Raw genomic sequence first — 55,064 nt, 5'->3', positions numbered from 1 at the left:
GTGAACCGGGCCTCGATCCGCGCCTCCCGCAGACTGCGCCCCAGCTGCCGCCGGGGCACCGTCGACCCCATCATCCGGAACTCCACCGGTCCGACTCCTTCACCCGATCCGTAGGACACCGCGTCGCCGATCCGAAAGACCCGCCGGCCCCGCCCCGAAAGACGACTCCACCATCGGCGTGACCTGCGACGACGACACGATCCGCAGTCTTGCACGACCCTGTCTCCAGCTGCTTCGGTCGCCCCGTGGACGCACGGGAGGCAGCGCGATGAACCGGGAACGGCACCGGCCCCCGCACCTGGCCGGACTGGTGGTCGTGGGCGCGGCGGTGGGGGACGTGTCGCACTACGTCGTCGACGCTCAGATGCCCGCCGTCGCGTACGGGCGGCCGATCGCCCTGTGCGGCGCGACGTTCCACCCGGCCGCGCTGATCACGCCGCTGCCCCGGCTGTGCCGGGGGTGCGTGGCCGCCGCCCGGATCGAGCCGCCACCCCGGACCGGGTCCCGCATGCTGCGGGCGTTCGCGTTCCGCGGAACGCGACGGCGGGGCTGAGCGCGCCCTCCGGCAGGAGCGCCGGCCGGGTCAGTCGTGGGAGCGGCGCGGCACGAGCTGGTCGGCGAGCGAGTGCGCCGTGGCCGTGAGCGTGGCCGAGTCCAGCCCGGTCCGGCTCATGAACAGGAGCCCCTGCTGCGCGGCCAGCAGCGCGCGGGCCAGTGCGACCGGGTCGGTGCCCGCCGGCACGTCGCCCTCGCGCTGGGCCCGGGTGACACAGTCGCCGATCAGCACCGTCGTCGTCTCGTAGGTGCGGTGGGCGTGGTCGAGGACCTCCGGGTCGACGTTGCCCAGCTCGGAGGCACTGCGGGCGAGCAGGCAGCCACGACGCGCGCCGGGATCGTCCGGGTCGTCCAGCGGCGCCGCGAGGAGCGCGCGCAGTGCGTCCACGGCCCGCGGCGCGTCGGTCAGCGCCGCGCGGAGCACGGCGTGCATGTCCTCGGTGTAGCTGTGCAGCGCCCGCAGGAACAGCTGGTGCTTGCCGCCGAACGCCGCGTACAGGCTGCCCTTGCCCAGGCCGCTGACCCGCATCAGGTCGTCCAGGGACGTCGCGGTGTACCCGGCGTCCCAGAACTGCTCGCGGACGGCGCCCAGCACCTGCTTCTCGTCGAACGAACGCGGCCGTGGCATGGGCACACGGTACGAGTTCTTGACCATTCGGTCCAGCTCTGCCTATGGTGGACCGAACGGTCCAGAACAGACGAGGCGAGGAGCAGGACACATGGGCAAGCTGGACGGCAGGGTGGCGATCGTGACCGGCGGGTCCCGCGGGATCGGGGCGGCGTCGGCGCTGGCACTGGCCGAGGAGGGGGCCGACGTCGCGATCAGCTACGCACACTCGGCGGACCGGGCCGCGGCCGTGGTCGCCGGGTGCGAGGCGCGCGGGGTACGCGCGGCGGCCTTCCGGGCGGACCAGGCGGACCCGGTCCAGGCGGCCGGCCTGGTCCACGACGTGGCCCGGCACCTCGGCCGGCTCGACGTCCTCGTGCACAACGCGGGCGTCACCGTCGCCGGCCCGATCGACGGCGACCGTCCCGACGACGCGGACTTCGATCGCCAGATCGCCGTCAACTACACCAGCGTGGTGGCCGCGACCCGGGCCGCGCACCCGCTGCTGCCCGAGGGCGGCCGGATCATCGGCATCAGCTCGGGCGTCGGGACCCGGGTGGGATTCCCCGGGATGGCCGACTACGCCGGCACCAAGTCCGCGCTGGAGGGCTACCTCCGGGGCGTGGCCCGCGACCTGGCCCACCGGGGCATCACGGCCAACGTCGTCCAGTCCGGCTTCGTCGACACCGACATGAACCCGGCCGACAGCGCCGCCGCACCCGCCTTCCTCCCGACGACGGCGATGGGCCGCTACGGCCGGCCGGAGGAGATCGCGGCGGGCGTCGCCTTCCTCGCCAGCCCGCAGGCGTCCTACGTAACCGGTGCTGTGCTGCGGATCGACGGCGGGTACGGCGCGTAGCCCGGAAGCGCCCCGGTCCGGTGCGTGGGCCCCTAGGGTGCGATGCCATGCAGGACGCCGTACGTCCCGTCGTCGTAGCGGCCGGGAGGGTGATCGTCGCGCCGGATCGACCCGTTCTCGACAACGCAGCGGTCTACGTCGGCGAGGACGGCACCATCCGCGACGTCGGCCCCGAGCCACTGCTGTACCGCCGCTATCCCGACGTGCGGCGGACAGCGTTCCCGGACGCCACCATGCTGGCCGGACTCATCAACGCACACGTCCACCTGGCCTTCGACGCGACACCGGACCCGGTCGCGACGCTGCGTGGCGGCGACCCGGCGGCAGTTCGACACATCGTCGCGGCACATGCACGGGAACTGCTCGACTCCGGCATCACGACAGCGCGGGACCTCGGCGACCGGGACGGCATCGTGGGACGGGTCCGCGACGAGATCGCGGCGGGCGAGGCCGTCGGCCCACGCGTGCTCAGCGCCTTCGCACCCCTCACCTCGCCGCAGGGGCACTGCTGGTTCCTGGGCGGTGAGGTCCGGGACGCCACGCAGATCCGGGAACTGATCGACCGACAGGCCGACCGGGGCGCCGATCTGGTCAAGGTGATGGCCGGTGGCGGCCGGCTCACCCCCAGCGCCGCCCCCGTGTGGGAGAGCCAGTTCACCGCCGGGTAGGTGCGCGCCGCGGTCGCCGCCGCCCACGAGCGGGGCCTGCCCGTCGCCGCGCACGCCCACGGCACGGACACGATGGACCTGTGTGCCGGTGCCGGGGTGGACACCATCGAACACGGCGGCTGGCTGACCGGGCCCACCGCGGATCCACGCTGCTACGACGTCCGCGCCGAGATCGCCGACCGCATCGCGGAGCAGCAGATCGCCGTGTGCCCGACCCGGTCCCGCGACTGGCGGAACTGGCCGCCGGACGCCGGACTGGACGGCCTGCTGGAGCGACTCGCGTGGATGCGGCAGCGAGGTGTGCGCCTGATCGCCGGCACGGATGCCGGTGTCGGCGCCGGACGGTACGACGACCTGGTGGAGGCGCTGGCCCTTTACGTCGCAGCCGGATGGTCGACCGCCGCGGCCCTGTCGTCGGCGACGACACTCGCCGCGGAGGCACTGGGCCTCGGCGGACGAACCGGCCGCCTCGAACCCGGGTACTCGGCGGACATGGTCGTCGTCGCCGGTGACCCCCTGTGCGATCTTGACGCGCTCCGGGCAGTCCGGTGCGTGGTGGCCCGGGGACAGCTGCACTTTCCTGCCCGGTCGGGCCGTCCGGGCACGTCGTGAGGAACCAGATCGCGCCGAGAGCGGCCCCCGGTGGTCGACGGCGCCCCGCTCACGTACGTCTCGGCGCGAGTGGGGACGCTCAGCCCGCCTCGCGCCCGCCCACCGGCTCCCCCGGCGCCTCCGGACGCGCCCCGAGATCCGGGTCGAACGGCACGGCCGGACGGGTCTCGTCCCGCAGCCCCTCGAGCAGGGTCGTCACCTCGTCCATGATCTTCTTCGTCGCCGCGTCCAGGGTGGTCCGGGTCAGCGGCTTCCCGGCGAACTCCGACAGGTCGACCGGCGGGCCCATCGCGATGCCGATCCGCTTGCGCGGGAACAGCTTCGGCTTGCCCTCGGCGGGCAGGAAGTCCTGGGTGCCCCAGTTCGCGACCGGGATCACCGGTGCCCCGCTGCGGAGCGCGATCCGGGCGACGCCGTTCTTCGGCTTCATCGGCCAGCCCTCGGGGTCCGCGGTGTAGGTGCCCTCCGGGTACACGGCGACGATCTCCCCGCACTCCAGCGCGTCGATCGCACCGGAGAACGACTCCCCCACCCGCTTGGACGCCCGGTACACCGGGACGTGCCCGCCCTGGCCGAGGACCCACTTCACCACCGGCACGTCCCACAGCTCGGACTTCGCCATGAACCGCGGGATCCGGCCGTGCGTGGTGCCGAACGCGATGTCGAAGATCGGGTCGGAGAACGACACGTGGTTGCCGACGAGCAGCGCCCCGCCGGTGCGTGGCAGGTGCTCACCGCCCCGCCAGCCGAGCCTGGTCCCCCACAGCACGATCGGCCAGATCACCGCGATCGCGAGGCCGAACCAGAACCCCGACCCGCGACGACGGCGGCGCAGCGTCGCCGCGATCCGCCCGCCCACCGTCAGCTCCGGTGGCATACCCATCGTCCGCTCCCTCCGCGGTCCGTGCCGTCCACACCCATCTTCGCCCGTCGCGGGCGGGTGGATCGACCCGGTACCGGGGGACGCGCGCGGCCGCGCCCGGCGTGACCGCCGCCGGGCGGGCGGGGTCACGCCGGCGTACCGGTCAGAGCTGGTAGGCCCACAGCTCGTAGACGCCGGCACCGGTGTGCCGGCACTGGTGGCCGAGGCTGGGACCGCCACCGTGGGCGTCGGACCACGCCTTCTCGCAGGCCGCGGCCGTCGGATACCACTTGCCGGTGTACACGTAGCCCTCCGCCGACGCGGGTGCGGCGCTGAGCAGCACCATTCCGAACCCGAGAACGGCACCGATGACGAGCTTCCTCACGACGATCCCTTCGTTGACGACACGCCGGGACGCGGGCGGGCCAGGAGGCACCGCCCCGTCACCCGGAAGGGTCGGCGCCACGGCGGCCCTCGTCCGGCGGGCCGCGCGGACGACGCCCCGGACCGGGGGAAACCACTCCCGAGTCGTCCCGGCCGGTGGGACGCTGTGACGCCGCTCGCACCGGGACGGACCGATCACTCGTTCATCGAGCGAACTCCGTGCGACGCGAAATACGATCGGTGACGGACCGTGACCCGGTCCCCGTCGCAGGTGTGATGTCGGTCCCATCGGTACAGCCGGTGCGGGCCGCACGGACGAACCATGCGCCGAGAGCGTCCCGGGTGCGACCTGCACCCCGTCCCCTGCGAGGTGTCCCGTGCCCGACCAGAGCCCCTGGCTGGAGACCGTCGGCGTGGCCCGGCCCGAACCGGCCGGCGTCGTGCTCGTCGCCCACGGCGGGCAGGCGAACTCCCGGGCGTCCGCGTCCCGGCGTGGCCTGGCCTACGGCCGCATGCTGCCGTTCGCACGGGCCGTCGAACGGGCCGGGCGGCGCGCCCGGACCGAGGCCGGTGCCGGTCTCTCGGTCCAGATGCTGCGCTACCGGGTCAAGGGCTGGAACGGCGCGGACGCCGACGCCTTCCACGACGCGCGGTGGGCGATCGACGAGCTGACCCGCCGCCATCCCGGCCGCCCGGTCGCGCTGGTGGGGCACTCGATGGGCGGGCGTGCCGTGCTGCGGGCGGCCGGGGCGCCGGGCGTCGTCGCCGTCTGTGCGCTGGCCCCCTGGCTCGACGGGTCCGACCCGGTCGACCAGCTCGCCGGGCGGGCCGTCCTCATCGCGCACGGCGACCGGGAGCGGATGACCGATCCCGCCGCGTCCTACGCCTACGCCCGGCGGGCCCGCGAGATCACCGGCCGGGTCGCGCGGTTCGACGTGCTCGGTGACGGCCACGCCATGCTCCGCCGGGCCGGCGACTGGACCGCGCTGGTGCGCCGGTTCGTCCTCGGCGAGCTCGGGGTCGAACCCCTCGACCCGGTCATCACGAACGCCATGGCGGAACCCGCGCCGGCCGGGCTGCGGGTCGCGCTGAGCGGCCGGCGGGCCCACGGCGCACCATCGGAGGAGAGCGCATGACAGGCCGACCGACCGTCGCGGTGGTGGGGAGCGGGGTGTCCGGGCTGACGGCCGCGTACCTGCTGTCGAAGACCCACGACGTCACCCTCTACGAGGCCGACGACCGCCCCGGCGGCCATGCCCACACCCACGAGCTGGCGACGTCCGACGGCGGGACGAGCCGGGTCGACACCGGCTTCATCGTGCACAACGACCGCACCTACCCGAACCTGCTCCGGCTGTTCGGCGAGCTGGGTGTGTCCACCCAGGACTCCGACATGTCGATGTCGGTCCGGTGCGACGGCTGCGGGCTGGAGTACGCGGGGGCACGCAAGATCGGCGGGCTGTTCCCGCGGGCGTCGAACCTGGCCCGGCCGCGCTACCTCGCCATGCTGGCCGAGGTCGTCCGGTTCCACCGGCACGCGCGCCGGGTGCTCGACTCCCCCGAGGCCGGCGACGTCACCCTCGGCGCGTTCCTCGCGATCGGTGGCTACTCCCGGTACTTCGTCGAGCACTTCATGATCCCGGTCGTCTCCTGCGTCTGGTCCGCCGGCGCCGCCATCTCCACCAGCTACCCGGCCCGCTACCTGTTCACCTTCCTCGACCACCACGGGATGCTGTCCATCGGCGGCTCGCCGCAGTGGCGCACCGTGACCGGCGGCTCCCGGTCCTACGTGGACCGGATCGTCAAGCAGCTGCCCGTGGTGCGGACCGGGACCCCGGTCCGGTCGGTGCTGCGGACCCCGGCCGGTGCCGAGGTGCGCGACGAGGCCGACGACGTCACCGCGTACGACCGGATCGTCGTCGCCACCCACCCGGACCAGGCGTTGCGGCTGCTGGCCGACCCGACCGACGACGAGCGCTCGGTGCTGGGCGCGTTCTCCTACGCGCGCAACGAGACCTGGCTGCACCACGACGCCTCGCTGCTGCCGCGCGCGACCGGGGCCCGCGCGTCCTGGAACTACCTCAAGCCCGCCTGCGCCGACAGCGCCGAGGCGCCGGTGCTGGTCAGCTACGACATGAACCGCCTGATGCGGCTCACCGACCCGGACGACTGGGTGGTCACCCTGAACGGCGCCGGCCGGGTCGACCCGGACGCGGTCGTCGCCCGGATGACCTACGAGCACCCGATCTACACCCCGGAGTCGGTCGCCGCACAGCGCCGGCTGCCGGAGCTGAACTCCCCGGTCACCGCTTACGCGGGTGCCTACCACGGCTGGGGCTTCCACGAGGACGGCTGCGCGTCCGGGGTCCGGGCGGCCCGCGCGCTGGGCGTGTCGTGGTAGCGGCGGCGATCTACGAGGCCGAGGTCCGGCACGCCCGCCGGCGCGACCTGGACACCGCCTTCGCGCACCCCATCCACCTGTGGCTGGTCGACCTCGACGACCTGCCCCGGCTGCCGTGGCCACTGCGGCCGTTCGCCCGGTTCTGCGCCCGCGACCACCTGGGCGACCCGGACCGCAGCATCCGGGACAACGTCGAGGAGTTCCTCGCCGCCCACCACGTCGACCTCGCGGGCGGGCGGGTGCTGATGCTCGCCCACGCCCGCGAGCTCGGCCACGTGTTCAACCCGATCTCGGTGTTCTGGTGCCACCGGCCCGACGGCTCGCTGGCCTGCGTGATCGCGGAGGTGCACAACACCTACGGCGAGCGGCACTGCTACCTGCTGTACCCGGACGAGAGCGGCCGGGCGCTGGTGGACAAGGACTTCTACGTCTCGCCGTTCCTCACCGTCGAGGGGCACTACTCGATGCGCCTGCCGGAGCCGGACGAGCGCCTCGGCATCGCCGTCACCCTGCACCAGGACGGGCGGCCCGCCTTCGTCGCCACGCTCGCCGGGCGGCGGCTCCCGGCCACCCCCGGCCGGGTACTCGCCATGCTGCTGCGCCGCCCGCTGGTCACCCTGCGGACCTCCGCGCTCATCCGGTGGCACGGCATCGGGCTGTGGCTGCGCCGGATGCCGATCGTGGCCCGGCCCACCCGGCCGCCGCAGAACCAGACGACACAGCTGACCGAACACTCCATGACGGACCGTCGCGAGGAAGGGGTCACCCGATGACCATGCAGCACGACGCACCGGCGGCGGGCCGGGCCCGACCGGCCCGCACCCGCGGCCACGCCGTACCCCGGCCGAACGAGGGCGTGTGGCCCGGCCTCGCGACCCCGCCGGTCGCACCGGTCAAGGCCCGGGTGGCGCAGGCGCTGTTCCGCAACGCCGTCCGGAACCTCCCGGTACGGGTGGTGTTCCCCGGCGGGGACCGGATCGGCGCCGGCGGGCCGGACTCGCCGGTCATGCGGATCGAGCGCCCGGACGCGTTCTTCGCCCGGCTCGGTGCCGACTCCAAGATCGGTTTCGGCGAGTCCTACATGGTCGGTGACTGGACGACGACGGACCTGCCCGGCCTGCTCACCCCGTTCGCGGCGAAGCTGTCGACGCTGATCCCGCCGGCCCTGCAGCGGATGGCGCGGCGCTACGTCGAGGCCCGTCAGCCCCGTGAGGAGGTCAACTCGCTGGAGGGGTCGCGGGAGAACATCCACCGGCACTACGACCTGTCCAACGACCTGTTCTCGCTGTTCCTCGACGACACCATGTCCTACTCCGCAGGCTGGTTCGCCGACGGCTCGGACGACCTGGTCCGGGCCCAGGAACGCAAGATCGACGGCATCCTGGACATGGCCGGCGTCACCGACGGCACGCACGTCCTGGAGATCGGCACCGGCTGGGGCGGGCTCGCGACGCGGGCCGCGCAGCGCGGCGCCCGGGTCACCACGCTGACCATCTCCCAGGAGCAGAAGGAGCTGGCCGAGGCCCGGCTGGAACGGGCCGGGGTCGCCGACCGGGTGCAGGTCCTGCTGCGCGACTACCGCGAGGCCCAGGGCTCCTACGACGCCGTGGTGAGCGTCGAGATGGTCGAGGCCGTCGGGGTCGCCTACTGGCCCACGTACTTCGCCGCGCTGGACCGGCTGCTGAAGCCCGGCGGCCGGGTCGGCCTGCAGGCCATCACCATGCCGCACGACCGGATGGTCGTCGCCAAGGACGACTACACCTGGATCCACAAGTACGTCTTCCCCGGCGGGATCATCCCCTCGGTCACCTCGATCGAGCAGAACCTCGCCGCGGACACCACCCTGCACGTCGCCGAGCGCCGCAGCCTCGGGTCCGACTACGCGCGCACCCTCGGTCACTGGCGGGAGCGCTTCCTCGACCGCTGGGACGACGTCGCGGCGCTCGGGTTCGACGAGACCTTCCGCCGGATGTGGGAGTTCTACCTCGGCTACTGCGAGGCCGGGTTCCGGGTCGGGTACCTCGACGTCCACCAGTTCTCGCTGCAGCGCAAGCCGTCCTTCGGATAGGGAGCGACATGTCCACCACCCCCGCCCGGCGGCTCGAGGCCCTGCTCACCGACGTCCTGGACGCGCCGTTGCCGGTCCGGCTGCGCGCCTGGGACGGCAGCGAGGCCGGACATCCCGGCACCCCCGACGACCCGAACCCGCCGACGGTGATCGTGCACCGCCGCCGCGCCCTGCGCCGGCTGCTGTGGTCGCCCGGCGAGCTCGGTCTGGCCCGGGCGTTCGTCTCCGGTGACCTGTCGGTCGACGGCGACGTCGCCGACGGCCTGTCCCGGTTCTGGAAGCTCACCAGGCCCGGTTCCGGCGCGGTCCGGCTGGACTGGCGGGCGAAGCTCGGCGCACTCGGCACCGCGGCCCGGCTCGGCGCGCTCGGACCGCCGCCGCGGCCCCCGGTGTCGGAGGCCCGGCTCGGCGGGCGGCTGCACACCCGTGGCCGCGACCGCGCCGCGATCAGCCACCACTACGACCTGTCGAACGAGTTCTACACCTTCCTGCTGGACCCGCAGATGGCGTACTCCTGCGGGTACTGGACCCGCGAGGAGGGCCCGGACTACGGGCAGGTCGACGCCCAGCGCGACAAGCTGGACCTGATCTGCCGCAAGCTCGGGCTCGGTCCGGGGATGCGGCTGCTCGACGTCGGCTGCGGCTGGGCGTCGCTGCTGGTGCACGCCGCCGAGCACTACGGGGTGCACGCGACCGGGGTCACCCTGTCCGCCCAGCAACGCGACTACGGCGTCGAGCGGGTCCGCCAGGCCGGGCTCGCCGAGCGCGTGGAGATCCGGCTGCAGGACTACCGGGAGATCGACGACCAGCCGTTCGACGCCGTCTCCTCGATCGAGATGGGCGAGCACGTCGGCCAGGACAACTACCCCGTCTACGCCGCCCAGCTGCACCGGCTGCTGCGCCCGCACGGACGGCTGCTGCTGCAGCAGATGTCCCGCGGCGCCTCCGGGGCGAACACGGCGCCGGGCGGCGGGGCGTTCATGGAGTCCTACGTCGCCCCGGACATGTACATGCGCCCGCTCGGGGACACGCTCGGGTTCCTGGAGCGCGCCGGGCACGAGATCGTCGACGTCCACTCGCTGCGCGAGCACTACGTGTGGACGGTCCGGCCCTGGCTGGAGACCCTGCAGCGGCACCGGGAGACGGCGATCCGGATGATCGGCGAGGAGCAGTGGCGGATCTGGCTGCTGTACCTGGCCGGGGCCGCGCTCGCGTTCGAGGAGAACCGGATGGGGGTGCACCAGATCCTGTCGGTGCGTCCCGGTGCGGACGGCACGTCCGGCCTGCCCCGCAGCCGGACCGGCATCCTCGGCGTCGACCCGGCCCTGCGCAGTGACGCCCCGGAACCGGCCGCGCTGCGATGACCGGTTACCCCTGGACGGCGTGGGCGGTGAACCTCGGCGTCACCGCGGTCGCCGTCGCGGTCGTGCTGCTCGTCGCGTACGCCGTCGGGCGGTGGCGCGACCGGCACGACGGCCTCGACATCGTCTGGGGGCTCGGGTTCGTCCTGGTCGCGCTGCTCTCGGCGGGGGTTGCGACGGTGCTCGACCCGGCGGGCGATGGCTGGCGCCGGATCCTGGTCGTCGTCCTCGTAGCGGTCTGGGGCGGGCGGCTGGCGTGGCACATCGGCCGTCGCAACCACGGGCGGCCGCAGGACCGCCGCTACACCGAGCTGGCGGCACGGGGCCGGATCGGGACGCGGGCCTACCTCGTCCAGGGCGTCGTGCTCTGGCTGGTGTCGCTGCCGGTGCAGCTCGCGATGTACGGCACCGGCGGGACGATCGGGCTGGTCACGGCCGTGCTCGGCACGCTGGTGTGGCTGGTCGGGTTCGGCTTCGAGGCGGTCGGGGACGCCCAGCTCGCCCGGTTCACCGCCGACCCCGCGAACCGGGGGCACGTGCTCGACACGGGCCTGTGGCGCTACACCCGGCACCCGAACTACTTCGGTGACGCCTGCGTGTGGTGGGGGCTGGGCATCCTGGCGCTGCACCACCCGGCCGGGCTGATCGGCCTGGTCGGGGTGGCAGCCATGACCGTCAACCTGGTGCGGGGCACCGGGGCGGCGATGCTGGAGCGCGACATCGCGGACCGGCGGCCCGCCTACGCCGACTACGTGCGCCGCACCAGCGGGTTCCTGCCCCTTCCCCCGCGGGAACCGAACCGTTCCGGGGTCTGACTCCGAACAACCCCACCGACAACCCCGCTTCACGAGGAGACCCCATGGCCGTCGGCGATCTCGCGACCGACTTCGAGCTGCCCGACGAGACCGGCACCCCGCGCCGGCTCACCGATCTCCTGGCCGCCGGCCCGGTCGTGCTGTTCTTCTATCCCATGGCGATGAGCGGCGGCTGCACCCAGGAGGCCTGCCACTTCCGGGACCTGTCCGCGGAGTTCGCCGAGCTGGGCGCGCAGCCGGTCGGGATCTCCGCCGACCCGGCGGAGAAGCAGAGCATGTTCTCCGCGGCGAACAGCCTGGGCTACCCGCTGCTGTCGGACACCGACCACGCGGTCGCTCGGGCGTTCGGGGCCCGGCGCGCGTGGTTGCCGGGCAACCTGCACATCCGGCGCAAGACCTTCGTCATCGGGACCGACCGGAGGATCATCGCCGAGATCGGCTCGGAGAGCGCGATGACCAAGCACGCCGACGACGCCCTGGCCGCACTGCGCTCCCGCGCGGCGGCCTGACCCCTCCTGCCCGCCACCCCGCCCCGCCGCGGGGCACCCCTCCCCCTGTCGTACTCATGGAGCTTCGGCCTCGTGCGACCGGGCCGAAGCTCCATGAGTGCGGCTCGGGGAGGGGTCAGGGATCGGGGGTGACACCGGTCGCGGCACCCGTGCGGTGCCAGAGATCCGCGGCGAGCGGGCGGTCGCGGGCGGCCGCCGAGCGTCGCGCCGGTCCGGCCGGGCCACGCATCTCCCGGAACCCGGTCGGGCCGACGTAGTCACCGCCGTCGACCGGTCCGGTCGCGGCGAGGAGCTGGGGCTCGATCCCGACGGCGACGGGCTGGGAGACCAGGCGATCGGGCAGCACGAGCAGGCGGGCCCCCCACGTGCGCCTGCGGGCGAGAGCGTTGGTGAGCAGCTCCGACCTGGTCAGCCCCGGGTGCGCGGCCACGGAGATCACCGGGTCGCCGGCGCGGCGCAGCCGGCGGTCGAGCTCGGCGGCGAAGAGCAGGTTCGCGAGCTTCGACGCGCCGTAGGCCCGGGTCGTCGAGTAGCGCCTGCGGGCCCAGTGCAGGTCGGCGAGATCGAGCCCGCCGGTGCGGTGGCCCAGGCTCGACGTCGTCACGACCCGCGCGGGACGCCGGTGCTCGCCCGCCGCCCGCAGCGCCGGCATCAGCAGCCAGGTCAGCGCGGCGGGGCCGAGGTGGTTGGTGCCGATCTGCAGCTCGAACCCGTCGCGGGTGCGCTCGCGTGGCCCGAGGGACACCGCGGCGTTGTTCACCAGCACGTCCACCCGGTCGCCGCTGCGCTCGCGGATCGTCGCCGCGGCGGCGCGCACGCTCGCCAGGTCGGCGAGGTCGAGCACGACCGTCTCGGCGGAGCCCGGACCCCGGATCCCGGCCCGGACGCGCTCGAGGGCCGCGGCGCCCCGCCCGGCGTCCCGCGCCGTCATCAGGACCCGGGCCCCGGCGCCGGCCAGCGCGCCGGAGAGCGCGAGGCCCAGCCCGGAGGTGGTGCCGGTCACCACCACGGTGCGGCCGGAGAGATCGGGTCGCGGTGACGGTGTGCTTCTCGTTCTGCGCGGGGACACGACGGCCTCAGCCTTGCTCGTGGGCGAGCGCGGCCCGGAAGACACCGAAGTTGCCGGTCATCCACCGCGGGACCAGCCGCACCGCGGACATCCGCCAGCCGTCGGGCGTGCGCTCGAAACGGTTGTCGTAGTACCCGTGCACGGTCTGGTCGCTGCCGCCCGTGGCGGTGGGCAGGTGATGCGTGGCCTGGACGTGGGCCAGGCATCCGGCGTGGTCCTCGTCGTCGAACGTGATCGTGACGTTGGTGATCATGTGCTGGGTGGCGGCGAAGGACTCCATGCGCGGCGCGGTGCCCGCGACCCACTCGTCGGCGTCGAGGAGCGCGGCGGGCCGGCCGAAGCCCTCGCTGAAGTCGACCAGCACCCGGTCGGCGAAGCAGCTCCGGAAGAGCTCCCAGTCCCGCGAGTCCGTACCCAGCGCGTACCGCAGCTGGACGTCGTGGATCTCGGCCCGGTCCAGCAGGCGGCGCAGGGTCATTTCAGATGACGGTGTCATGCGAACCACTCTCTACCGCTCGCATGACACTGTCAACTAACGTGCAGCCGTGGTGACGCGGGCCGAGACGGCAGCCAGGACCCGGCGCACGCTCGTGCGATCGGCCTCCGAACTCCTCGACGAGGGCGGGCCGGAGGCGGTGACCCTGCGCGCGGTGGGAGCGCGGGCCGGGGTCTCGCGCGGTGCGCCCTACGGGCACTTCACCAACAAGGAGCACCTGCTGGCCCGGCTCGCCGTCGACACCTGGCACGCGCTCGCCGACGATGTGGAGGCACTCGGCGCCGACCCGGGGCTCGACACCGGCGCACGCCTGGAACGGGCCGTCGTCGCGCTCATCGACCTGGCCCGCGCGCGGCCGCACCACTACGCGCTGATGTTCAGCGCCCCGGTCGTGACCGAGGAGGCCGCCGACGGAGTACGCCGCCTGGAGGACGCCTACCTGACCCTCGTCGCCGAGCTGGTCGGCGAACCCGACGCCACCCGCTACGCCGCCCTGCTGATGTGCAGCGCGCACGGCATCGCGGGGATGGAGCTCAGCGGCCACCTGGCGAAGGGCTCGTGGCAGGTCGGCGCGGAACAGCTGGTGCGGATGCTCGTCGAGGACATCCGCCGCGGTCGTGACGTCGGGCGTGGCGGATGAGGCCGGACCCGGCCGCACGTCCGACCGGCGCCCGGGGGCCGCACGGGATCGGTCAGCTGCCGGCGGCCAGGTCGTAGGCGACCTGGGGGTCGAACGTGCCCGGCGCGGCGGCACAGCCGTCGGACTCCCCGGGCCCCTTCACCCACAGCCAGGCCGCGATCTGCGCGTCCCCGGTCGCCCTGCTCGGCTCCGGCCCGGACGCGCGGCCCGCCGGATCGCACCACTCACCGCCCCCGGCCGGGCCGTTGCCGTTGCGGCTGGTGTCGATCACCGCCGTCAGCCCCGGCGACCCGATCGCGCCCAGCACCGCCTTGGCGTACGCGGTCTCGTCACCCAGCCATCCGAAGTTCGACACGTTCGTCGCGATCCCGTCGGCGTGCTCGGCGACCCCGGCCGCCGTGAGCCGGTCGGCCATCTCCTCCGGGGAGGTCCAGGCCGAGTTCCCCGCGTCCAGGTAGACCTTCGTCGCGGCCGACCCGTCCTTGATCGTCCCGGCGGCGTAGGCCAACGAGGCCTCGGTGGCGTCCTGCTGCTCCGCGCTCCGGCAGTCCGTCTGGGCCAGCGCGTCCGGCTCGAGCACCACCGCGGCCCGGCGGCCGGCCACGCCGAGAGCGACCTGGTCGATCCACGCGCGGTAGGCCTCGTGCGACGGCGCGCCGCCGGAGCTGGCACCCCCGCAGTCACGGCCGGGCAGGTCGTAGACCACGACGATCGGGGTGGTCCCGGTCGCCGCGGCGGCACCGACGTAGGCATCGACCTCGGCCCGCACCCCGGCGGTGTCGGTCGTGGTGAACCACCGGCCCTGCGGCACCGCCGCGATCCGCTCGCCGATCAGCGCGGCACGACCGTCGCCCTGGTGCCCGGCGACCCAGGCGTCGGCCTGGTCGTCGGGAGCGGCGTAGAAGCCGGCGGGCCCGGCCTCCGCGGCCGCGGGCACGACCGGCGCCACGGCCGCGAGGGCCGACGACACGACCACGGCCACCATCACCTGCCACGGCCGGATCCGTGGACCGGTCCGGGGTGCGGCGGACATACCCATACGACGCTCCTCGATCACGGGACAGCACCCTCGGGAGCGTTCCGCCATGCAACTGGAGCTTGTACCGTGCCCGACCCTCGGCCGCCGGGGAACGGTCCGGTACGGAACGGGCAGCCGGTGTGCACGATCGTCCGGTGCCCGGCCGCCGTGCACGTGGGACGGATCCGGACGGCTCAGGGCAGGGTGAGGATCTCCGCGCCGTCGTCGGTCACGACGATCGTGTGCTCGAACTGGGCCACCCAGGACCGGTCCCGGGTCACGACGGTCCAGTCGTCGTCCCAGGTCTCGTGCTCGATCCCGCCGAGGGTGATCATCGGCTCGATCGTGAAGGTCATCCCCGGCTCGAGGACGGTGTGCACGTCCGGCTGGTCGTAGTGCAGCACGACCAGGCCGGAGTGGAACTCGTGCGCGATGCCGTGCCCGGTGAAGTCGCGGACCACGCCGTAGCCGAAGCGCTTGGCGTAGGACTCGATGACCCGGCCGACGACGTTCAGCTCCCGGCCGGGCCGGACCGCCTTGATCGACCGCATCGTCGCCTCGCGGGTGCGCTCGACGAGCAGCCGCGGCTCCTCGGCCACGTCACCGGCGAGGAACGTGGCGTTCGTGTCGCCGTGCACCCCGCCGACGAACGCGGTGACGTCGACGTTCACGACGTCGCCGTCGTCGATCACCGTGGTGTCCGGGATGCCGTGGCAGATGACCTCGTTGAGGCTGGTGCAGCAGGACTTCGGGAACCCCCGGTAGCCCAGCGTCGAGGGGTACGCGTCGTGGTCGAGCAGGAACTCGTGGACGACCCGGTCGATCTCGTCGGTCGTGATGCCCGGCCGGACGGTCTCCCCGGCCAGCCGCAGCGCCTGCGCGGCGACCCGCCCGGCGTGCCGCATGAGCTCGATCGTCTCCGGGGTCTGCACGTCACCGGCACGGCTGCGCGACGGGGCCGGCTTGCCGACGTACTCCGGGCGCGGGATGTGCGCGGGCACCTCGCGGATCGGGGTCGGGGTGCCGGGGACGAGCAACGTGCGCGACGACATGCCCGTCATGGTATGCCTCGTCCGGCGGCGGCCGCCGGGACCCGCGTCAGCCGCGGGTGGCCTCCGAGCGCCGCCGCGCCACACCGGCGGAGATCCCGCGCCAGCCCAGCAGCAGGACGGTCAGCGCGATCACCGCGACGATCGCGAACGACAGCGGCAACCGGCCCAGGAACCCCCACCGGAGCAGGAACCCGATCCCCGCCGTGCCCACGAGCACGACCAGACCGGCCCGCAGGGACACCGGGGCGGCCCGCACCCACGGCGTCACCCAGGCCGCACCGATACCGACCAGGAACGGCAGAGCCGTCCCGAGCAGGCCGGTGACACTCGCCGCCTCGGCGTGGTTGATCCGCCCGACGGCGGCGAAGACGACCACCGCGACGACGTCGATCACGAGCGCCATGACGGGGACGCGGCTCGGCTGCACGCACGCCACGATAGGCCGCCCCCGGGATCAGCGGGGCAGCCGCTCCAGGAACCGCGCCGTCAGCCCGACGGCCGGGCCGGACGACCCGCCGTCCACGATGAGGGTCGCGAACGCCAGGTCGCCGCGGTACCCGGTGAACCAGCCGTGTGCCCGGTTGGTGCCGTCCGGACCGGCGTACTCCGCGGTCCCGGTCTTGCCGAACACCTCGCCCTGCCCGTTCGCCGCGGTCGCGGTGCCGGAGACGACGACCTCGCGCATCATCGGGCGCAGCTGGTCGAGCACCGCCCGGTCCGGGGTGCCGGGCGCGACGACCGGCTCGGTCCGCTGGCCGCGGATCAGGCTCGGGGTGACCGGGGCGCCGTGCGCGATCGTCGCCGACACCATCGCCATCCCGAACGGCGAGGCCAGCACGTCGCCCTGGCCCATGCCGTCGGACGCCCGCTGCAGGTCGTCGGTCGCGGCGTCCACCGAGCCGGTGATCGTGGTCATCCCCGGCACGTTCCAGTCGGCGCCGAAACCGAGGGCCAGCCCGGCCGTCGGCAGGCCGTCCGGGGGCAGGCCGAGGGCGAGCCGGGTGAAGGTCGTGTTGCACGAGCGGGCGAACGCCTGCTGCAGCGGGACCGTCCCCAGCGCGAAGGTGTCCTCGTTGGGGATGGTGCGCCCGTCGATGACCGTGGTGCCCGGGCACTCCACCGGCGACTGCGGGGTGAGGTTCTCCGCCGGCATCGCCGCGTACGCCGTGATCATCTTGAAGGTCGAGCCGGGCGGGTACCGGCCGGTCAGCGCCACGGCACCGTCCCGGTCGGCCGCGCCGTTCTGCGCGACGGCGAGCACCGCCCCCGTGGACGGCCGGACGGCCACGATCATCGTCTGCCGGGCCTCGCCGTCGACGGCGGCCTGGGCGGCCTGCTGGACCGAGCGGTCGAGTTCCAGGGTGACCGGCTGCGCCGTCCCGGGCGGGGCCCCGGCCAGCGACGACGCCGTCGTCCCGTCCGCCCCGACCGCGTCCACCGACCAGCCCGGCGCGCCACCGGCGGCGGTGTCGATGGTGTCCTTCGCCCCCTGCAGCAGCTGCCCGGCGAACCCGGAGTCCGGCGGGAGCAGCCGGGTCGACGGCACCGAGCGCACACCGGGCACGTCCCCGATCGCCGCGCGGACCCGGTCGTGGTCGGGCCCGCGCAGGACGGCGACGGTGTAGGCCTGCCCGTCCGGGGTGCCGTTCGCGCCGGCGGTGATCGACTGCCGGGTGATGGCCGGGTCGACGGCACCGAGCGCGCCGGCCAGCGGTCCGGCGGCGGCGCTCGCCTGCCGCTTGTCCAGCGTCACGGTGACGACCGGGGTCGGCGCGAGCAGTGTCGCCCCGGTCGAGTCCAGGACGGGTGCGGGGGTCGCGGCGACGGTGCGGTTCACCGGCCGCTGCCCGTCGGACAGACCGGGCGCGAACGCGGCCGGGGACCAGTCGACCGCCCAGCCGGTGTCGTTCCCGGCCGAGTCCGGCGCCGCCACGAACGGGAGCTCCAGCGGGTAGGTCCAGCGGCGGCCCTGGCCGAGGTCCCAGTCCACCTCGACGGTGGACGTCGCCCGCTCCCCCTCGGTCCGGGTGCCGGTGACCCGGGCGGTCATCGCGACGGCGGCCAGGTCCCCGCGGGCCCGCTCCAGGTATGTCCCGGCGCCCGCCGGATCGGTGGTGTACCCGGCGGCGCGCGGCGCGTCACCGGCCGCCCACGCCGTGACGTACTGCTCGGCGGTCCTCGCCGCGCCGCCCCACGGGCGCAGCACCGCCACGACGACACCGGCCGCCAGTACGACGAGCACGGCCGCCAGGACCAGGGTCCGTTTCCGCAGGGAGCGCACGAGCGCGAGTATGCCCACCCGGGGATCACACGGGCATGAAGGGCTCCCGGCGCGCTCCCCGGCCCCCGCCGCGCCCGGTGACCGGACCGGCGCGCGCCCGGGACGCGCTCAGTCCGAGCCCGGCGACAGCGTGGCCCGCACCGTGCGCAGCATCGCCACCAGCTCGGCGGAGCGCTCCGGGTCCAGGCCGGTCGACGCCGGGGCGTTGAACCGCGCCACCAGCGGCCACGCCCGGTCCAGGGCGGCGTGCCCGTCGTCGGTCAGCTCCAGCCCCGCCCGCCGCCCGCGCCCGCCCGGCCCGTCCCGGCGCACCAGCCCGCGGCCGACCAGATCGGCGACCAGCTCCCCCACGCTCTGCGGCCGCAGCAGCACCACCCGGGCCAGCTCGGCCTGCGAGGGCGACCGCATCCCGTCCCGCTCCCGGTCGCGCAGCTCGGCGAGCACCCCGAACTGGGTCGCGGTCAGCCCGGCCTCGGCGAACACCTCGTGGAACCCGCGGGCGACGACGTGCGCGGTCCGGATCAGCTCCCACAGCGGGACGGCGTCTTGCACCGGCGCACGGTATCAGGCACCGTATTCTGAAATCAGGAACCTGATACTGGAGGCGGCATGCGGGTCGTGGTGGTCGGTGGCGGTATCGGCGGGCTCGCGCTCGCCCAGGGGCTGACCCGGGCCGGGATCGAGGTGGTGGTGCACGAGCGGGACGCCCGGCCCGAGCACACCGGCGGCTACCGGCTGCACCTCGACGACGACGCCCACCGATCGCTGCGGCGCCTGCTGGCGCCCCCGGTGCTGCAGGCGGTGCTCGCCTCGGCCGCCGGTGGCGCGGCGTTCCGCCGGTTCTCCTTCTGCGACCACCGGATGCGGGTGCTGGCGGCGGAGACCATGCCGCCCGGCGCGCGCCTGATGATCGGGCGGATCCCGCTGCGGACGCTGCTCGCCCACGACCTCGACGTCCGGTGGGGCTCGGCCTACCGGGACCACGCCACGTCCGACGACGGCCGGATCCGGGTGCGGTGCACCGGCGGGACCACGACGGCGGACGTCCTCGTCGGCGCGGACGGCACCGGCTCGGCCGTCGCCCGGGCGCTCGCCGGGCGACCGCTCGCCGCCCCGACCGGCGTCGACGGGATCGCGGGCATCGTGCGGCTGGACGAGCGGGCCCGCGACCTGCTCCCGCCGGTGCTGCACGACGGCCCGGCGCTGGCGTTCGGCCCGGGCGGGCTCGGGGTGTTCCTCTCCGTGCACGACCCGGCGACGAACCCGGTCGACCCGGGTGCCTGCACCTCCCCGGCCGCCGTCCCCGAGCCCGCGTCGCTGGTGCTCGGGCCGCTGCTGCCCGCCGACCGCTGGCCCCGGGACCCGCGCGGGCTCGACGGCGCAGGGCTCGCCGCGCTGCTCACGGAAACTCTCCGGGACTGGCACCCGGACCTGCGGGCGCTGGCACACCGGCTGGACCCGGCGACGGTCGCGCACTTCCGGTTCACCGCGGCGGACCCGGACGCCGATCCGGCGCCGTGGCCGTCCGGCACGGTCACCGCGATCGGCGACGCGGTGCACGCGATGCCCCCGACCGGCGGGCTCGGGGCGGCGACGGCGATCCGGGACGCCGACGTGCTGGCCCGCGAGCTGACCGCGGCCGCCACCGGGACGACGACGATCCCGCTCGCGCTGCACGCCTACGAGCGGGAGATGGCGACCTACGGACCGGTCGCCGTCCGGGAGTCGCTGGGCCCGCTGCGGGTCCAGCGCCGGATGTCGGGGCGGGCCGGTGCCGTCGCCCTGCGCGCGGCGGGAGCGTGGGCCACGGCGCGGGCCCACGCCACGGCTAGAAGAGCACCGTCGCGAACCGGGCGACCTGGCTGAACCCGACCCGCTGGTAGGCGGCCCGGGCCGGGGTGTTGAAGGCGTTGACGTACAGGCTCGCGCACCGGCCCATCGACGCCAGCGCGACCGCGACGGCCGCGGTCCCGGCCGTGCCGAGCCCGTAGCCGCGCCAGTCCGGGTGCACCCAGACGCCCTGGATCTGCCCGACCGTGCGCGACAGCGCCCCCACCTCGGCCTTGAACACGACCTGGCCCTCGTGGAAGCGGGCGAACGCCCGGTTCGAGGTGATCAGCTCGGCGACCCGGGCCCGGTAGCCGGCCCCGCCGTCGCCGTCGCGCGGGTCGACACCGACCTCCTCGGTGAACATCGCGACGGCCGCCGGCAGGTAGCGGTCCAGCTCGTCGATCCGGACCGGGCGCACCTGCGGGTCCGGCGCCACGGCCGGACGGCCCTGCAGCGCCATCAACGGCTGGTCCGGCCGGATCTCGCGGGCCGGGCCCCAGCCGGAGGTCAGCTCCTCCCAGAGCGGCAGCACCAGCTCGGCCCGGCCGACCAGCGACGAGCAGACCCGCCCGTTGCGCCGAGCCCGGTCGGCGAAGGCGCGCAGTGCGGACCGTTCCCCGCGCAGCGGGACCAGGTTCGCCCCGGAGAAGCACAGGCCCTCGTGCGGCCCGCCGTAGGACCACAGCTCGCCACCGAGACGCCAGGGATCCAGGCCCACCGCCTCGACCCGGGCCGCGACCATGCAGGCGGCGACCGGGTCGGCGTCGAGCGCGTCGTGCACCCCGGAGCGGTGACGATCATCGAGAAGCCGTGCTCCGGCGACCCTCAGCACGGATTCATCATGCCACGCGCGGCATGGATTAGCCGACGGTCACCTGCGGGTCGCCCGCGCCGCCCTCGGGAACCTCCATGCCCTCGGCGATCCGCATGGCCTCCTCGATCAGCGTCTCGACGATCTTGTGCTCGGGCACGGTCTTGATGACCTCGCCCTTCACGAAGATCTGGCCCTTGCCGTTGCCCGACGCCACCCCGAGATCGGCCTCACGGGCCTCACCCGGCCCGTTCACCACGCAGCCCATGACGGCCACCCGCAGCGGGACCTCCATGCCGGTCAGCCCGGCCGTCACCTCGTCGGCGAGGGTGTAGACGTCGACCTGGGCCCGCCCGCAGGACGGGCAGGAGACGATCTCCAGCTTGCGCGGCCGCAGGTTCAGCGACTCCAGGATCTGCTGGCCGACCTTGATCTCCTCGACCGGCGGCGCGGACAGCGAGACCCGGATCGTGTCGCCGATCCCCTGCCGCAGCAGCGCACCGAACGCGACCGCGGACTTGATCGTGCCCTGGAACGCCGGGCCGGCCTCGGTGACGCCGAGGTGCAGCGGGTAGTCGCACTGCTCGGCGAGCAACTCGTAGGCGCGCACCATGACGACCGGGTCGTTGTGCTTCACCGAGATCTTGATGTCGTGGAAGTCGTGCTCGGCGAACAGGCCCGCCTCCCACATCGCCGACTCGGCGAGCGCCTCCGGGGTGGCCTTGCCGTACTTCTCCATCAGGCGCTTGTCCAGCGACCCGGCGTTGACCCCGATCCGGATCGGCGTGCCGTGGTCCTTCGCGGCACGCGCGATCTCCTTGACCTGGTCGTCGAACTTGCGGATGTTGCCCGGGTTGACCCGGACCGCGGCACACCCGGCCTCGATCGCGGCGAAGACGTACTTGGGCTGGAAGTGGATGTCGGCGATCACCGGGATCTGCGACTTGCGTGCGATCGCCGGCAGCGCCTCGGCGTCGTCCGCCGACGGGCAGGCGACCCGGACGATGTCGCAGCCCGACGCCGTCAGCTCGGCGATCTGCTGCAGCGTCGCGTTGACGTCGGAGGTCAGGGTGGTCGTCATCGACTGCACGGAGATGGGGTGGTCGGAGCCGACACCGACCGGCCCGACCTGCAGCTGCCGGGTCTTCCGGCGCGGGGCCAGTGTCGGCGCGGGCGTGGCGGGCATACCCAGGGAGACGCTCACGACCCCCACTATCCCACCGGCATCCATCGGCTGCTGCTCCCGGTGAGCCGACGCACGCCGACCGCGAGTGACGGTCGTTACCCTCCGACGGTGGAGCACTCGCTGACCGGACCCGAGGCCGAGGTGCTCTCGTGCCTGTGGATGTGCCCGGAGACCGAGCAGGAACTCGCCGGGATGTTCGACGCCGACACCGAGGCGGAGCTGGTGTCCCGTGCGGGATCGGTCGAGACGGGCCTCCGGGCGGCGCTCGAACGTCTGAGCGGGCTGGGGCTGGTCCACCGGCCGCCGGGCCACCCGGACTGGGCGTTGACCGAACTCGGCGTCCGGCACGTGCCCCCGTCCTGAGCAGGGTCAGGTCCGGCCCTGGTTCTCCTGCGCGTCCTGCAACGTCGACGAGTGCGGCAGCCAGGTCGCCAGCTCCACCGGCCAGCCGTCCTCGGCGAGCACCCGGACGACGGCGGGGTCGTCGTCGAGCACCATCGCGATCTCGCGCTCGTCGGCGAGCAGGCGCAGGACCTCGCGCTTGACGTAGCGGGCGGGCCGGTGATCGTCGTCGGAGCGCATGAACAGCGGCCCGGTCGGCAGGTCGTGCTCGGCGAGCCAGCGCTCGGTGAGCCGCCGGTTCCGCTCCGGGCGACCGGTCAGGTAGACGACGTCGAACTCCTTCTGCGCCGCGCGCAGCCGCTCGGCGCCCTCGTCGAGGAGGGGATCGGCGTCGGCGGTGGCGAAGAACCGCTCCCAGCGGTGGACGTCGAGGTAGTGCAGCCGGTGCGAGACGTCGGCGAGGACCCCGTCGATGTCGAAGACCGCGAGCGGGCGGGTCGCCGGCACGGCGCTCACCCGAGCAACCGGACCGGATTGACGATGTCGGCGATGGCCACGATCAGCGAGAAGCCGATGAAGAAGAGCACGAAGACGTAGGCGACCGGTAGGAGCTTGGCCGCGTCGACCGGCCCGGGATCGGGCCGGCCCAGCAGCCGGGCGGTGTTCCGCTTGATCGCCTCCCAGATCGCGGGCACGATCTGACCACCGTCCAGCGGCGGGATCGGGAGCAGGTTGAGCAGGAACAACGACAGGTTCACCGCGGCGAGCATGGTGAGGAACAGGCCGATGTCCTGTTGCCACGGCACGTTCTCCTGAGCCAGGATCTCGCCACCGATCCGGGAGACCCCGACGACCCCGATCGGACTGTCGGGCGCACGCTCCTCGCCGAGGAACGCCGCGCCGAACAGCGCCGGGATGCGCGCCGGGATCTGGGTGACCGCGTCGAAGGTCAGGACGATGCGGTTACCGATGGCGGTCACGGTCTCACCCGCGCTGAGCTGCTGGTACGTCGTGTCGAGCTGCACCCCGAGGTATCCGGCGATGACGGTGGCGTCCGGGTCCTGCGAATTGCGGTCGACCAGCGTGTTCGGGATGACGTTCACGTCGAGCGGGATCTGCTGGCCGTCCCGCTCGACCACGACCGGCGTCGGACCCGTCGACGCCCGGATCGCGTCCTGCAGCGCCCCGCCGTCGTTCGGTTCGAACGGCACTCCGTTCACCGAGACGATCCGGTCGTCGGGCTGCACCCCCGCGGCCAGCGCCGGGGCCAGGGGGGCACCCGCCGGGCACTGCTCGGGCACGCCGTTCTGCACCGCCGTCGCCGGGAGCACGCACTCCTCGAGCGACGCGATCTGCGTGGTCGGTGCGAGCACCCCGACGCCCATCAGCGTCACGAAGAACAGCACCACGGCCAGGATCAGGTTCATGAACGGCCCGGCGAACATGACGACGATCCGCTTCCACGGCGACCGCGTCCAGAACTGCCGGTCCGCGTCCTCCGGCCGCACGTCCATCTGCGACTGCGCCCTGGCGTCGTCCATCAGCCCCTGGAACGGGCCGGTCCGGCGGCTGCGCCCCAGCGTGCCGCCCTTGGCCGGCGGCAGCATCCCGATCATGCGGACGTAGCCGCCCAGCGGGATCGCCTTGATCCCGTACTCGGTCTCGCCGCGCTTGACCGACCACACGGTCCGGCCGAAGCCGACCATGAACTCGGGGACCTTGATCCCGAACCAGCGCGCCGTCGTGAAGTGGCCCAGCTCGTGCCAGGCGATCGACAGCAGCAGCCCGAAGAAGAAGATGACGATCCCGACGATCGTCCAGAGCACGGTCACGACGCCGCCTTCTCCCTCGCGTGGGCACGGGCCCAGTCCTCCGCCGCCAGCACGTCCGCCACGGTAGCCGGGTCGCCGGTCCAGCCCTCGGCCGCCTCCAGCACCTCGGCGAGCAGGTCGGTGATGTCCGGATAGCCGATCCGGCCGCCGACGAACGCCTCCACCAGCTCCTCGTTGGCCGCGTTGAACACGGCGGGCACGCACCCACCGGCGAGACCGGCCGCGCGGGCGAGGCGGACGCCGGGGAACGCGTCGTCGTCGAGGGGTTCGAAGGTCCAGCTCTGCGCGGTGTCCCAGCGGCACGCCGGCGCGGCGCCGGCGATCCGGTCCGGCCAGCCCAGCGCGAGCGCGATCGGCAGTCGCATGTCCGGCGGGGACGCCTGGGCGATCGTCGAGCCGTCGGTGAAGGTGACCATCGAGTGGACGATCGACTGCGGGTGCACGGCGACGTCGATCCGGTCGTACGGCGTCCCGAACAGCAGGTGCGCCTCGATCAGCTCCAGGCCCTTGTTGACAAGGGTCGAGGAGTTGATCGTCACGACCGGGCCCATCGCCCAGGTGGGGTGCGCCAGCGCCTGCTCGACGGTCACCCCGCCCAGATCGGCCCGGCTCCGGCCGCGGAACGGCCCTCCGGACGCGGTGAGCACGAGCCGGTCCACCTCGGCCTCCCGGCCGCCGCGCAGGCACTGCGCGAGTGCGGAGTGCTCGGAGTCGACCGGCACGATCTGCCCGGGTGCCGCCGCCCCGAGGACCAGCGGACCCCCGGCGACCAGCGACTCCTTGTTCGCGAGCGCGAGCCGCGAGCCCGCCGCCAGCGCGGCGAGGGTGGGACCGAGGCCGCGCGAACCGGTCACCCCGTTGAGCACGATGTCCGCGGCGCACGCGGTGACCAGCGCGGCCGCCGCGTCCGGGCCGTCGAGCACCTCGGCGCCCGGCAGCTCGGCCCGCACCCGGGCGGCCGCCTCCGGCGCCGCCACCGCGATCCGGGTGACCCCGTGTGCCCTGGCCTGCGCGACGAGCAGGCCCACGTCCGACCCGCCCGCGGCCAGCCCGACGACGTCGAACCCCCCGGCGCTCCCGACCACATCGAGGGCCTGCGTACCGATCGACCCGGTGCTGCCCACCACGACGAGTGACTTCATCGCCGCCCATCATCCTCGCGTGGCCGTGCTGTGCGACGATGGGCCCGGTCGCCCGTCGGCCACGGACAAGCACGGTAAGGCCCAGTGGAGGAAGCACGTGGCGAGCAACGCACGCGAGGTCGCGGTCCGGTCCGGCGTCGACCCGGACGCCGAGCCCTCGGTCGACTGGGGCTGGCACCAGAACTTCTCCAAGGGCCTGCCGATCGCCGCGGCCGTCACCGGCGTCGTGCTGCTGCTGTTCATGATCGGGCACCCGCTCAGCTGGACCGAGTTCTTCTACATGGCCTTCCCGGCGGCCGTCTGCCTGGTCGGGGCCGTGGCCTACCCGATCTACAAGCGCCGCAGCTGGCGCCGCTGAGCCGGGCGGTCCCACCGTGGCCGGGAGCGCGGGCGAGCCGGTCGAGCTGACGATCGGCGACCGCGTGGTCCGGCTGTCCAGCCCGGACCGGGTGTACTTCCCGGAGCGCGGGGAGACCAAGCGGGACCTGGCCGCGTACTACACCGCGGTCGGCGACGGCGTCGTGCGGGCACTGCGCGACCGGCCGTGCATGCTGCACCGCTTCCCCACCGGCGTGACCGGCGAGAAGGTGCACCAGAAGCGCCTGCCGCGCGGGGCGCCGGACTGGGTCCGCACGGTGCGCGTGCACTTCCCGCGCTGGGGCCGCACCGCCGACGAGCTGTGCGTCGGGCACGTCGCCGACGTCGTCTGGGCGGTGCAGATGTCCACCGTCGAGTTCCACCCCTGGAACTCCCGCGCCGCCGACGTCGAGTCCCCCGACGAGTGGCGGATCGATCTCGATCCGATGCCCGACGCGTCGTGGCCGGACGTCCGCCGGGTCGCCGGGGTCGTGCACGAGGTGCTCGACGAGCTCGGTGCGACCGGCTTCCCGAAGACCTCCGGCGGGTCCGGGCTGCACGTCTACGTGCGGATCCCCCCGGAGCACGGGTTCGCCGACGTGCGCCGTGCCGCGCACGCCTTCGCCCGCGAGGTCGGCCGCCGCTGCGACCGGGTCGACCTGAACTGGTGGCGCAAGGACCGGGACCCGGCGAAGATCTTCGTCGACTACAACCAGAACGCCCGCGACCACACCATCGCCTGCGCCTACTCGGTCCGCGGCACGCCGGACGCGCGGGTCTCGGCCCCGGTGCGCTGGGACGAGATCGACGACTGCACGCCCGCCGACTTCACCATCGCGACCGTCCCGGCGCGGTTCGCCGAGCTGGGCGACCTGCACGCCGGGATCGACGAGGCGGTGTTCGACCCCCGGCCGCTGCTGGAGTGGGCCGACCGGGACGCCCGGGACGGCGCTCCCCCGCCGGACCTGCCCGACCTCGACCGCGCCTGAGCCGTCCGGTCACCCGCGACGGCCCCCGGACGACCGGGGACGGTCTCAGGCCGGATCGGCGCAGCGCGCCCGGAGCCGCGCGAACTCCGCGGCCATCGCCTCCCGGGACCAGTGCGCGTTCAGCCCCGAGGGATTCGGCAGCACCCACACCCCGGTCGTGCCGAGCCGCTCCGGCTGCTCCCCGACCACGGCGTCCCGGCGCGCGAACGCCGTCCGGTAGGCGCCGATCCCCACCACCGCCAGCCAGTACGGCCGCAGCCGGGCCACCAGGGCCCGCAACCGCTCGCCGCCACGGACGATCTCGTCGTCGGTCAGCTCGTCGGCGCGCGCCGTCGCGCGGGGCGCCATGTTCGTGATGCCGAGGCCCTGCGCGCGCAGCTCGCCCTGCTCGTCCGGGCGCAGCAGCCGGCCGACGAGACCGGAGTCGTGCAGCACCGGCCAGAACCGGTTGCCGGGGCGCGCGAAGTGGTGCCCGGTCGCCGCCGAGACCAGGCCCGGGTTGATCCCGCAGAACAGCACCCGCAGCGGCGGGTCGCCGTCGGCGGGCAGGACGTCGGGGATCGTGCGGTCCCGGGCGGCATCGAGCTCCGCCGGACCGGGCAGGCGGGCCATGCCCCGAGTCAAGCAGGCCGGCCCCGGCCGATGAGTTCCCGGTCCGGCGCCGGTCCACCGACCGGGCGAGCTGCCGCGCCGCGCGGGCCCGCCGGGAGGAGACTGACCGCCGTGGACCTGCCCGTGATGCCCCCGGTGAAACCGATGCTGGCCAAGCCGGCACCCGCGATCCCCGACGACCGGCTCTACGAACCCAAGTGGGACGGCTTCCGGGCGATCGTGTTCCGCGACGGCGACGAGGTCGAGATCGGCTCCCGCAACGAGCGGCCGATGACCCGCTACTTCCCCGAGGTCGTCGAGGCGGTCCGCGCCCACCTTCCGGAGCGGTCGGTCGTCGACGGCGAGATCGTCGTCGCGGACCGGGCGCAGAACCGGCTCGACTTCGAGGCGCTGCAGCAGCGGATCCATCCCGCCGCCAGCCGGGTGACGCTGCTGTCGACCGAGACCCCGGCCTCGTTCGTGGCGTTCGACCTGCTCGCCCTCGACGACGACGACCTGACCGCGCGCCCGTTCGCGCAGCGCCGGGAGCTGCTGGAGTCCGCGCTCGCCGACGCGGGCGACCCGGTGCACGTCACCCCGATCACCGGCGACCCGGCGGTGGCCCGCCGGTGGTTCGAGCGGTTCGAGGGCGCCGGCCTGGACGGCCTCATCGCGAAGGACCCGGCCGGGACCTACCAGCCGGACAAGCGCGTCCTGACCAAGATCAAGCACGAGCGCACCGCGGACTGCGTGCTCGCCGGCTACCGGGTGCACAAGTCCGGGCCGGATGCCGTCGGCTCGCTGCTGCTCGGCCTGCACGACGAGCGCGGGGTGCTGGTCTCGGTCGGCGTGGTCGGGGCGTTCCCGATGGCGCGCCGTCGCGAGCTCATGACGGAGCTGGCCCCGCTGGTCACCGACTTCGACGACCACCCGTGGGCCTGGGCGAAGCAGCTCGAGGGCGAGCGCACCCCGCGCAAGTCCGAGACCAGCCGCTGGAACGCCGGCAAGGACCTGTCGTTCGTCCCGCTGCGCCCGGAGCGGGTCGTGGAGGTGCGCTACGACTACATGGAGGGCGCCCGGTTCCGGCACACCACCCAGTTCGTGCGCTGGCGCCCGGACCGCACCCCCGAGTCGTGCACCTACGCCCAGCTGGAACGCCCGGTGAGCTTCGACCTGGGCGAGGTGCTCGCGGGCCGCGGCTGACGATCACGATCTGTGGAGCGGGACGGACGTCCGCAGTCGGTTCCGTTCCACTCCCCGCGATCACCGGCAGCCGCAGGAGTCCCGGTGCACGAACGTCGTCGGCAGCCGTACCGAGCGCGGCGCCGCGTCGGGCTCGGCCATCCGCCGCAGCAGCAGCCGGACCGCTTCCCGGCCGATCTCGGCGAACGGCTGGGCGACCACGGTCAGGCGCGGGCTGAACGCGTCGGCCCACGGGAAGTCGTCGAACGCCGCCAGCGCGACACCGCCGGGGACGTCGAGGCCGACGTCGTGCGCCGCCTGCACCGCACCGATGGTCATCGCGTTGTTACCGGTGATCAGGGCGTCGGGACGGTCGGCGCCGCCCAGCAGGGTCCGCACGGCGTGCCGGGCCGGTTCCGCCTCGGACCGGCCGTCGACGACCAGCGACCAGTCCAGGCCGGCCCGCCGCAGCCCGGTCCGGTAGCCCTCCAGACGCTCGACGGTGGTCGCCAGGCCGGGCTGGCCCGCGACGAACCCGATCCGGGTGTGTCCGGCCTCGGCGAGGTGGGTGACGAGCCCGGCCACCGGCTCGACGTTCTCCGCGCCGACCTCGTCGTAGCCGCTGCCGACCATCCGGTCGACGAGCACCGTCGGCACGCCCTGCCCGGTCAGCGCGTCGAGGGTGGCTGCGGAGTCGGCGGACGCGGCGAGCAGCAGCCCGTCGACCCGGCTCCGCAGCCGGGTGACCGCGGTCGCCTCGGTGCCGGGATCGTCGTGCGGGTCGGTGAGGACCAGGGTGTAGTCGGCCGCGGCCGCCTCGTCCTCCACGCCTCGCAGCAGCTCGCCCAGGTACGGGTTGGAGATCGCGGACAGGGCGAGCCCGACCGTGCGGGTGCGGGCCGTGGCCAGCGACCGGGCTGCGGCGTTCGGCGCGTAGTCGACCTCGGCCATCGCGGCGAGCACCTGGCGGCGGGTGTGCTCGCGCACCTTGCGGGTCCCGTTCAGGACGTGGGAGACGGTCGCGGTGGACACCCCGGCGAGCCGGGCGACCTCGGCCATGGTCGCGATCGCGCACCTCCTTGTCACGGAACGAGCACAGCTTACACGCAAGCGGTTGCGCAAGCGGTTGCGTGGCTAATATCGTACGACCGACCGCCGGACGAGGGTGCGCTGGATCACACTCCGGGCCGGCATGATTCTCAACGACGAGGGGCGCTCGTGAACAGACGGCTGCACCGATCGGGACCCGGCGGGTCGACCGCCGCGCCGCGGCCGCCGGCGCGTACCGCGACGGAACGATCGGGGCGCCCGGGTGCACGCCGGCGACGTCCGATCGTCCTCACCGCGGTACTCGCCGTCGTCGCACTCGTGCTCTCCGGCTGTGCCGGGGCCGGAACGCTCGGCCTCCCCGCCGGGGCACGGATCGTGACCATCGCCATCGTGTCCAACCCGCAGATGGAGGACGCGATCGAGCTGAGCCCGCGCTTCGAGGCGGAGAACCCGGGCATCAAGCTCCGGTTCGTCTCCCTCTCGGAGAACGAGGCCCGCGCGAAGATCACCGCCTCGGTCGCCACCGGTGGTGACGAGTTCGACGCGGTGATGATCTCCAACTACGAGACCCCGCAGTGGGCGAAGAACGGCTGGCTGGTCGATCTCGACCCGCTGATGGCCGGGACCCCGGGCTACGACCAGGACGACTTCACCCCCAGCATCCGCAACGCGCTGTCGGGGCCGGACGGGAACATGTACTCCGTGCCGTTCTACGGCGAGTCGGCGTTCCTGATGTACCGCAAGGACCTGTTCGCCCAGGCCGGGCTGACCATGCCGGCGAACCCGACCTGGGACCAGGTCCGCGGCTTCGCCGAGCGGCTCACCGACCGGTCGTCGGGTCAGGGCGGGATCTGCCTGCGCGGCAAGCCCGGCTGGGGCGAGGTCATGGCCCCGGTGGACGCGATGGTCAACTCCTTCGGCGGCCGCTGGTTCGACGAGAACTGGAACGCCCAGCTGACCTCCCCGGAGTTCAAGCGGGCGGTCAACTTCTACGTCGACACGGTCCGCGCGAACGGCCAGGCCGGTGCCGCCGGCTCGGGCTTCTCCGAGTGCGGCAACCAGTTCAGCCAGGGCAACACCGCGATGTGGTTCGACGCCACCGTCGCCGCCGGCCTGCTGGAGAACCCGGACGAGTCCAACGTCGTCGGGAACGTCGGCTACGCGCCGGCCCCGACCGGCGTCGACGGGCTGTCCTCGGGCTGGCTCTACTCGTGGGCGCTCGCGATCCCGAAGACGACCGCCGAGAAGGGGCCGGAGCAGGTCGACGCGACCTGGAAGTTCCTGTCCTGGATGACCTCCAAGCCCTACCAGAAGATGGTGGGCGAGGACCTCGGCTGGACATCGGTGCCGCCCGGTGCCCGGCAGTCGACCTACGACATCCCGGAGTACGCCGCGGCGTCGCAGGCCTACGGCCCGCAGACGCAGGCCGCGATCAACGCGGCCAACCAGGACCGTCCCACCCGGGACCCGGTCCCCTACACCGGCCTGCAGTTCGTCGGGATCCCGGAGTTCCAGGACCTCGGGACGCGGGTCAGCCAGCAGATCTCGGCGGCGATCGCCGGGCAGCAGACCGTCGACGAGGCGCTGGAAGAGGCCCAGCAGTACGCCCAGACCGTCGGTGAGAGCTACCAGCAGCGAGGAGCGGGCCAGTGACGGTGACCGAGACCCCACCACAGGCGCCGCCGGACCGGCCCGGCGCCGGCGCCGCGGCCGCCCGGCGGGACGGCTGGATCCGCCGCGCCCCGCTGCTCCCGGCGCTGATCTTCACGATCATCGTCACCCAGCTGCCGTTCCTGGTGACCATCTGGTACTCGCTGCAGTCCTGGAACCTGGTCAACCCCGGTAGCCAGCGGTTCGTGTGGTTCACCAACTACGCGACCGTGTTCACCGACTCGCAGTTCCGCGGCGTCGCCCTCAACTCGATCCTGCTGACGCTGGGCGCCGTCGCCATCGCCATGGTCATCGGCCTGGCCATCGCGCTGCTGCTCAACCGGGCGTTCGTCGGCCGGGGGATCGTCCGCACCCTGATCATCACGCCGTTCCTGATCACGCCGGTCGCCGGTGCGCTGCTCTGGAAGTCGGTGCTGTTCGACCCGACCTACGGTCTGGTCAACTTCGTGCTCGGCCCGTTCGGCGCCGGTCAGACCGACTGGGTGTCCACCTTCCCGCGGGCCGCGGTGATCATCGCGCTGGTCTGGCAGTGGACGCCGTTCATGATGCTGCTGATCCTGGCCGGGCTCGGCTCCCAGCCGCAGGAGGTCCTCGAGGCCGCCCGGATGGACGGCGCGACCGGGTTCGCGGTGTTCCGCGAGGTCACGCTGCCGCACCTGCAGCGGTTCATCGAGCTGGGCGTCGTCCTCGGCGCGATCTACCTGGTCAACACGTTCGACACGATCTACATGATGACCCAGGGCGGGCCCGGGACGGCGTCGGCGAACCTGCCGTTCTACATCTACCAGCGCGCGTTCCTGGGCTTCGACATCGGTGAGTCCGCCGCGATGGGCGTGGTCACCGTGGTGGCGACGATCATCATCGCGACGCTGGCCCTGCGGCTGATCTTCCGCAGCTTCTCCGCGGCCGAGGAGGCCTGATGAGCACCGACACCACGGCCACCAGTACGGCCGCCACCGCGGCACCGGTCACGCCGGCCCGGCCGAAGGGCCGCGCGACCGGGACACTGCTCACGGTGCTGGCCTGGATCGTCGGCATCGGGTTCTTCTTCCCGGTGCTGTGGATGGTCATGACGGCCTTCAAGACCGAGGCCCAGGCCGTCACCATCCCGCCGACGGTGTTCTTCGCGCCGACGTTCGACAACTTCGCCGAGGTCTTCTCCGGCGGCGTCGGGCCCTACCTGCTCAACTCGCTGTTCGCGACGGTCGCGTCCACCGTGCTGGTACTGGTGCTGGGCACCCCGGCGGCGTTCGCGCTGTCGCTGCGGCCGGTGAAGAAGACCCAGGACGTGCTGTTCTTCTTCATCTCCACCAAGATGCTGCCGGTCGTCGCCGCGATCGTCCCGATCTACGTGGTCGTGAACTACATGGGCGCGCTGGACAACATCTGGACCCTGATCGTGCTCTACACGGCGATGAACCTGCCGATCGCGGTCTGGATGATGCGCTCGTTCTTCCAGGAGGTCCCGAAGGAGCTCCTGGAGGCCGCGAGCATGGACGGTGCCTCGCTGTGGCGGTCGCTGCGCGAGGTCGTCCTGCCGGTCATCTCGCCCGGCATCGCCGCCACGTCGCTGATCTGCATGATCTTCGCCTGGAACGAGTTCTTCTTCGCGGTGAACCTCACCGCGTCCCGGGCCGCGACCGTCCCGGTCTACCTGGTCGGGTTCATCACCTCCGAGGGCCTGTACTTCGCCAGCCTGTGCGCCGCGGCCACCGTCGCCGCGCTGCCCGTGGTCGTGATCGGCTGGATCGCCCAGAACAAGCTCGTGCAGGGCCTGTCCTTCGGTGCCGTCAAGTGACCCGGACGACCGGCCAGCACATCGACAAGCTCAACCAGCAGAAGGAGGCCCGCCGTGGCTGACGTGGTGTTCGACCAGGCGAGCCGGATCTACACCCCGGGCGCCAAGCCGGCCGTGGACCGGCTGGACCTGACCGTGGAGGACGGCGAGTTCGTCGTGCTCGTCGGGCCGTCCGGGTCCGGGAAGTCCACCGCGCTGCGGATGCTCGCCGGGCTCGAGGAGATCGACGGCGGCGCCATCCGGATCGACGGCGAGAACATGGTCGGGGTCCCGTCCCGCGACCGCGACATCGCCATGGTGTTCCAGAACTACGCGCTCTACCCGAACAAGACGGTCGGCGAGAACATGGCGTTCCCGCTGAAGATGGCCGGGGTGGACAAGGCCGAGCGCGACGTCAAGGTCAAGGAGGCGGCCGAGATCCTCGGGCTGACCGACTACCTCGACCGCAAGCCGCGCGCCCTGTCCGGCGGTCAGCGCCAGCGGGTCGCGATGGGCCGCGCGATCGTCCGCGAGCCCCGGGTGTTCCTCATGGACGAGCCGCTGTCCAACCTGGACGCGAAGATGCGCGTGCAGACCCGTACCGAGATCGCCGCCCTGCAGCGCCGGCTCGGTGTCACCACCGTCTACGTCACCCACGACCAGGTCGAGGCCATGACGATGGGTGACCGGGTCGCGCTGCTCGCCGACGGCAAGCTCCAGCAGTTCGCCACCCCCGCCGACCTCTACGACCGGCCGCAGAACGCGTTCGTCGCCGGGTTCATCGGCTCACCGGCGATGAACCTGTTCACCGTCGCGGTCACCGAGCGCGGGGTCACCCTGGCCGGGCACGAGATCGCCCTGCCCCAGGACGTCCGGGCCGCGATCGGCGCCCACCAGCTCACCCGGGTGACCCTGGGCATCCGGCCCGAGCAGTGGAGCGTCGCCGCCGACGGCCACGAGGGCATCCCGGCCCGGGTCGACGTCGTCGAGGAGCTGGGCTCGGACGCCTACCTCTACGGCACGCTGGCCGAGACCTCCGGGGACCTGTCGGCGACCGCGTCGCTGGTCGGGTCCGGCGAGGACCGGGTCGTCGTCCGCACCGGCGGGCGGTCCGGGGCCCGGCGTGGCGACCGGGTCGCGCTCACCCCCTCGGTGGACAACCTGCACCTGTTCCACCCCCAGTCGGGCGACCGGCTCTGACACCGGCTGCCCGGCGGGAATGCCCTCCCGCCGGGCAGGGGGCCACCGCCGCCCCTGCCCCGGGCCCGGCCGGGCGGCGGTGGCCGGAGGAGCGGGTCAGCCGGAGTGCGAGGCGGCGAGCTGGCCGCAGGCGGCGTCGATCTCCTGGCCGCGGGTGTCGCGCACCGTGCAGGCCACCCCGGCGGCGCGGACCCGGCGCACGAACTCCTCCTCGACCGGCTTCGGCGACGCGTCCCACTCGCTGCCCGGGGTCGGGTTCAGCGGGATGAGGTTGACGTGCACCCGGGACGTGCCGATCCGCTGCCGGAGCACCTTCCCGAGCAGGTCGGCCCGCCACGGCTGGTCGTTGACGTCACGGATCAGCGCGTACTCGATGGACAGCCGGCGGCCCGTCGTCGTGGCGTAGCGGCGCCCGGCGTCGAGGACCTCGGAGACCTTCCACCGGTTGTTCACCGGGACCAGGGTGTCGCGCAGCTCGTCGTCCGGGCAGTGCAGGGAGATCGCCAGGGTCACCGGGATCCCCTCCTCGCGCAGCCGGTCGATCGCCGGGACCAGGCCCACGGTGGACACGGTGACCCCGCGCGCGGAGATGCCGAGGCCGTCGGGTGCCGGGTCGGTGATCCGGCGGACGGCGGCCACCACCCGCTTGTAGTTCGCCAGCGGCTCGCCCATCCCCATGAAGACGACGTTCGACAGCCGGGTCGGCTCGTCGAGCAGGCCGTCCCGGGCCGCCGCGGCGGCCATCCGCACCTGGTCGACGATCTCGCCGGTGGACAGGTTCCGCTGCAGGCCGCCCTGGCCGGTGGCGCAGAACGGGCACGCCATGCCGCACCCGGCCTGGCTGGAGACGCAGACCGTCGCCCGGTCCGGGTAGCGCATCAGCACGGACTCGGCGAGCACGCCGTCGTGGCCGCGCCACAGCGTCTTGCGGGTGGCTCCGCCGTCACAGGACTTCTCGGTGAGCGGGGTGACCAGCGCCGGCAGCAGCGCGCCCAGCTTGGCCCGTGCGTCGGCGTTCAGGTCGGTCATCGCCTCGGGGTCGGCGGTCAGCCGGCCGAAGTAGTGTCGGGCGAGCTGGTCGACCCGGAACCGGGGCAGCCCCAGTTCGGCCGCGACGGCGGCACGGTCGGCCGGGGCGACGTCGGCGAGATGGCGGGGCGGCGTGCCGCGGCGGGGGGCGTCGAAGACGAGCGGAAGGCTGGACATGGCACCCAACAGTGTGCCAGCCGCGCTCAGCGCACTCCGGGCAGGCGCAGGTTGTACCGCCGCGACAGGGTCGCGCCGAGATCGTGGAGGATGCCGAGCCGGCGCATCGCGGAGATCCACAGGACCAGCCCGGCGCCGATCCCGATCACCGGTTGCGACGAGCCGGTGCCCTGCCCCTCGTAGGACAGCGCCAGGTACGCCCCGAACGCGGCGAGCAGCAGCACCAGGCCGCCGGTGGCGACCAGGGTGCGCTCCTCCAGCACCGTGGAGGCCAGGATCAGCAGGACGCCGACCAGGGCCGCGGACAGCGCCGTCGCCAGCTCGCCCCAGCTCACCAGGGCGAGCAGCGTCGGCAGCAGCACGATCCCGGCGACCCCGACCAGGATCAGCCGCTGCATCCGCCGCTTGCGCTCGGGATGCAGGGTCACCGCCGTCGCCGCGTTGCGGCGCCGGACGATCCACAGGTAGGCGGTGAGGAACACCCCGAGCGCGACGAGGACGGTCGCCAGGCCGCCGCCGAGGCCACCCGCACCCACGGTCCAGGCCAGGAGTCCGAGCACGATCTCGAGGCTCGGCGCGGGTACACCGAGCGAGGGTTGGCGCATCGTGTACGGCATGCACCCACGGTAGCGACACCGCTCGCCCGTTCGCCGCCACTCCCCCGGGCCCGGTGAGCGGTGTCCTGCGGAGCTCAGGTGGCGGATCGGGTGCGGTCCGTGCACGACCGGGGAGTCCGACGGCCGCGAATCGGACATCGTGGGACGCTGGGGGCGGCCGACGCCGGGATCCGTCCCGATCCGGCCCGACGGGTGCGGCCCCCGAACGCCCACCCGGGACACCACCACCCAGCGGGCCCGCGTGGCCCGCCCTCCCCGAGGAGCGCGATGACCCTCCCCGAACGGACAGTTCCCACCTCAGACGCCGAGAACGCCGAGCCCACCGCCCCGCGCGGCGGCCCGGCCTTCGGCCGCCGCGCCGCGTTCGCCGGCGCCGGAGCCGTCGCCGTCGGTGCGGTCGCGGCCTGCGGCGGTGGCGGCACCACCGACGACGCCGGCGGTCAGCAGGAGGCCGGGGACGCCCCGCAGGGCGCACCCGGCACCGCGCTCGGCCCGGCGTCGGAGGTCCCGGTCGGTGGCGGGAAGATCTACGCCGACCAGCAGGTCGTGGTGACCCAGGCCGCCGCCGGCCAGTACACCGGGCTGTCGGCCGTCTGCCCGCACCAGGGCTGTGCGGTCGCCTCGATCGCCGAGGGCCAGATCGTCTGCCCCTGCCACAACAGCCGGTTCGGTCTCGACGGCGCCGTGCTGCAGGGACCGGCCCAGGAGCCGCTGCAGCAGCGTCCGGTGACCGTCGCCGACGGGTCGATCACCCTCTCCTGACCGCATCCGCCCGCCGCGGGGCTCAGGGCAGGACGAGCCCCGCGGCCCGGGTTCGGGTGTGCAGCCGGTAGCCGACCGGGACGGTCAGGCCCGCGACGTCGTCGATGGCCCGGCGGGCGGTCCGCGCCGAGAACTCGATGCGCAGCACCTCTTCGAGGTCGGCCCGCTCGGCGAACCGCCAGGTGGAGCGCACCCGGCGCAGGGTGAACCCGTGGGCGGCGAAGAACCGGTCCACCGCGGGCGGGTCGTAGCGCGGCAGGTCGGCGCGCAGCCAGGTCCCGTAGGGCCGGGCGGTGAAGTCCAGGTCGACGACGGCGAGCACCCCGCCCGGCCGCAGCACCCGCTCGGCCTCGGCCAGCCCCGGCTCGCATCCCGGGCCGAAGAAGTACGCCGTCCGGGCGTGCACCAGGTCGGCCGAGCCGTCCGGCAGCGGCAACCGCTCCGCACCGGCCGCGACCACCGAGATGCGGTCGTCACCGGCGCACCGCCGCCGGGCCCGTTCGACCAGCGGCGGATGCGGCTCGACGCCGACGACACTGCGCGCCCGCTCGGCGAAGTGCGGCAGGTGGAAGCCGTCGCCGCAGCCGATGTCGACGACGTCGGCGCCGTCCCAGTCCCCGGTCTGCTCGCGCAGCGCGGCCCAGAGGGCGCCGTCGGCGTCCTGCGCCCGGTTCTCGGTCTCGTAGACCTCGGGCCAGTTCCAGATGTTCGGGCTCGGGATGGCCGGGCCGGGGCGGCGCTGCCCGCCGAACCCGGCGAAGCTGCGCATCACCCGGCCGGGACGACGATCCCGAGCACCGCCCACGCGACGAACGCGGTCGGCAGCAGCGAGTCCATCCGGTCGAGCAGCCCGCCGTGGCCGGGCAGCAGCGTGCCCATGTCCTTGATGCCGATGTCCCGCTTGACCAGGGACTCGACGAGATCTCCGAGGGTGGCCGTGGCGACCAGCAGGGCGCCGACCAGGGTGCCCCAGTACCAGGCCTCGCCGAAGAACAGCGCCACGCAGAGCGACCCGGCGATCATCCCGGCGATCTGGGAGCCCGCGAAGCCCTCCCAGGACTTCTTCGGGCTGATCGTCGGCGCCATCGGGTGCCGGCCGGCCACGACCCCGGCCGCGTAGCCGCCGACGTCGGAGGCGATCACGCACAGCAGGAAGGTGAGGACCCGGCCCACGCCCTGGGGGGCGACGGTCAGCTGCACCGCGAACGCGACCAGCAGGGGCACGTAGAGCGCCACGAAGAGCGAGGCGCTGATGTCACGCACGAAGTGCGCCGCGCCCTCGCGCATCCGCCACAGCAGGCAGCCCAGCACGGTCGCGCCGAGGGCCACCGCCACACCGTGCAGGCCGAACGGCCAGGACGCCCAGACGATCGCCTGCCCGCCGACGAGCAGCACCGGCACCGAGACCCGGATGTCGGCGCCGCGGCGCAGCGCCCCGGCCAGCTCCCAGGTCGCGATGCCCGTGCAGATCGCGAGCAGCGCGACGAAGCCCTGCGGCACGATCAGCAGGCTGAGCAGGATGACCGCGCCCATCCCGACCCCGACGCCGATCGCGGCGAGGAGGTTGCGGCCCAGCCGCGAGCGCTTGTAGCCCTTCATACCCCGGACGAGCCGGGGGCCCTCCGGGGTCACCGAACCGCCGGCCGGCCCGTCGCCGGGCAGGTCGGAGGTCACGGGGACGGCTGCGTCGGAGGAGAAGGACACCGGGTCAGACCTCGAGGAGCTCGGCTTCCTTGTTCTTGACCAGCTCGTCGATCTGTGCGACGTAGCGGTCCGTGACGCCCTGCAGCTCCTTCTCGGCGCGGGCGACCTCGTCCTCGCCGGCCTCGCCGTCACGCTGGATGCGGTGCAGCTCGTCCATCGCCTTGCGGCGCAGCGCGCGCATCACGACCCGGGCGTCCTCGCCCTTGCTCCGGGCGACCTTGACCATGTCCCGGCGGCGCTCCTCGGACAGCTGCGGGATGATCACGCGGATGATCTGGCCGTCGTTGGAGGGGTTGACGCCGAGGTCGGAGTCGGCGATCGCCTTCTCCATCGCCTTGAGCTGGCTGGCGTCGTACGGCTTGATGACGGCCATCCGCGCCTCCGGGACGGAGACCGACGCGAGCTGGTTCAGCGGGGTGAAGGCGCCGTAGTAGTCCACGACGACCCGGGAGAACATGTTCGGAGTGGCCCGGCCGGTGCGCACACCGGTGAGGTCGTCGCGGGCGACGCCCACGGCCTTCTCCATCTTCTCCTCGACGTCGAAGAGGGTTTCCTCGATCACGGTTGTTCCCCCGGCCTGTCGTACTCGCGGTGTGATGACCGATCCTCTCACCCCGTGCCCGGGCGACGCCGTGCGCACCGCCCGGACACCGGGTGCGAGGGTCAGTTCTGGCCGACCTCGAAGCGGACGAAGTCCTTGATCGTCAGACCCGCCTCGTCGGCGACGGCCTTGACGGACTTCTTCGGGTCGACCACGGAGGCCTGCTCGAGGAGCACGACGTCCTTGTAGTAGCCGTTGACCCGGCCCTCGACGATCCGCGGCAGGACCTGCTCGGGCTTGCCCTCCTCGCGGGCGGTCGCCTCGGCGATCTTCTTCTCGTTCTCCACGACGTCCGCCGGGACCTGCTCACGCGTCAGGTACTGCGGGCGGGCGGCGGCGACCTGCATCGCCAGGCCGCGGGCGGCCTCGGCGTCGGCACCGTCGTAGGAGAGCAGGACGCCGATCTGCGGGGGCAGGTCGGTCGCGCGCTTGTGCAGGTAGACGGCGGCCTCGCCGTCGACGTGCGCGTAGCGCTTCAGCTCGAACTTCTCGCCGATCCGCGCGGACAGCTCCTGCACGGCCTCGCCGACGGTCTTGTCGTCGAGCTTGGCGGCGCTCAGCGCGTCGAGGTCGGCCGGGGCCTGCTCGACGGCAGCGGCCAGGATGCGCTCGGCCAGCGCGATGAAGTCCTCGGACTTCGCGACGAAGTCGGTCTCGCAGTCGAGCTCGACCAGGGTGCCGCCCTCGGCGACGACCAGGCCGTTCGCGGTGGCGCGCTCGGCGCGCTTGCCCACGTCCTTCGCACCCTTGATGCGGAGGAGCTCCACGGCCTTGTCGAAGTCGCCCTCGGACTCCTCCAGGGCCTTCTTGCAGTCCATCATTCCGGAGCCGGTGAGGTCCCGGAGCCGCTTGACGTCGGCGGCGGTGTAGTTCGCCATCAGGTGTCTCTCGTCCTCTGGGTCGTGACGGGAATGGATCACCAGGTCACGGGGAGGGCCGACCGCAGCGGCCGGCCCTCCCCGTGCAGATCAGTTCTGGGTGCCGTTGCTGGTCGACGCCGGGGCGGCCGCAGCGGCCGAACCGTCGCCACCGGCGGTGGCGGCGGCGCCGTCACTACCCGCGGCGGACAGGCTCGCGCCGTCCGAGCCGACCTCGTTGCCGGCCAGCACGTCCTGCTCCCACTCGGCCAGCGGCTGCTCGCCGGAGCCGCTGTCGCCACCCTCGCCACGACGCTGGCCGCGGGCGACCAGACCGTCGGCGGCGGCCTTGGCGACGACCTTGGTCAGCAGCGCGGCGGACCGGATCGCGTCGTCGTTGCCCGGGATCGGGAAGTCGACCTCGTCCGGGTCGCAGTTGGTGTCCAGGATGGAGACGACCGGGATGTTGAGCTTCCGGGCCTCGCCGACGGCGATGTGCTCCTTCTTGGTGTCCACGATCCAGATGGCGGACGGGACCCGGGACATGTCGCGGATACCGCCGAGGGTCTTCGCGAGCTTGTCCTTCTCCCGGGTCAGCGTGAGGATCTCGCGCTTGTTGCGACCCTCGAACCCGCCGGTCTCCTCCATCGCCTCGAGCTCCTTGAGGCGCTGCAGGCGACGGTGCACGGTCTGGAAGTTGGTGAGCATGCCGCCCAGCCAGCGCTGGTTGACGTACGGCATGTTGACCCGGCTCGCCTCCTCGGCGATGGCCTCCTGCGCCTGCTTCTTGGTGCCGACGAACATGATCGTGCCGCCGTGCGCGACGGTCTCGCGCACGAACTCGTAGGCCCGGTCGATGTAGGACAGCGTCTGCTGCAGGTCGATGATGTAGATGCCGTTGCGCTCGGTGAGGATGTAGCGCTTCATCTTCGGGTTCCAGCGACGGGTCTGGTGCCCGAAGTGCACGCCGCTGTCGAGCAGCTGCTTCATGGTGACGACGGCCATGGCCTGCGTTCACCTCTCGTGTCGGCGCGGCGGTGAGGCCGCGCGTGCGGTTCTGCGGGACCACCGGTGGTGGACCGCCCTGGCGCTCGTCACGGGGCCGGACCCTGCGCTCCCGCGTCGGTGGTGCTGTGACGACGGGATCGCCGGGACCGCCCGGCCTCCGGTCCCGGCGCCGCACCCCGGAGGGGACGGCGCGTGGGCAGGCGGGCGCGCGAAGTCACCACGAACGGACGTGGTGCGGGAACGAGTGTACGCCGGGCCCTCCGGGGCGACTGCAGCGGAGCCCGCCGACGGGCCCGGCCGTCCACAACCGGCGGGTACGTCCACAGCCGGGGAGACGATCCCACCGGCCGGGCCCGGGCGGCGCAGGCTGGACCGGTGACGACGATCCTCCTCCCGGCGACGCCGGGAGCACCGGGTGCCGGGCCGGGCAGCGGGTCCCGGGGTGCGTGGTGGCGGCGGCGGGCGCGCGACGGCGCCGTCCTCGGCGCCGTGCTGGCCGCCGTGCTCGTGACCGTCCTCGCGGTACTCGCGCCCGGTACGGGGCGCGCGGATCCGCCCACCGGCCCGCCGCCCGTCGGCGCGCCGCCGGCCGGGGACGCACCGGGTACCGCGGACCGGGCACCTCCCCCGGCGCCGCGGCCCCCGGCGCCGGCGCGGCCTCCGGGTGCCGGGATCCCGGCACCCGGGGCGCAGTACTCGTGGCCACTGCTCCCGGCGCCCGCCGTCACCGAGCCCTTCCGCCGGCCGACGTTCGCCTACGGCCGCGGACATCGTGGCGCCGACCTGGCCGGGGCGCCGGGCCAGGCGGTGCTCGCCGCGCGCACCGGGGTGATCGCGTTCGCGGGCCGCGTCGCCGGTCGCGGCGTCGTCTCGGTCGATCACGCCGACGGCCTGCGCAGCACCTACGAACCGGTCTCCGCGGTCGTCACGGCCGGCGCGACGGTCGGCGCCGGGGATCCGCTGGGGGTGCTGGAGCCCGGGCACGCGGGGTGCCCGGTGGCGGCCTGCCTGCACTGGGGGGTCCGCCGGGACCGCCTCGACCATCTCGACCCGCTCGTCCTGCTGCGACCGGCCCGGCTGCGGCTGCTCCCCTGGGGCGCCGACGGGCCCCCGTGACACGCACCGGCGCCGGGTCAGCCGAACAGGTCGCAGCTCCAGCGCCGCACGACCTGCGGGTCCTCGGCAGCCGCGGCGGTGACGTCGTCGAGGCCCGGGGTCGCCGCGGCCCGGTCGGTTCCGGCGCGGGACATGCGCCGCACGAGCAGCACACCGGTGGCGACCGTGCCGTCGGCGCGCCGCAGCTCGGTTCCCCGGCTGACGACGGCGCCGGTGGTCAGCCCGCCCTTGGCCCCGACCCCGACGAAGCCCGGCCGGCTGCTCCGCTCGGTGATCGTCCGGGCGTGCGCGGCGCCGGGGAGGCGGCCCTCACCGATCCCGCGCCACAACGCCGTCAGCTGCCGGGCCGTCCCTCCGGGACCGCTGCCGTTGTACGCGTCCACGTCGAGGCCCGGCGGAAGCGGGCGAGTGTCGACGTCGGCGCGGAACGCGGGATCGGACGCGAAGCGGCGGGCGGCGTCCCGCTCCCGGCGCCGGCGCTCGTCCGCGGTGGCGCCCGCGGGCACGAGCTCCGGGACGAACTGCCCGATCAGGAACCCGGTGTTGGTGGGGAGCGCCCCGACCTCGCCCCAGCCGTAGTCACGAGCGGCGTCGACGAGGGCCCGGTCGCCGAGCCGGGCCCGGAGGAAGTCGGGCGCGGCGTTGTCGCTGAACGTGTTCATGGCGTCCGCGACCCGGTCGATCGGCACCGTCGCGCCCTGGTCGCTCGCCCGCATCCCGGTGCGCGAGATACCGAGCGCGTCGAGCGCCGCCGCATGGGACTCCTCGCTGCCCGCCGACGACCAGCGCTCCCAGTCCCCGAGCCGGACCGGCTCGTCCGCCCGGACCCGGCCGAGCGCCACCTCGCGGGTGTAGGGGACGAGGTTGAGGACCTTGATCGACGAGGCGAACGGCTGGACCTCGTCGGCCCGGTGCTCGACCCGGGTGCCGCGGCCGTCGTCGAAGACGAACGCGACGTCGTCGGGGTGCCGCGCGGCGTACCCGACCCAGCCGGAGGCGGTCCCGACGTCCGCGGCGGCGACGTGGCAGGGATCCGGCCCGGCCGCGCACGACGACGTGAGCAGCACGAGGAGCGCGACGAGCATCCCCGGCAACGCCGGGCGCCACCCGCCCGGATGTCGGGTCATCGACGTGATCGTGGTCCGCCGTGCGCGGAATTCGCAACCTGTCGCCGGGTCCACCGCCCGCGGGCCCCCGGGAGGGGCGCCGCGTGCACCGGCGTGTCCGGCCAGGAGCCGGCACGTCCGGACCCGGCCGGTCCTGCACGCTCAGCCGGCGAGCGCCGGTTCCAGGCGCAGCCGCAGGCGCGAGATCATCCGGGAGTGCAGCTGGCACACCCGCGACTCGGTCACCCCCAGCAGGACACCGATCTCGGCGAGCGTGCGGTCCTCCAGGTAGTACAGCCGCAGGACCGTGCGGTCACGCTCACCGAGCTGCGCGATGGCGGCCCGCAGCTCGTCGCCGGTCTCCCGGCGGACGGCGGTCAGGACGGGGTCCGCGTCGTCGTCGGCCAGGACGGCCGGCCCGGCCGCGGCGACGGCGCCCGGGTCGTCGGTGCTGACGAGGTGCATCGGCCGCCCGGCCTGCCGGAGATCACGCAGCCCCACGCCCAGCTCGCGCGCCAGTTCCCGCTCCGACGCCGGCCGGCCGGTCCGGGTCTGCACGGCCTCCCGGGCCCGTTCGACCTCCCGGATGCGGGAGCGGACGGTGCGCGGGACCCAGTCCTGCGCGCGCAGCTCGTCGAGCATCGCACCGTGGATCCGCCGGCCGGCGTAGCCCTCGAAGCGCGCTCCGCGGGCCGGGTCGAACCGGTCGATCGCCTCCATGAGACCGAACGTGCCGGACTGCACCAGGTCCGCCAGCTCGACCGACGGGGGCAGGCGGACGGCGAGCTTCGCCCCGACCCCGCGCACGAGCGGCGTGTGGTGTTCCACGAGCCGGCGCCGGGCCTCCGGATCGCGCCGCGCGAGATAGACCCGCCACAGCGGCAGGGCGTCGCTCTCCACGGTCCGGGCCAGCCGGTCCCCGGCTCCGACCGGTGCCGGCACCGGGCCCGGCTCCGGCGGAGCGATCAGCGCCATCCGGCCGTTGCGGACGCGGCCCGCCGGCGACCGCGGATCGCACGGCTCGGTGGTCGTGGGCACCGCCCGGACGCGGACCGCCGGCGACGAGGCCGGCCGCGGGGCCGGCTGTGGTCCCGGGGCCGGCTGCGGTGCGAACGCCGGAGCCGCCCGCGGCACCGACCGCGGGGCGAACGCCGGTGCCGGTGCCGGCATCGGCCCCGGCTCCGGTGTCGCGGGCAGCGCCGTCACCGGCTCCTCGGTGACCGTCAGCGGAACGTCGGCCGGCAGCGAGCCGGGGACGCCCCGGTCCAGCGCCGAGGCGAGGACGGCGGCGAAGCGACCGGGCCGGTGAGCCGTCGGGATCGACGCCTCACGCCCGAGGGTGGGCCTGGTCATGAACCACCTTCAACCGATCAACGGTCACGTGTGTGTAGAGCTGTGTCGTTGACAGCGTAGCGTGACCGAGCAACTCCTGTACGTAACGGAGGTCGGCGCCACCCTCGAGGAGGTGGGTGGCCGCGGCGTGCCGGAGTCCGTGCGGCCCGACGTCGGTGACCCCGGGTACCGCGCGCATCGCGCGGTGCACCACGGTACGAGCGACCCGCGGATCGAGACGCCCGCCCCGGACACCGAGCAGCAGCGCGGGCGGCGAGGAGGGCTGGGCGAGCACCGGCCTGCCCCGCTCCAGCCAGCGGCGCAGGGCCCGGCCGGCGGGGACGCCGAAGACCACCGTCCGCTCCCGGTCCCCCTTGCCCCGGACGCGCAGCGTCCGGCCGGGCTCGTCGACCCGGCCGAGATCGAGCCCGCACAGCTCCGCGACGCGGATCCCCGTGCCGTACAACAGCTCCAGGACGACGAGGTCGCGCAGCGCCTCGGGATCGTCCTCGGTCGCGCCGGAGATCGCCGCGTCGAGGACGGCGGTGGCCTCCCCCACGGCCGGGATCTCCGGCAGCTCGGCCGCCGCCCGCGGCGAGCCGAGCCGGGCCGCCGGGTCGGCGGCGATCCGGCCGGTGCGGACCGCCCACGCGCAGAAGGTGCGCGCGGCAGCGGTCCGCCGGGCGACCGTCGCCCGCCCGGCACCGGCGTCGTGCGTCGCCGCCAGCCGGCGCCGCAGGTGGTCGAGATCGAGATCGGCCAGTCCCGCCAGGCCGCGGAGCAGGTCGGTCAGGTCGGAGCGGTAGGCCCGCACCGTGTGCGGGGACCGGCCGCGCTCGTAGCGGAGGTGCTCGGTGAACGCCTCCAGCGCCGCGCCCACGTCACCGGCGAGGGCGGGACGGTCGGCGGCGGGCTGGCTGCTCGGCATGTCCGGACGGTGCGCCGACGGCGGCCCCCGGTCAAGGACCGCCGCGGCGCGGCGGACCCTCCGCCCGGGTCCCGCCGGGCGCAGGAGCCCGCGGCACGCGGCGGGGAGCCCGGCGCCCTCGAGACGGGACTGTCAGTGCGGGGCGCGGATGCCCTCGACGATGCTCGCCCAGCCCTCGGCCCCGTGACCGTCCTCGATCGCGCGCCGGTAGTGACCCTGCACCGCCCGGGGCAGGGTCAGATCGACCCCCAGCTCCTCGCTGGCGAGCACGATGTGGTCGGCCGAGGCGCCCATCATGGTCGCCGAGCTCAGTTCCACGGCGTACTCGCGCCGGTCGATCTGGGCCCACAGCGGCTCCCCGTCGGCCACCATGTCCGGGGTCGCCGCCAGCATCCCCAGCAGTCCCGGCATCACCTCGCTCGCCGGGAACCCGGCGCGGCCGAGCAGCGCCGTGGCGTGCGCGAGCCCGGAGAGCCCGGTGAGGAAGACATCGAGGTGCGCCTGGTACATCAGCTGCGCCCGAGCCGGGTCGGTACCGAGGTAGCGCGGCTCGCCGATGTGGCCGAGCACGTCGGCGTACTGCGCGAACGCAGCCTCGTCGCCGCTGTAGAACACCGAGGCGGCCGCGGTCCCCACCATCGGCGGCGGCACCATCACCCCACCGACGACGAACCGTGCCCCGTGCGCGCGCATCTCGTCCGCCGCCTCGCGGGTACGGGCCGGCCCCTCCGAGCTGAGGTTGACGATCGTCCGGTCGCGCAGCTCCGTGCCGAGGTCACCCAGGACGTCGTCCATGGCGGCGTAGTCGGTGAGGCTGAGGACGACCAGCGGGCTCGCCCGCACCGCCGCCGCCACGCTCGCGGCGCGGACCGCGCCGTCGGCGACGACCCCGTCGGCGCGGGAGGCGGTCCGGTTCCACACGGTCACCGGGTGTCCGGCGGCGAGCAGGCTGCGGGTCATGGCCCGGCCCATCGGACCGAGACCGATCAGGGTCACCGGCGTCGCCGGGTCGGGTGCGGTGGTCATGCCGGGGTCCTCTCCGAGTGGGTCTGCAGTGCGTCGACGGCGCGGTCGAGGCCGTCATCACCGTGGCCGGCGTCGATCTGGTCGCGGACGAGCCGCCGCACCATCTCCACGGGTGCGGGGTCGACGCCCTGTTCGCGCGCGGCGCGGGTGATCGTGTCCAGTGCGGTGCTCGTCCAGTTCAGGCTCTGGGCCGGGCCGGAGAAGTCCCCGCTGTCGAGCACCGCCGCGGTGGCCCCGAAGGAACCGGTCATCGCGGCCAGGAACGGAGCGGCCCGCGCGGCGAACCCCTCGACGTCCAGGCCCGCCGACCGGACCATCGCGGCACCCTGCAGGAACCCGGCGAACATCGGGTACATGGCCCCGAGGATCGCGAGATCGAGCAGCGACGCCCGGCCCGCGTCCTCGGACTCCCAGCGGCTCTCCGCCCAGACGTCGAGCCACTCCCGGTGGGCCTCGAACGCCGCGCGCGGACCGCTGTAGAGGATCTGCGCACCGGCGTGGCCGATCATCGGCGGCGTGGCCATGATCGCCCCGTCCAGGTGGATCGCCCCCCATGCCACGGCGAGCGACGCCAGTTCCCGTGCCTCGCCGGGCGTGGTGGTCGTGAGGTCGATGATCGTGCGGCCGTGCAGCGCGTCCGCGACGGGCTCCAGCGTCTCGCGGACCGACGCGTGGTCGAGGAGGCAGACGACCACCGGCCCGCCGGCGGCCACCGCCTCCCGTACCGTCGCCGCCGCGGTCGCGCCGGCGTCGACGAGGGTGGCCGCGCGACCGGGCGTGCGGTTCCACACCGTGACCGGCCGGCCCCGGGCGACCAGGGTCTGCGCGAGCACACGTCCCATCGCCCCCAGCCCGAGAACGGTGACGGACGGATCCGTTCCTGTCATGGGTTCTGCTCTCCTTGTCTCGACCGGTGTGTTCTCCCATGCTTGGCCTGTTGCGAAGGATTCGTAAGTACCCACTAAAAGCTGGGGTACTTACCTTCTGGTGGGTATGGAGCCGGGCATGGCGAGATCGGACAGGTGCGGGCCGTACATCTGCGGCATCGACGCGGCGCTGGACGTGGTCAGCGGCAAGTGGAAGGGGCTCATCCTCTGGGAGCTCGACGAGCACGGCACGCGGCGTTTCGCCGAGCTGCGCCGGGGCCTGCCCGGCGTGAGCGAGAAGATGCTGACCCAGCACCTGCGTGAGATGGAGCAGGACGGGCTCGTGCACCGCCGGGTGTACGCCGAGGTGCCGCCACGGGTCGAGTACTCCCTCACCGAACACGGACGCTCCCTCAACCTCGCGCTCGCACCGCTCGGCGACTGGGGCCGCGAGCGGATCAGCCGCGAGGACCGGGACCTGGTGGACCATCCGGACGCCCCGCAGATGCCCCGCCCCTGAGATCCCGGTTCAGCAGCGGTCACGACGGGCCGGGCGCTGCCAGAGCCCCTGGTGGTACTCGACGAGCCCGCGTTGCTCCAGTTCGGTCAGCGCGGCGCGCACCCCGTCGGGCTCGACGCCGGAGGCCTCCCCGATCCGCGACGGCGGCCATGCGGAACGGGCCGGCAGCGCGTCGTGCACCGCGAGGGTGGGTGCGGCGAGGCCGTCGGTCGGGCGGCGCTCGGTGACGAGCGGTGGTGTGAGATCGGCACCGAACCGCCCGACGATCTCCAGGGCGTCCTCGGGCCGGCCCACGAGCACGGCCTGCCCACCCCGGACGAGCTCGTGGCAGCCGACCGACAGCGCCGAGGTGACCGGACCGGGGACCGCCATCACCGGCCGACGCAGGGCCGTCGCGTCCGAGGCGGTGCGCTGCGTACCGCTGCGCGCCCCGGCCTCCACCACCAGGCACCCCGTGCCGAGCGCCGCGAGCAGCCGGTTGCGGACCAGGAAGCGCAGCCGGCCCGGCCGCGTCCCCGGCGGGTACTCGGTGAGGACGAGCCCCTCCTCGGCGATCCGGCCGATGAGGGCCTCGTGCGCGGCCGGGTAGGTCCGGTCCGGCCCGCAGGCGAGCACGGCCACTGTCGGTCCGCCACCCGCCAGCGCACCGCGGTGGGCGGCCGCGTCGACGCCGAACGCGGCCCCGGAGAACACGACGATCCCGTGCCGGGCCAGGGTCGTCGCGAAGTCGGCCGCGGCGTGCAGCCCGTACCGGGTGGCCGCCCGCGCGCCGACGATCGTCACCGACCGGGCGACGAGCACCGCCGGGTCCGCCGCGCCGCGGACCCACAACGCCACCGGCGGCACCAGGTCCGGGCGCCGGCAACCGGCGAACGCCGCGAACGGCCAGGCGGGCCAGAGCGGGTCCTCCGGGACCAGCAACCGCGCCCCGGCACCCGCTGCGGCGTCGAGATCGGCGTCGACCAGGTCGATCCTCCGGCGGGCGGCGGCGGCGCGCAGCAGCGCGTCCGGGACGGTGCCGCGGCGCAGCCGGTCCGCCGCCTCGACCGGACCGTACCGGTCGACGAGAGCGACGAGATGCCGGTTCGGCGGTTCCACCGCCCGCGACAGGTAGACCCTGGCCCGCCGGATCTCCTCGGACACCGGTGCGCCGGCGGCGGCCGGGCCCGGTCCGGCCGTCATGCCGCGCCCCGGTCGCGGAAGTACAGCGCGGCATCCACGTCCCGGCGGTCCGGCCGGTCGCTGCCGGCCAGGTCCGCCAGTGTCCACGCGACCCGCAACGCCCGGTCCGCACCCCGGGCACTCAGCTCACCGACCTGCAGACGCTTCTCCAGGGGCTCCAGTACCGCCTTCGGCAGCGGGAACCGGGAACGGAGCTCGGTGCCGGGCACCTCGCCGTTGCAGCGCCAGCCGTGCCGGTTCCAGCGCGCACCGGCGGCGGCCCTGGCGGCGAGCACCCGGCGCCGGACGGTCGCGGTGTCCTCGCCGTGCGGGCCGTCGACGGCGAAGCCGGTCACCGGCTCCATCCCCACCCGCAGGTCGACCCGGTCGAGCAGCGGACCGGACAGTCGCGCCAGGTAGCGCCGGCGGACATCGGGCCGGCAGGTGCAGTCCCGGTCGATCGGCGGCGCGCACGGGCACGGGTTCGCGGCCAGGACCAGCTGGAACCGGGCCGGGTAGCTGACCGACCCGTCGGCCCGCGACAGCCGCACCTCCCCCTCCTCCAGCGGGGTGCGCAGCGCCTCCAGCACCGCCGCCGGCCAGTGTGGGCACTCGTCGAGGAACAACACCCCGCGATGGGCCAGCGACACGGCCCCCGGCCGGGCCACCCCGCTGCCCCCTCCGAGCAGCGCCGCCGCCGACGACGAGTGGTGCGGGGCCACGAACGGGGCGAGCGTGCTCAGCGCGTCCCGCTCGCCGAGCCGGCCCGCGACCGAGCGGATCGCCGCGAGCTGCAGGGCCTCGGGCCGCCCCAGCTCGGGCAGCAGGCCCACGATCCGCTGGGCCAGCATCGTCTTGCCGGTCCCCGGCGGACCGACCATGAGCAGGTGGTGCCCGCCGGCGGCGGCGATCTCCAGCGCCCGCCGGGCGTCGTCCTGGCCGATCACGTCGGCGAGCTCGGGGATCGGCCGGGCCGTCACCGGCCCGGCCGGCGGGACCGTGCGATCGAGTTCCCGGTCCCCGGCCGCCCAGTCGAGCACCTCGGCCAGCGACCCGGCACCGTGCGCCTCCAGACCGTCGACCAGTGACGCCTCGGCCAGCGCCGACCGCGGTACGACGGCCCGCACCATCCCCGCGGCCCGGGCGGCGAGCAGGCAGGGCAGCACGCCGCGGACCGGCCGCAGCCGGCCGTCGAGCGCCAGCTCACCCAGCAGCACGGTCCCGTGCAGCCGGTCCGGCGGGATCGCGCTCGCCGCGGCGAGCACCGCGGCCGCCAGGGCCAGATCGAACCGGCTGCCCGTCTTGCGCAGGGTCGCCGGGGACAGGGCGAGGACGATCCGCTCGTTCGGCCAGCCCCGGCCGGACTGCACGATCGCGGACCGCACCCGGTCCTTCGCCTCGTTCAGCGCCGCGTCCGGCAGGCCGACCAGGTGCACGCCCGGCATCCCGCCGCCGATCACGGCCTCGATCTCGACCGGGACGCCGTCGACCCCGTGCAGGGCGACGGACCAGACCCGCGCCGGGGGCCGCATCAGAACGCCGCCGGGTAGTGGGTCAGCGTCGTCGCCCCGCCGGGCGGGGCGAGGACCGCGACGACGTCGAACCGGACCTCGGTCCACCCGACCTGGTGCGCCGCCATCCAGGCCCGGGCGAGCCCGCGGATCCGCCGCACCTTCCGCGGTGTGACCGCCTCGGCGGGTTCGCCGTAGCCGGTGCCGGACCTGGTCTTCACCTCGCAGACGATCAGGCGCCGTTCCGGGTCGGTGGCGACGATGTCCAGCTCGCCGTCCCTGCACCGCCAGTTGCGGGCGAGCACGACCATGCCGTGCTCGCGTTCCAGGTACTCGACGGCGGTGTCCTCACCGCGGCGGCCGAGTTCGTCCTTCGCAGCCATGCGTCCACCGTGCGGTCCCGGGGACCGGTCGGACGGACCGATCACGGACCTGTGGACGGATTCCCCGGTTGGGGATGGGCACGCCGCGCCGCGGCCCGGAGAGCGGCTCGGCCCGGTGAGCGGCTCAGCCCGGGAAGTCGTCCGAGTCGGGCAGCCGCAGGTCCGGGGTGTCCAGCTCCTCGATGTTGACGTCCTTGAACGTCACGACCCGGACGTTCTTCACGAACCGGGCCGGGCGGTACATGTCCCACACCCAGGCGTCGGACATCCGGACCTCGAAGTAGACCTCGCCGTCGGCGTTGCGGGGCGCGACGTCGACCGAGTTGGCGAGGTAGAACCGCCGCTCCGTCTCCACGACGTAGGAGAACTGGGCGACGATGTCCCGGTACTCCTTGTAGAGCGTGAGCTCCATCTCGGTCTCGTACTTCTCGAGATCCTCGGCGCTCACCGGCCAGCTCCTCCTGTGACGGTCTCCAACGGCTCCCGGTACCCGGCCACGCCATCGGCGCAGCCCGTCTCCACCGGGACGGTCTCATTGTGGACCAGCCCGGCGGGAAGGCTGCGCCCGGCCACCGCTGCCACGTTCGCGAACGAGAACCGGTGCTGTGGACACGGTCCGTGTTCGGCCAGCGCCGCTTCGTGCTCGGGAGTGTTGTAGCCCTTGTGCACCGCGAACCCGTAGGCGTCGTGGACCGAGTCGAGTTCGGTCATGATGCGGTCCCGGGTCACCTTGGCCAGCACCGAGGCCGCCGCGATGCAGGCCGCGACCCGGTCCCCCTTGGGCACCGCGAGGGCCGGCCGGCCGAACCCCCGGACGGGGAACCCGTCGGTGAGCACGTAGCCCGGCGGCACGGCGGTGAGCCCGGCGACCGCACGGCGCATGCCCTCGATGTTCGCGACGTGCACGCCACGCCGGTCCACCTCGGCCGGCGGCACCACGATCACGGCGAGGTCCAGGGCACGCCGCGTGAGCCGGTCGAACCAGTACCCGCGGGCCGAGGGGGTCAGCAGCTTGGAGTCGGTGAGGCCGTCGAGTGCCTTCGCGTCGGCCGGGCGGAGCACGCACGCGGCGACGACCAGCGGACCGGCACTCGCACCCCGGCCCGCCTCGTCCACCCCGGCGACCGGCCCGAGGCCGTACCGCTGCAGGACGGTCTGCAGGGTCCAGGTGCCGGAGTCGCGGACGACGGCGCGCGGGGGCCGCAGCCCGTCGGGCAGGACCCGGAGCGGGCGCCGGCGGCGCGCACGACGGGGGACCGCAGCCGGACGGGCGCGGGCGGGCGGAACCGGCACGGTGCTCCCGGTCAGGATCTCCGGCGCCACCCGGCCGGGCGGCGCGTCGCGGGCAGGAACCGCTCGCTCTCGGCCCGGGCACGCAGGATGCCGCGCCGGCTCGCCGCGAGCGGCAGGGTCCCCATGATGCCGAGTGCCAGCGGGAGCCCGTCGGGCAGCCCCTGGGTCCCGGCCGCGGTGGCCGTGGTCTGCGGGTCGACGGCGCTGACCCAGCCGAAGCGGTCGAACGGCAGCACGATCAGCCGTACCTTGCCGATGACGTTCTCCTCCGGGATCGGGCCGTGGCCCGCCGCCCGCGAGTCCGCGGAGTTGTTCCGCGAGTCGCCCATCATCCAGTACTCGCCGTCCGGCACCGTGATCGGCCCGAACGGGATCTGCCGGGCCGGGCCCGCCTCCGGCAGGTAGTAGACGTACGGCTCCTCGAGGGGCTGGCCGTCGACCATCACCTGGTTCAGCGCGTCGCAGCACGCGACGGTCTGCCCGCCGACCGCGATCACCCGCTTGACGAAGTCCTTCTCGTCCGGCGGGGCGAGGCCGATCAACGATCCCAGCGACTGCAGCCCGGACAGCAGCGGGTTGCCCTCGGTCTCGCCGGTGTAGGTCTCGCTGGCCCAGCCGTCGGTCCCGCGGAACACGACGATGTCGCCCGGCGAGATGTCGGTGAAGTTGTAGGTGACCTTGTCCACGAGCACGCGGTCGTTGGTACAGCCGGTGCAGCCGTGCAGGGTCGTCTCCATCGATCCGGACGGGATCACGTAGACCTTCGCCAGGAGCGTCTGGATGAGGATGGTCAGCAGCAGCGCGACCCCGATGAGGAGCAGGATCTCCTTCCAGAACGCCAGCTGGCGCTTCTCCCCGTCGGGTCCCTTCCCCCGTCCGGTCAGGGCGGCGATCCGGCCCGCGACGCCGACCGGCCCGGAGCGCTTCCCCACGCCCGGTTCCTCGGCCTCGCCGCGGTGACCGTCACCCGCCTCGTCCTCCGGCGGATCGCCGTCGAACCCGCCGTCGAACTCCTCGTCGGCGGGCCGGAGCGGCCGGTCGGCGGGTTCCCCGCCCGGTCCACGGCGCCGGCCCGGCGCCGGGAGCATCTCGGTGCCCTCGACGGCTCCGCGCGGGTGACCGCCGGGCTCGTCGAACTCCTCGATCCCGTCGCGGTCGTCGTCCACCGGGCCGGGCGGCGGCTCCGCGCGGGGCGGGACCGGACGGCGGCCGGGCGGCGGGAGCGGCGTGCGCCGGGTCGCCTCCGGCCCGGGCCCCTGCGGACCCCGCCCGCGCTGCTGCGGCGGACCGTCGAACGGAGCGGGTGCGTCGGGCCCGGGGCCGGCGGGAGCATCCCGCCCGGGACGCGCGGACGTCTCCGGTCCCGGCCGGCCGGGTGCGTCCGGCACGGACCGCGCGGCGCGGCGACCGGTCGCGCCCGGGGCGGGCGGACCCGCACCCTGCGGCGGGCCGAAGCGGTCCGGGCCGGGTTCCGGCGGCAGATCGGGGTGCGGGGGCCGGACGGGGCGGCCGTTGCCGCGCGGTGCGCCCAGGGGCGGCCCGGCGCCGGGGCGGCCACGGCCGTCCGGCAGCGGCGGCTCGCCGGGTCCGGACGGGTGTCCGCCGGGACGGCCACCGGGGCGCCCGTCGGCACGGCGCGGACCGGGGGCACCCGCGCCCGGGGCGTCGGGGTGACCGGGGGCGTCGGTGGGCCTGCGGTGCGATCCCGTTCCGGACGGGGCCGGCGGTTCGGCGGGCCTGCGGTGCCCACCGGTGCGGCCCTCCGGGGGCCACGAACGGTCGTCGGTCCCGCGGCGGCCGGTCTGCTGCTCGCCGAGGCGTTCCGCGTAGCGGGCACGCAGCGACTCGAGCTCGGCGTCCACCGGCGGGACGGATGCGTCGCCGTTGCGGGGCCGGGGTGCGTCGGGGCCGGCGCCGGCGGGCGGCTCCTGCGCTCCGTGCCAGGTGGGGCGGTGACCGGTCAGGTCGTCGAACCCGTTCCGGTACCGGTGGCCGCGGGGCGGCTCCGGGGGCACCTCGTCGGGCGCGCGCCGGGTCCGCACTGCCCGCTCGGCGGCCTCCTCCTCGGAGACCGGCCGCCCGTGCTGCATCGCGGCACCGAGCAGCCAGTCCTGCTCGTGACCCGCTCCGTCCGCTGCCGGGGGCGGGCCCGTGGGGGGCTGCCGCCGCCCGGTGCTCTCGGGGGCGTCGCCACCGCGATACCGCCGGGGGCGGGCCCGGCGGTCGTCGGGGAGCTCGGGGAAGGCCACGGGTCGAGGCTACGTCACCGGGCCGTCACGAAGAGGTGACGGTCACGACGCCGACGGGGTCTCCCGCCGCTCCTTGATCTTCGCGGCCTTGCCGCGCAGGTCACGGAGGTAGTAGAGCTTCGCCCGGCGGACGTCGCCGCGGGTGGCGATCTCGATCTTCTCGATGTTCGGGGTGTGCACCGGGAAGGTGCGCTCGACCCCGACACCGAACGAGATCTTGCGGACGGTGAAGGTCTCGCGGGCACCGGAACCCTGGCGGCGGATGACGACGCCCTGGAAGACCTGGGTCCGGGAGCGGCTGCCCTCGATGACCTTCACGTGCACCTTGAGGGTGTCCCCGGGGCGGAAGTTCGGGATGTCGGAGCGCAGGGTCTCCGCGTCCAGTGCGTCCAGGGTGTTCATGTCGACGGTCCGTCCTCGTGTGTCGTACGTGCGGGTCGTGCGGTGCCGCCCCGGTCGTTCCGGGGTTCTCCTCCCGGGCCACCCGGGTCGTCCGCCGTGGTGGCGGGACGCTCCTCGGGGTGGCGGGCTCCGGCACGGCCGGCGCCGAGCCCGGTCACACCGGGTGGCACACGGGGCCGCTACCGGGCACCGCACTCGG

The 55,064-nt window shown here is 74.2% G+C and carries 59 protein-coding genes and 1 pseudogene (1 of these 60 running past the window's edge); 23 read left to right on the top strand and 37 right to left on the bottom strand.

Annotated elements, in window-relative coordinates; genetic code table 11:
• On the bottom strand, window positions 1–86 hold the 5' portion of the coding sequence (locus tag AFB00_RS34195) for a helix-turn-helix domain-containing protein (RefSeq protein WP_197519608.1). It extends 142 nt beyond the left edge of the window; 86 of the gene's 228 nt are visible here — the first part of the coding sequence; its start codon is at window positions 84–86; its stop codon lies off the left edge, out of view.
• Between the two features lie 182 nt (window positions 87–268).
• On the opposite strand from AFB00_RS34195, the gene AFB00_RS20780 reads away from it, so the two are divergent.
• On the top strand, window positions 269–553 hold the full coding sequence (locus tag AFB00_RS20780) for a hypothetical protein (protein ID WP_068798584.1): 285 nt from the start codon (window positions 269–271) through the stop codon (window positions 551–553).
• Window positions 554–583: 30 nt separating this feature from the next.
• Here AFB00_RS20780 and AFB00_RS20775 read toward each other — a convergent pair whose 3' ends face one another.
• Window positions 584–1,183, bottom strand: coding sequence for a TetR/AcrR family transcriptional regulator (locus AFB00_RS20775; RefSeq protein ID WP_068800512.1), 600 nt, complete (start codon window positions 1,181–1,183; stop codon window positions 584–586).
• Window positions 1,184–1,274: 91 nt separating this feature from the next.
• Here AFB00_RS20775 and AFB00_RS20770 point away from each other — a divergent pair, with 91 nt between their 5' ends.
• The gene (locus AFB00_RS20770; protein ID WP_068798583.1) at window positions 1,275–2,021 is read left to right on the top strand and encodes an SDR family NAD(P)-dependent oxidoreductase; all 747 of its coding nucleotides are present in this window, start codon (window positions 1,275–1,277) and stop codon (window positions 2,019–2,021) included.
• 47 nt (window positions 2,022–2,068) lie between these two features.
• Window positions 2,069–3,301 (top strand): annotated as a pseudogene (locus tag AFB00_RS35040) (amidohydrolase family protein).
• Window positions 3,302–3,380: 79 nt separating this feature from the next.
• Here the strand turns inward: AFB00_RS35040 and AFB00_RS20760 are convergent.
• Window positions 3,381–4,184, bottom strand: a complete 804-nt coding sequence (locus tag AFB00_RS20760; RefSeq protein ID WP_231974008.1) for a lysophospholipid acyltransferase family protein — start codon at window positions 4,182–4,184, stop codon at window positions 3,381–3,383.
• A 142-nt stretch (window positions 4,185–4,326) separates the two neighbouring features.
• A complete protein-coding gene (locus tag AFB00_RS20755) occupies window positions 4,327–4,548 on the bottom strand; it encodes a hypothetical protein (protein WP_068798581.1) in 222 nt (73 codons plus the stop codon).
• A 376-nt stretch (window positions 4,549–4,924) separates the two neighbouring features.
• Between AFB00_RS20755 and AFB00_RS20750 the strand changes: the two genes are divergently transcribed.
• From AFB00_RS20750 to AFB00_RS20720, 7 genes are read left to right on the top strand one after another with little or no spacing between them, the layout of a single operon-like run.
• Complete coding sequence (locus AFB00_RS20750; protein ID WP_068798580.1) at window positions 4,925–5,683, top strand: serine aminopeptidase domain-containing protein; 759 nt, start codon at window positions 4,925–4,927, stop codon at window positions 5,681–5,683.
• Window positions 5,680–6,948 carry an NAD(P)/FAD-dependent oxidoreductase gene (locus AFB00_RS20745; RefSeq protein ID WP_068798579.1) on the top strand — a complete coding sequence of 423 codons (1,269 nt, stop codon included), beginning with the start codon at window positions 5,680–5,682 and terminating at the stop codon, window positions 6,946–6,948. The genes AFB00_RS20750 and AFB00_RS20745 overlap by 4 nt, the downstream gene beginning before the upstream one ends.
• Complete coding sequence (locus AFB00_RS20740; protein WP_068798578.1) at window positions 6,942–7,721, top strand: DUF1365 domain-containing protein; 780 nt, start codon at window positions 6,942–6,944, stop codon at window positions 7,719–7,721. The genes AFB00_RS20745 and AFB00_RS20740 overlap by 7 nt, the downstream gene beginning before the upstream one ends.
• On the top strand, window positions 7,718–9,016 hold the full coding sequence (locus AFB00_RS20735) for an SAM-dependent methyltransferase (RefSeq protein ID WP_083275704.1): 1,299 nt from the start codon (window positions 7,718–7,720) through the stop codon (window positions 9,014–9,016). The genes AFB00_RS20740 and AFB00_RS20735 overlap by 4 nt, the downstream gene beginning before the upstream one ends.
• Window positions 9,017–9,024: 8 nt before the next feature.
• On the top strand, window positions 9,025–10,380 hold the full coding sequence (locus tag AFB00_RS20730; RefSeq protein ID WP_068798576.1) for an SAM-dependent methyltransferase: 1,356 nt from the start codon (window positions 9,025–9,027) through the stop codon (window positions 10,378–10,380).
• Window positions 10,377–11,192 carry a DUF1295 domain-containing protein gene (locus AFB00_RS20725; RefSeq protein ID WP_068798575.1) on the top strand — a complete coding sequence of 272 codons (816 nt, stop codon included), beginning with the start codon at window positions 10,377–10,379 and terminating at the stop codon, window positions 11,190–11,192. Before AFB00_RS20730 ends, AFB00_RS20725 begins: the two co-directional genes overlap by 4 nt.
• 44 nt (window positions 11,193–11,236) lie before the next feature.
• Window positions 11,237–11,701, top strand: a complete 465-nt coding sequence (locus AFB00_RS20720) for a peroxiredoxin (RefSeq protein ID WP_068798574.1) — start codon at window positions 11,237–11,239, stop codon at window positions 11,699–11,701.
• Between the two features lie 115 nt (window positions 11,702–11,816).
• On the opposite strand, the gene AFB00_RS20715 is transcribed toward AFB00_RS20720, so the two are convergent.
• A complete protein-coding gene (locus AFB00_RS20715) occupies window positions 11,817–12,704 on the bottom strand; it encodes an SDR family NAD(P)-dependent oxidoreductase (RefSeq protein ID WP_083276100.1) in 888 nt (295 codons plus the stop codon).
• A gap of 73 nt (window positions 12,705–12,777) precedes the next feature.
• On the bottom strand, window positions 12,778–13,248 hold the full coding sequence (locus AFB00_RS20710; protein ID WP_231974007.1) for a nuclear transport factor 2 family protein: 471 nt from the start codon (window positions 13,246–13,248) through the stop codon (window positions 12,778–12,780).
• A 67-nt stretch (window positions 13,249–13,315) separates the two neighbouring features.
• On the opposite strand from AFB00_RS20710, the gene AFB00_RS20705 reads away from it, so the two are divergent.
• Complete coding sequence (locus AFB00_RS20705; RefSeq protein ID WP_231974006.1) at window positions 13,316–13,906, top strand: TetR/AcrR family transcriptional regulator; 591 nt, start codon at window positions 13,316–13,318, stop codon at window positions 13,904–13,906.
• A 52-nt stretch (window positions 13,907–13,958) separates the two neighbouring features.
• Here the strand turns inward: AFB00_RS20705 and AFB00_RS20700 are convergent, their stop codons facing one another.
• The 5 genes from AFB00_RS20700 to AFB00_RS20680 form a co-directional block, all read right to left on the bottom strand.
• Entirely contained in the window at window positions 13,959–14,945 is a 987-nt protein-coding gene (locus AFB00_RS20700) for a glycoside hydrolase family 6 protein (protein ID WP_231974005.1), read from the bottom strand.
• Between the two features lie 173 nt (window positions 14,946–15,118).
• The gene (map, locus tag AFB00_RS20695; protein WP_068798570.1) at window positions 15,119–15,976 is read right to left on the bottom strand and encodes a type I methionyl aminopeptidase; all 858 of its coding nucleotides are present in this window, start codon (window positions 15,974–15,976) and stop codon (window positions 15,119–15,121) included.
• Between the two features lie 46 nt (window positions 15,977–16,022).
• On the bottom strand, window positions 16,023–16,403 hold the full coding sequence (locus AFB00_RS20690; protein ID WP_231974004.1) for a DUF3054 domain-containing protein: 381 nt from the start codon (window positions 16,401–16,403) through the stop codon (window positions 16,023–16,025).
• 27 nt (window positions 16,404–16,430) lie between these two features.
• On the bottom strand, window positions 16,431–18,275 hold the full coding sequence (locus AFB00_RS20685) for a penicillin-binding transpeptidase domain-containing protein (protein WP_083275702.1): 1,845 nt from the start codon (window positions 18,273–18,275) through the stop codon (window positions 16,431–16,433).
• A gap of 90 nt (window positions 18,276–18,365) precedes the next feature.
• Complete coding sequence (locus AFB00_RS20680) at window positions 18,366–18,809, bottom strand: MarR family winged helix-turn-helix transcriptional regulator (protein ID WP_068798568.1); 444 nt, start codon at window positions 18,807–18,809, stop codon at window positions 18,366–18,368.
• 57 nt (window positions 18,810–18,866) lie between these two features.
• Between AFB00_RS20680 and AFB00_RS20675 the strand changes: the two genes are divergently transcribed.
• Window positions 18,867–20,123: an FAD-dependent oxidoreductase gene (locus tag AFB00_RS20675; RefSeq protein WP_068798567.1), complete on the top strand. Its 1,257-nt coding sequence runs from the start codon at window positions 18,867–18,869 to the stop codon at window positions 20,121–20,123.
• On the opposite strand, the gene AFB00_RS20670 is transcribed toward AFB00_RS20675, so the two are convergent.
• Window positions 20,086–20,919 carry a GNAT family N-acetyltransferase gene (locus AFB00_RS20670; protein ID WP_068798566.1) on the bottom strand — a complete coding sequence of 278 codons (834 nt, stop codon included), beginning with the start codon at window positions 20,917–20,919 and terminating at the stop codon, window positions 20,086–20,088. The genes AFB00_RS20675 and AFB00_RS20670 overlap by 38 nt on opposite strands.
• A gap of 28 nt (window positions 20,920–20,947) precedes the next feature.
• A complete protein-coding gene (gene ispG, locus AFB00_RS20665; RefSeq protein ID WP_197519607.1) occupies window positions 20,948–22,102 on the bottom strand; it encodes a flavodoxin-dependent (E)-4-hydroxy-3-methylbut-2-enyl-diphosphate synthase in 1,155 nt (384 codons plus the stop codon).
• 90 nt (window positions 22,103–22,192) lie between these two features.
• Between ispG and AFB00_RS20660 the strand changes: the two genes are divergently transcribed.
• Window positions 22,193–22,447: a hypothetical protein gene (locus tag AFB00_RS20660; RefSeq protein WP_068798564.1), complete on the top strand. Its 255-nt coding sequence runs from the start codon at window positions 22,193–22,195 to the stop codon at window positions 22,445–22,447.
• A gap of 6 nt (window positions 22,448–22,453) precedes the next feature.
• On the opposite strand, the gene AFB00_RS20655 is transcribed toward AFB00_RS20660, so the two are convergent.
• The 3 genes from AFB00_RS20655 to dxr are packed head-to-tail and all read right to left on the bottom strand — an operon-like array spanning window position 22,454 to window position 25,400.
• Entirely contained in the window at window positions 22,454–22,942 is a 489-nt protein-coding gene (locus AFB00_RS20655; RefSeq protein ID WP_068798563.1) for a phosphatase domain-containing protein, read from the bottom strand.
• The gene (locus tag AFB00_RS20650; protein WP_068798562.1) at window positions 22,939–24,258 is read right to left on the bottom strand and encodes a M50 family metallopeptidase; all 1,320 of its coding nucleotides are present in this window, start codon (window positions 24,256–24,258) and stop codon (window positions 22,939–22,941) included. Before AFB00_RS20650 ends, AFB00_RS20655 begins: the two co-directional genes overlap by 4 nt.
• Complete coding sequence (gene dxr / locus AFB00_RS20645; protein WP_068798561.1) at window positions 24,255–25,400, bottom strand: 1-deoxy-D-xylulose-5-phosphate reductoisomerase; 1,146 nt, start codon at window positions 25,398–25,400, stop codon at window positions 24,255–24,257. Before dxr ends, AFB00_RS20650 begins: the two co-directional genes overlap by 4 nt.
• Before the next feature lie 97 nt (window positions 25,401–25,497).
• On the opposite strand from dxr, the gene AFB00_RS34190 reads away from it, so the two are divergent.
• Window positions 25,498–25,758 (top strand): DUF2631 domain-containing protein, encoded by a 261-nt coding sequence (locus AFB00_RS34190; protein WP_068800509.1) that lies wholly within the window; start codon window positions 25,498–25,500, stop codon window positions 25,756–25,758.
• Window positions 25,759–25,774: 16 nt separating this feature from the next.
• Complete coding sequence (gene ligD / locus AFB00_RS20635) at window positions 25,775–26,746, top strand: non-homologous end-joining DNA ligase (RefSeq protein WP_068798560.1); 972 nt, start codon at window positions 25,775–25,777, stop codon at window positions 26,744–26,746.
• Between the two features lie 45 nt (window positions 26,747–26,791).
• On the opposite strand, the gene mug is transcribed toward ligD, so the two are convergent.
• Window positions 26,792–27,358, bottom strand: coding sequence for a G/U mismatch-specific DNA glycosylase (gene mug, locus AFB00_RS20630; protein ID WP_068798559.1), 567 nt, complete (start codon window positions 27,356–27,358; stop codon window positions 26,792–26,794).
• Between the two features lie 111 nt (window positions 27,359–27,469).
• Here mug and AFB00_RS20625 point away from each other — a divergent pair, with 111 nt between their 5' ends.
• Window positions 27,470–28,540, top strand: a complete 1,071-nt coding sequence (locus AFB00_RS20625; RefSeq protein WP_068798558.1) for an ATP-dependent DNA ligase — start codon at window positions 27,470–27,472, stop codon at window positions 28,538–28,540.
• Between the two features lie 60 nt (window positions 28,541–28,600).
• On the opposite strand, the gene AFB00_RS20620 is transcribed toward AFB00_RS20625, so the two are convergent.
• Entirely contained in the window at window positions 28,601–29,578 is a 978-nt protein-coding gene (locus AFB00_RS20620) for a LacI family DNA-binding transcriptional regulator (RefSeq protein WP_197519606.1), read from the bottom strand.
• A 381-nt stretch (window positions 29,579–29,959) separates the two neighbouring features.
• Here AFB00_RS20620 and AFB00_RS20615 point away from each other — a divergent pair, with 381 nt between their 5' ends.
• The 4 genes from AFB00_RS20615 to AFB00_RS20600 are packed head-to-tail and all read left to right on the top strand — an operon-like array spanning window position 29,960 to window position 34,217.
• A complete protein-coding gene (locus AFB00_RS20615; protein WP_335726540.1) occupies window positions 29,960–31,222 on the top strand; it encodes an ABC transporter substrate-binding protein in 1,263 nt (420 codons plus the stop codon).
• Complete coding sequence (locus AFB00_RS20610) at window positions 31,219–32,160, top strand: carbohydrate ABC transporter permease (RefSeq protein ID WP_442965820.1); 942 nt, start codon at window positions 31,219–31,221, stop codon at window positions 32,158–32,160. The genes AFB00_RS20615 and AFB00_RS20610 overlap by 4 nt, the downstream gene beginning before the upstream one ends.
• A complete protein-coding gene (locus AFB00_RS20605) occupies window positions 32,160–33,038 on the top strand; it encodes a carbohydrate ABC transporter permease (RefSeq protein ID WP_068798557.1) in 879 nt (292 codons plus the stop codon). Before AFB00_RS20610 ends, AFB00_RS20605 begins: the two co-directional genes overlap by 1 nt.
• Window positions 33,039–33,092: 54 nt before the next feature.
• Window positions 33,093–34,217 carry an ABC transporter ATP-binding protein gene (locus AFB00_RS20600; RefSeq protein ID WP_068798556.1) on the top strand — a complete coding sequence of 375 codons (1,125 nt, stop codon included), beginning with the start codon at window positions 33,093–33,095 and terminating at the stop codon, window positions 34,215–34,217.
• 96 nt (window positions 34,218–34,313) lie between these two features.
• Here AFB00_RS20600 and rlmN read toward each other — a convergent pair whose 3' ends face one another.
• Entirely contained in the window at window positions 34,314–35,423 is a 1,110-nt protein-coding gene (gene rlmN, locus AFB00_RS20595; protein WP_068798555.1) for a 23S rRNA (adenine(2503)-C(2))-methyltransferase RlmN, read from the bottom strand.
• Between the two features lie 26 nt (window positions 35,424–35,449).
• Window positions 35,450–36,040, bottom strand: a complete 591-nt coding sequence (locus AFB00_RS20590) for a hypothetical protein (protein ID WP_068798554.1) — start codon at window positions 36,038–36,040, stop codon at window positions 35,450–35,452.
• A 267-nt stretch (window positions 36,041–36,307) separates the two neighbouring features.
• Here AFB00_RS20590 and AFB00_RS20585 point away from each other — a divergent pair, with 267 nt between their 5' ends.
• The gene (locus AFB00_RS20585; protein ID WP_068798553.1) at window positions 36,308–36,802 is read left to right on the top strand and encodes a Rieske (2Fe-2S) protein; all 495 of its coding nucleotides are present in this window, start codon (window positions 36,308–36,310) and stop codon (window positions 36,800–36,802) included.
• A 22-nt stretch (window positions 36,803–36,824) separates the two neighbouring features.
• Here the strand turns inward: AFB00_RS20585 and AFB00_RS20580 are convergent, their stop codons facing one another.
• From AFB00_RS20580 to rpsB, 5 genes are all read right to left on the bottom strand, one after another.
• Window positions 36,825–37,571 carry a class I SAM-dependent methyltransferase gene (locus tag AFB00_RS20580; RefSeq protein ID WP_068800504.1) on the bottom strand — a complete coding sequence of 249 codons (747 nt, stop codon included), beginning with the start codon at window positions 37,569–37,571 and terminating at the stop codon, window positions 36,825–36,827.
• Entirely contained in the window at window positions 37,571–38,506 is a 936-nt protein-coding gene (locus AFB00_RS20575; protein ID WP_083275701.1) for a phosphatidate cytidylyltransferase, read from the bottom strand. The genes AFB00_RS20580 and AFB00_RS20575 overlap by 1 nt, the downstream gene beginning before the upstream one ends.
• Window positions 38,507–38,510: 4 nt before the next feature.
• Window positions 38,511–39,068 carry a ribosome recycling factor gene (gene frr / locus AFB00_RS20570; RefSeq protein ID WP_068798552.1) on the bottom strand — a complete coding sequence of 186 codons (558 nt, stop codon included), beginning with the start codon at window positions 39,066–39,068 and terminating at the stop codon, window positions 38,511–38,513.
• A gap of 101 nt (window positions 39,069–39,169) precedes the next feature.
• Window positions 39,170–39,985 (bottom strand): translation elongation factor Ts, encoded by an 816-nt coding sequence (gene tsf / locus AFB00_RS20565; RefSeq protein ID WP_068798551.1) that lies wholly within the window; start codon window positions 39,983–39,985, stop codon window positions 39,170–39,172.
• A gap of 90 nt (window positions 39,986–40,075) precedes the next feature.
• Window positions 40,076–40,969 (bottom strand): 30S ribosomal protein S2, encoded by an 894-nt coding sequence (gene rpsB, locus AFB00_RS20560; protein WP_068798550.1) that lies wholly within the window; start codon window positions 40,967–40,969, stop codon window positions 40,076–40,078.
• A 378-nt stretch (window positions 40,970–41,347) separates the two neighbouring features.
• Between rpsB and AFB00_RS35035 the strand changes: the two genes are divergently transcribed.
• Complete coding sequence (locus AFB00_RS35035; RefSeq protein ID WP_231974003.1) at window positions 41,348–42,088, top strand: M23 family metallopeptidase; 741 nt, start codon at window positions 41,348–41,350, stop codon at window positions 42,086–42,088.
• Window positions 42,089–42,105: 17 nt separating this feature from the next.
• Here the strand turns inward: AFB00_RS35035 and AFB00_RS20550 are convergent, their stop codons facing one another.
• The 5 genes from AFB00_RS20550 to AFB00_RS20530 form a co-directional block, all read right to left on the bottom strand.
• Window positions 42,106–43,215 (bottom strand): serine hydrolase, encoded by a 1,110-nt coding sequence (locus AFB00_RS20550; RefSeq protein ID WP_083275700.1) that lies wholly within the window; start codon window positions 43,213–43,215, stop codon window positions 42,106–42,108.
• A gap of 141 nt (window positions 43,216–43,356) precedes the next feature.
• Window positions 43,357–44,547 carry a FliA/WhiG family RNA polymerase sigma factor gene (locus tag AFB00_RS20545; RefSeq protein ID WP_231974002.1) on the bottom strand — a complete coding sequence of 397 codons (1,191 nt, stop codon included), beginning with the start codon at window positions 44,545–44,547 and terminating at the stop codon, window positions 43,357–43,359.
• Window positions 44,522–45,454 carry a tyrosine recombinase XerC gene (locus AFB00_RS20540; protein WP_068798548.1) on the bottom strand — a complete coding sequence of 311 codons (933 nt, stop codon included), beginning with the start codon at window positions 45,452–45,454 and terminating at the stop codon, window positions 44,522–44,524. Before AFB00_RS20540 ends, AFB00_RS20545 begins: the two co-directional genes overlap by 26 nt.
• Window positions 45,455–45,586: 132 nt before the next feature.
• Window positions 45,587–46,480: an NAD(P)-dependent oxidoreductase gene (locus tag AFB00_RS20535; RefSeq protein WP_156819659.1), complete on the bottom strand. Its 894-nt coding sequence runs from the start codon at window positions 46,478–46,480 to the stop codon at window positions 45,587–45,589.
• The gene (locus AFB00_RS20530; RefSeq protein ID WP_068798547.1) at window positions 46,477–47,367 is read right to left on the bottom strand and encodes an NAD(P)-dependent oxidoreductase; all 891 of its coding nucleotides are present in this window, start codon (window positions 47,365–47,367) and stop codon (window positions 46,477–46,479) included. The genes AFB00_RS20535 and AFB00_RS20530 overlap by 4 nt, the downstream gene beginning before the upstream one ends.
• Before the next feature lie 118 nt (window positions 47,368–47,485).
• Between AFB00_RS20530 and AFB00_RS20525 the strand changes: the two genes are divergently transcribed.
• Entirely contained in the window at window positions 47,486–47,866 is a 381-nt protein-coding gene (locus AFB00_RS20525; RefSeq protein ID WP_068798546.1) for a winged helix-turn-helix transcriptional regulator, read from the top strand.
• Window positions 47,867–47,875: 9 nt separating this feature from the next.
• Here the strand turns inward: AFB00_RS20525 and dprA are convergent, their stop codons facing one another.
• The 7 genes from dprA to rplS form a co-directional block, all read right to left on the bottom strand.
• Window positions 47,876–49,048 (bottom strand): DNA-processing protein DprA, encoded by a 1,173-nt coding sequence (dprA, locus tag AFB00_RS20520; RefSeq protein ID WP_068798545.1) that lies wholly within the window; start codon window positions 49,046–49,048, stop codon window positions 47,876–47,878.
• The gene (locus AFB00_RS20515) at window positions 49,045–50,559 is read right to left on the bottom strand and encodes a YifB family Mg chelatase-like AAA ATPase (protein WP_068798544.1); all 1,515 of its coding nucleotides are present in this window, start codon (window positions 50,557–50,559) and stop codon (window positions 49,045–49,047) included. Before AFB00_RS20515 ends, dprA begins: the two co-directional genes overlap by 4 nt.
• Window positions 50,559–50,921: a YraN family protein gene (locus AFB00_RS20510; RefSeq protein ID WP_068800500.1), complete on the bottom strand. Its 363-nt coding sequence runs from the start codon at window positions 50,919–50,921 to the stop codon at window positions 50,559–50,561. The genes AFB00_RS20515 and AFB00_RS20510 overlap by 1 nt, the downstream gene beginning before the upstream one ends.
• Before the next feature lie 124 nt (window positions 50,922–51,045).
• Window positions 51,046–51,369, bottom strand: coding sequence for a DUF2469 domain-containing protein (locus AFB00_RS20505; RefSeq protein ID WP_068798543.1), 324 nt, complete (start codon window positions 51,367–51,369; stop codon window positions 51,046–51,048).
• Window positions 51,366–52,127, bottom strand: coding sequence for a ribonuclease HII (locus tag AFB00_RS20500; protein ID WP_083276095.1), 762 nt, complete (start codon window positions 52,125–52,127; stop codon window positions 51,366–51,368). The genes AFB00_RS20505 and AFB00_RS20500 overlap by 4 nt, the downstream gene beginning before the upstream one ends.
• Window positions 52,128–52,225: 98 nt before the next feature.
• A complete protein-coding gene (lepB, locus tag AFB00_RS35030) occupies window positions 52,226–54,463 on the bottom strand; it encodes a signal peptidase I (RefSeq protein ID WP_231974001.1) in 2,238 nt (745 codons plus the stop codon).
• A gap of 42 nt (window positions 54,464–54,505) precedes the next feature.
• Window positions 54,506–54,865 carry a 50S ribosomal protein L19 gene (gene rplS, locus AFB00_RS20490; protein ID WP_068798542.1) on the bottom strand — a complete coding sequence of 120 codons (360 nt, stop codon included), beginning with the start codon at window positions 54,863–54,865 and terminating at the stop codon, window positions 54,506–54,508.
• Window positions 54,866–55,064 lie beyond the last annotated feature (199 nt).

Origin of the sequence: Pseudonocardia sp. HH130630-07 (assembly GCF_001698125.1) — a bacterium.
Classification (GTDB): Bacteria; Actinomycetota; Actinomycetes; order Mycobacteriales; family Pseudonocardiaceae; genus Pseudonocardia.
The sequence above is the reverse complement of the archived record's forward strand: the minus strand, read 5'-3'. Positions and strand labels throughout refer to the sequence as shown.

What these genes read in the sequence shown, in the direction of transcription:
- AFB00_RS20780 (WP_068798584.1), top strand. Translation starts at nt 269, where the DNA reads ATGAACCGGGAACGGCACCGGCCCCCGCACCTGGCCGGACTGGTGGTC.
- AFB00_RS20775 (WP_068800512.1), bottom strand. Translation starts at nt 1,183, where the DNA reads ATGCCACGGCCGCGTTCGTTCGACGAGAAGCAGGTGCTGGGCGCCGTC.
- AFB00_RS20770 (WP_068798583.1), top strand. Translation starts at nt 1,275, where the DNA reads ATGGGCAAGCTGGACGGCAGGGTGGCGATCGTGACCGGCGGGTCCCGC.
- AFB00_RS20760 (WP_231974008.1), bottom strand. Translation starts at nt 4,184, where the DNA reads ATGGGTATGCCACCGGAGCTGACGGTGGGCGGGCGGATCGCGGCGACG.
- AFB00_RS20745 (WP_068798579.1), top strand. Translation starts at nt 5,680, where the DNA reads ATGACAGGCCGACCGACCGTCGCGGTGGTGGGGAGCGGGGTGTCCGGG.
- AFB00_RS20735 (WP_083275704.1), top strand. Translation starts at nt 7,718, where the DNA reads ATGACCATGCAGCACGACGCACCGGCGGCGGGCCGGGCCCGACCGGCC.
- AFB00_RS20730 (WP_068798576.1), top strand. Translation starts at nt 9,025, where the DNA reads ATGTCCACCACCCCCGCCCGGCGGCTCGAGGCCCTGCTCACCGACGTC.
- AFB00_RS20725 (WP_068798575.1), top strand. Translation starts at nt 10,377, where the DNA reads ATGACCGGTTACCCCTGGACGGCGTGGGCGGTGAACCTCGGCGTCACC.
- AFB00_RS20720 (WP_068798574.1), top strand. Translation starts at nt 11,237, where the DNA reads ATGGCCGTCGGCGATCTCGCGACCGACTTCGAGCTGCCCGACGAGACC.
- AFB00_RS20710 (WP_231974007.1), bottom strand. Translation starts at nt 13,248, where the DNA reads ATGACCCTGCGCCGCCTGCTGGACCGGGCCGAGATCCACGACGTCCAG.
- AFB00_RS20700 (WP_231974005.1), bottom strand. Translation starts at nt 14,945, where the DNA reads ATGGGTATGTCCGCCGCACCCCGGACCGGTCCACGGATCCGGCCGTGG.
- map (WP_068798570.1), bottom strand. Translation starts at nt 15,976, where the DNA reads ATGTCGTCGCGCACGTTGCTCGTCCCCGGCACCCCGACCCCGATCCGC.
- AFB00_RS20675 (WP_068798567.1), top strand. Translation starts at nt 18,867, where the DNA reads ATGCGGGTCGTGGTGGTCGGTGGCGGTATCGGCGGGCTCGCGCTCGCC.
- dxr (WP_068798561.1), bottom strand. Translation starts at nt 25,400, where the DNA reads ATGAAGTCACTCGTCGTGGTGGGCAGCACCGGGTCGATCGGTACGCAG.
- mug (WP_068798559.1), bottom strand. Translation starts at nt 27,358, where the DNA reads ATGGCCCGCCTGCCCGGTCCGGCGGAGCTCGATGCCGCCCGGGACCGC.
- AFB00_RS20620 (WP_197519606.1), bottom strand. Translation starts at nt 29,578, where the DNA reads ATGGCCGAGGTCGCCCGGCTCGCCGGGGTGTCCACCGCGACCGTCTCC.
- AFB00_RS20605 (WP_068798557.1), top strand. Translation starts at nt 32,160, where the DNA reads ATGAGCACCGACACCACGGCCACCAGTACGGCCGCCACCGCGGCACCG.
- rlmN (WP_068798555.1), bottom strand. Translation starts at nt 35,423, where the DNA reads ATGTCCAGCCTTCCGCTCGTCTTCGACGCCCCCCGCCGCGGCACGCCG.
- AFB00_RS20590 (WP_068798554.1), bottom strand. Translation starts at nt 36,040, where the DNA reads ATGCCGTACACGATGCGCCAACCCTCGCTCGGTGTACCCGCGCCGAGC.
- AFB00_RS20585 (WP_068798553.1), top strand. Translation starts at nt 36,308, where the DNA reads ATGACCCTCCCCGAACGGACAGTTCCCACCTCAGACGCCGAGAACGCC.
- AFB00_RS20580 (WP_068800504.1), bottom strand. Translation starts at nt 37,571, where the DNA reads ATGCGCAGCTTCGCCGGGTTCGGCGGGCAGCGCCGCCCCGGCCCGGCC.
- tsf (WP_068798551.1), bottom strand. Translation starts at nt 39,985, where the DNA reads ATGGCGAACTACACCGCCGCCGACGTCAAGCGGCTCCGGGACCTCACC.
- rpsB (WP_068798550.1), bottom strand. Translation starts at nt 40,969, where the DNA reads ATGGCCGTCGTCACCATGAAGCAGCTGCTCGACAGCGGCGTGCACTTC.
- AFB00_RS20550 (WP_083275700.1), bottom strand. Translation starts at nt 43,215, where the DNA reads ATGACCCGACATCCGGGCGGGTGGCGCCCGGCGTTGCCGGGGATGCTC.
- AFB00_RS20545 (WP_231974002.1), bottom strand. Translation starts at nt 44,547, where the DNA reads ATGACCAGGCCCACCCTCGGGCGTGAGGCGTCGATCCCGACGGCTCAC.
- AFB00_RS20540 (WP_068798548.1), bottom strand. Translation starts at nt 45,454, where the DNA reads ATGCCGAGCAGCCAGCCCGCCGCCGACCGTCCCGCCCTCGCCGGTGAC.
- AFB00_RS20535 (WP_156819659.1), bottom strand. Translation starts at nt 46,480, where the DNA reads ATGACCACCGCACCCGACCCGGCGACGCCGGTGACCCTGATCGGTCTC.
- AFB00_RS20530 (WP_068798547.1), bottom strand. Translation starts at nt 47,367, where the DNA reads ATGACAGGAACGGATCCGTCCGTCACCGTTCTCGGGCTGGGGGCGATG.
- AFB00_RS20525 (WP_068798546.1), top strand. Translation starts at nt 47,486, where the DNA reads ATGGCGAGATCGGACAGGTGCGGGCCGTACATCTGCGGCATCGACGCG.
- dprA (WP_068798545.1), bottom strand. Translation starts at nt 49,048, where the DNA reads ATGACGGCCGGACCGGGCCCGGCCGCCGCCGGCGCACCGGTGTCCGAG.
- AFB00_RS20515 (WP_068798544.1), bottom strand. Translation starts at nt 50,559, where the DNA reads ATGCGGCCCCCGGCGCGGGTCTGGTCCGTCGCCCTGCACGGGGTCGAC.
- AFB00_RS20510 (WP_068800500.1), bottom strand. Translation starts at nt 50,921, where the DNA reads ATGGCTGCGAAGGACGAACTCGGCCGCCGCGGTGAGGACACCGCCGTC.
- rplS (WP_068798542.1), bottom strand. Translation starts at nt 54,865, where the DNA reads ATGAACACCCTGGACGCACTGGACGCGGAGACCCTGCGCTCCGACATC.